The sequence below is a fragment of the Rhizobium sp. UFLA01-1127 genome (assembly GCF_059803845.1).
Genome location: NZ_JAUQTZ010000015.1, coordinates 1 through 55362, shown reverse-complemented (window position 1 = coordinate 55362; position 55362 = coordinate 1). Strand labels below are relative to the sequence as shown.

At 60.1% G+C, this 55362-nt stretch carries 54 protein-coding genes, 1 tRNA gene, 1 pseudogene and 1 riboswitch (1 of these 57 only partly in view); of the genes and pseudogenes, 28 read left to right on the top strand and 28 right to left on the bottom strand.

All coding sequences use genetic code 11. The annotated features are described in order from the left end of the window. The 4 genes from Q4Q11_RS05940 to olsC all read left to right on the top strand — a co-directional run. Window positions 1-262, top strand: partial view of a class I SAM-dependent methyltransferase gene (locus Q4Q11_RS05940; RefSeq protein WP_498568918.1) — the 3' portion only. It extends 566 nt beyond the left edge of the window; only the last 262 of its 828 coding nucleotides appear in the window; its start codon lies beyond the left edge, outside the window; the stop codon is at window positions 260-262. A 64-nt stretch (window positions 263-326) separates the two neighbouring features. Then, a riboswitch (Fluoride riboswitch) is annotated at window positions 327-415 on the top strand. A gap of 115 nt (window positions 416-530) precedes the next feature. After that, entirely contained in the window at window positions 531-1901 is a 1371-nt protein-coding gene (locus Q4Q11_RS05935) for a voltage-gated chloride channel family protein (RefSeq protein WP_498568917.1), read from the top strand. A gap of 23 nt (window positions 1902-1924) precedes the next feature. Beyond that, complete coding sequence (gene crcB / locus Q4Q11_RS05930; RefSeq protein ID WP_112503842.1) at window positions 1925-2317, top strand: fluoride efflux transporter CrcB; 393 nt, start codon at window positions 1925-1927, stop codon at window positions 2315-2317. A gap of 293 nt (window positions 2318-2610) precedes the next feature. After that, a complete protein-coding gene (olsC, locus tag Q4Q11_RS05925) occupies window positions 2611-3456 on the top strand; it encodes an ornithine lipid ester-linked acyl 2-hydroxylase OlsC (RefSeq protein WP_498568916.1) in 846 nt (281 codons plus the stop codon). A gap of 382 nt (window positions 3457-3838) precedes the next feature. Here the strand turns inward: olsC and ftsZ are convergent. The 3 genes and pseudogenes from ftsZ to Q4Q11_RS05910 form a co-directional block, all read right to left on the bottom strand. Beyond that, a pseudogene (gene ftsZ, locus Q4Q11_RS05920) lies at window positions 3839-4842 on the bottom strand (cell division protein FtsZ). A 53-nt stretch (window positions 4843-4895) separates the two neighbouring features. After that, window positions 4896-6194 (bottom strand): beta-ketoacyl-ACP synthase II, encoded by a 1299-nt coding sequence (fabF, locus tag Q4Q11_RS05915; RefSeq protein ID WP_498568915.1) that lies wholly within the window; start codon window positions 6192-6194, stop codon window positions 4896-4898. 178 nt (window positions 6195-6372) lie between these two features. Beyond that, complete coding sequence (locus Q4Q11_RS05910) at window positions 6373-6960, bottom strand: TetR/AcrR family transcriptional regulator (RefSeq protein ID WP_112505648.1); 588 nt, start codon at window positions 6958-6960, stop codon at window positions 6373-6375. A 99-nt stretch (window positions 6961-7059) separates the two neighbouring features. Here Q4Q11_RS05910 and Q4Q11_RS05905 point away from each other — a divergent pair, with 99 nt between their 5' ends. From Q4Q11_RS05905 to Q4Q11_RS05885, 5 genes are all read left to right on the top strand, one after another. Further along, on the top strand, window positions 7060-8175 hold the full coding sequence (locus tag Q4Q11_RS05905) for an efflux RND transporter periplasmic adaptor subunit (RefSeq protein WP_498568914.1): 1116 nt from the start codon (window positions 7060-7062) through the stop codon (window positions 8173-8175). Continuing rightward, window positions 8172-11282 carry an efflux RND transporter permease subunit gene (locus Q4Q11_RS05900; protein WP_113213427.1) on the top strand — a complete coding sequence of 1037 codons (3111 nt, stop codon included), beginning with the start codon at window positions 8172-8174 and terminating at the stop codon, window positions 11280-11282. Before Q4Q11_RS05905 ends, Q4Q11_RS05900 begins: the two co-directional genes overlap by 4 nt. A 25-nt stretch (window positions 11283-11307) precedes the next feature. Then, window positions 11308-12066, top strand: a complete 759-nt coding sequence (locus Q4Q11_RS05895; protein ID WP_498568913.1) for a TetR/AcrR family transcriptional regulator — start codon at window positions 11308-11310, stop codon at window positions 12064-12066. A 77-nt stretch (window positions 12067-12143) separates the two neighbouring features. Further along, entirely contained in the window at window positions 12144-12590 is a 447-nt protein-coding gene (locus Q4Q11_RS05890; protein ID WP_498568912.1) for a MarR family winged helix-turn-helix transcriptional regulator, read from the top strand. 31 nt (window positions 12591-12621) lie between these two features. Beyond that, complete coding sequence (locus Q4Q11_RS05885; RefSeq protein ID WP_162738365.1) at window positions 12622-13368, top strand: NAD(P)-binding domain-containing protein; 747 nt, start codon at window positions 12622-12624, stop codon at window positions 13366-13368. A gap of 234 nt (window positions 13369-13602) precedes the next feature. On the opposite strand, the gene Q4Q11_RS05880 is transcribed toward Q4Q11_RS05885, so the two are convergent. Next, entirely contained in the window at window positions 13603-14049 is a 447-nt protein-coding gene (locus Q4Q11_RS05880; protein ID WP_498568911.1) for a PaaI family thioesterase, read from the bottom strand. Between the two features lie 37 nt (window positions 14050-14086). Continuing rightward, window positions 14087-14242: a hypothetical protein gene (locus tag Q4Q11_RS05875; RefSeq protein WP_162701367.1), complete on the bottom strand. Its 156-nt coding sequence runs from the start codon at window positions 14240-14242 to the stop codon at window positions 14087-14089. A 188-nt stretch (window positions 14243-14430) separates the two neighbouring features. Here Q4Q11_RS05875 and Q4Q11_RS05870 point away from each other — a divergent pair, with 188 nt between their 5' ends. After that, window positions 14431-15240 carry an oxidoreductase gene (locus Q4Q11_RS05870; RefSeq protein WP_112505615.1) on the top strand — a complete coding sequence of 270 codons (810 nt, stop codon included), beginning with the start codon at window positions 14431-14433 and terminating at the stop codon, window positions 15238-15240. Window positions 15241-15407: 167 nt separating this feature from the next. Here Q4Q11_RS05870 and Q4Q11_RS05865 read toward each other — a convergent pair whose 3' ends face one another. After that, window positions 15408-16418, bottom strand: coding sequence for a LacI family DNA-binding transcriptional regulator (locus Q4Q11_RS05865; RefSeq protein WP_112505635.1), 1011 nt, complete (start codon window positions 16416-16418; stop codon window positions 15408-15410). A gap of 181 nt (window positions 16419-16599) precedes the next feature. On the opposite strand from Q4Q11_RS05865, the gene Q4Q11_RS05860 reads away from it, so the two are divergent. From Q4Q11_RS05860 to Q4Q11_RS05835, 6 genes are all read left to right on the top strand, one after another. Further along, entirely contained in the window at window positions 16600-17553 is a 954-nt protein-coding gene (locus Q4Q11_RS05860; RefSeq protein ID WP_498568910.1) for a sugar ABC transporter substrate-binding protein, read from the top strand. Between the two features lie 125 nt (window positions 17554-17678). Then, complete coding sequence (locus tag Q4Q11_RS05855; protein ID WP_112505609.1) at window positions 17679-18800, top strand: ABC transporter permease; 1122 nt, start codon at window positions 17679-17681, stop codon at window positions 18798-18800. Continuing rightward, entirely contained in the window at window positions 18800-19588 is a 789-nt protein-coding gene (locus tag Q4Q11_RS05850) for a sugar ABC transporter ATP-binding protein (protein WP_112505607.1), read from the top strand. The genes Q4Q11_RS05855 and Q4Q11_RS05850 overlap by 1 nt, the downstream gene beginning before the upstream one ends. Window positions 19589-19665: 77 nt before the next feature. Continuing rightward, window positions 19666-20457 carry a TIM barrel protein gene (locus tag Q4Q11_RS05845; protein WP_498568909.1) on the top strand — a complete coding sequence of 264 codons (792 nt, stop codon included), beginning with the start codon at window positions 19666-19668 and terminating at the stop codon, window positions 20455-20457. Window positions 20458-20483: 26 nt separating this feature from the next. Continuing rightward, window positions 20484-21503, top strand: coding sequence for a Gfo/Idh/MocA family oxidoreductase (locus Q4Q11_RS05840; RefSeq protein ID WP_498568908.1), 1020 nt, complete (start codon window positions 20484-20486; stop codon window positions 21501-21503). 57 nt (window positions 21504-21560) lie between these two features. After that, on the top strand, window positions 21561-21929 hold the full coding sequence (locus Q4Q11_RS05835; RefSeq protein ID WP_498568907.1) for a MurR/RpiR family transcriptional regulator: 369 nt from the start codon (window positions 21561-21563) through the stop codon (window positions 21927-21929). Window positions 21930-21971: 42 nt separating this feature from the next. On the opposite strand, the gene Q4Q11_RS05830 is transcribed toward Q4Q11_RS05835, so the two are convergent. Next, entirely contained in the window at window positions 21972-25295 is a 3324-nt protein-coding gene (locus Q4Q11_RS05830; protein WP_498568906.1) for a thiamine pyrophosphate-dependent enzyme, read from the bottom strand. 224 nt (window positions 25296-25519) lie between these two features. After that, the gene (olsE, locus tag Q4Q11_RS05825) at window positions 25520-26515 is read right to left on the bottom strand and encodes an ornithine lipid hydroxylase OlsE (RefSeq protein WP_498568905.1); all 996 of its coding nucleotides are present in this window, start codon (window positions 26513-26515) and stop codon (window positions 25520-25522) included. Window positions 26516-26647: 132 nt separating this feature from the next. Here olsE and aac(6') point away from each other — a divergent pair, with 132 nt between their 5' ends. Then, window positions 26648-27088, top strand: coding sequence for an aminoglycoside 6'-N-acetyltransferase (gene aac(6'), locus Q4Q11_RS05820; RefSeq protein ID WP_498568904.1), 441 nt, complete (start codon window positions 26648-26650; stop codon window positions 27086-27088). Between the two features lie 25 nt (window positions 27089-27113). On the opposite strand, the gene Q4Q11_RS05815 is transcribed toward aac(6'), so the two are convergent. After that, window positions 27114-27776, bottom strand: coding sequence for a GNAT family N-acetyltransferase (locus Q4Q11_RS05815; protein WP_498568903.1), 663 nt, complete (start codon window positions 27774-27776; stop codon window positions 27114-27116). 29 nt (window positions 27777-27805) lie between these two features. After that, window positions 27806-28489 carry a pyridoxamine 5'-phosphate oxidase family protein gene (locus Q4Q11_RS05810; protein WP_498568902.1) on the bottom strand — a complete coding sequence of 228 codons (684 nt, stop codon included), beginning with the start codon at window positions 28487-28489 and terminating at the stop codon, window positions 27806-27808. Between the two features lie 95 nt (window positions 28490-28584). On the opposite strand from Q4Q11_RS05810, the gene pdxR reads away from it, so the two are divergent. After that, window positions 28585-30012 (top strand): MocR-like pyridoxine biosynthesis transcription factor PdxR, encoded by a 1428-nt coding sequence (gene pdxR / locus Q4Q11_RS05805; RefSeq protein ID WP_498568901.1) that lies wholly within the window; start codon window positions 28585-28587, stop codon window positions 30010-30012. 99 nt (window positions 30013-30111) lie between these two features. Here the strand turns inward: pdxR and Q4Q11_RS05800 are convergent, their stop codons facing one another. From Q4Q11_RS05800 to Q4Q11_RS05780, 5 genes are all read right to left on the bottom strand, one after another. After that, window positions 30112-30693, bottom strand: coding sequence for a histidine phosphatase family protein (locus Q4Q11_RS05800; RefSeq protein ID WP_498568900.1), 582 nt, complete (start codon window positions 30691-30693; stop codon window positions 30112-30114). Window positions 30694-30824: 131 nt separating this feature from the next. Continuing rightward, complete coding sequence (locus Q4Q11_RS05795) at window positions 30825-31031, bottom strand: hypothetical protein (RefSeq protein WP_112505579.1); 207 nt, start codon at window positions 31029-31031, stop codon at window positions 30825-30827. Beyond that, window positions 31028-31774 (bottom strand): COG4280 domain-containing protein, encoded by a 747-nt coding sequence (locus Q4Q11_RS05790; RefSeq protein ID WP_112505577.1) that lies wholly within the window; start codon window positions 31772-31774, stop codon window positions 31028-31030. The genes Q4Q11_RS05795 and Q4Q11_RS05790 overlap by 4 nt, the downstream gene beginning before the upstream one ends. A gap of 141 nt (window positions 31775-31915) precedes the next feature. After that, window positions 31916-32815 (bottom strand): MurR/RpiR family transcriptional regulator, encoded by a 900-nt coding sequence (locus tag Q4Q11_RS05785; RefSeq protein WP_498568899.1) that lies wholly within the window; start codon window positions 32813-32815, stop codon window positions 31916-31918. Window positions 32816-32967: 152 nt separating this feature from the next. Further along, window positions 32968-34005 (bottom strand): LLM class flavin-dependent oxidoreductase, encoded by a 1038-nt coding sequence (locus tag Q4Q11_RS05780; RefSeq protein ID WP_498568898.1) that lies wholly within the window; start codon window positions 34003-34005, stop codon window positions 32968-32970. Between the two features lie 200 nt (window positions 34006-34205). On the opposite strand from Q4Q11_RS05780, the gene Q4Q11_RS05775 reads away from it, so the two are divergent. Then, window positions 34206-34583 (top strand): cupin domain-containing protein, encoded by a 378-nt coding sequence (locus Q4Q11_RS05775; protein ID WP_498568897.1) that lies wholly within the window; start codon window positions 34206-34208, stop codon window positions 34581-34583. 57 nt (window positions 34584-34640) lie between these two features. On the opposite strand, the gene Q4Q11_RS05770 is transcribed toward Q4Q11_RS05775, so the two are convergent. Then, complete coding sequence (locus Q4Q11_RS05770; protein ID WP_498568896.1) at window positions 34641-36323, bottom strand: phosphoethanolamine transferase; 1683 nt, start codon at window positions 36321-36323, stop codon at window positions 34641-34643. 216 nt (window positions 36324-36539) lie between these two features. Between Q4Q11_RS05770 and Q4Q11_RS05765 the strand changes: the two genes are divergently transcribed. After that, on the top strand, window positions 36540-36926 hold the full coding sequence (locus tag Q4Q11_RS05765) for a response regulator (protein ID WP_498568895.1): 387 nt from the start codon (window positions 36540-36542) through the stop codon (window positions 36924-36926). Window positions 36927-37127: 201 nt separating this feature from the next. Here Q4Q11_RS05765 and Q4Q11_RS05760 read toward each other — a convergent pair whose 3' ends face one another. Next, window positions 37128-37505, bottom strand: a complete 378-nt coding sequence (locus Q4Q11_RS05760; protein ID WP_112505560.1) for a VOC family protein — start codon at window positions 37503-37505, stop codon at window positions 37128-37130. Window positions 37506-37875: 370 nt separating this feature from the next. On the opposite strand from Q4Q11_RS05760, the gene Q4Q11_RS05755 reads away from it, so the two are divergent. Continuing rightward, window positions 37876-38268, top strand: a complete 393-nt coding sequence (locus Q4Q11_RS05755) for a YciI family protein (RefSeq protein WP_112505557.1) — start codon at window positions 37876-37878, stop codon at window positions 38266-38268. Window positions 38269-38299: 31 nt separating this feature from the next. Continuing rightward, window positions 38300-39571 carry an RNA polymerase sigma factor gene (locus Q4Q11_RS05750; RefSeq protein WP_498568894.1) on the top strand — a complete coding sequence of 424 codons (1272 nt, stop codon included), beginning with the start codon at window positions 38300-38302 and terminating at the stop codon, window positions 39569-39571. Between the two features lie 34 nt (window positions 39572-39605). On the opposite strand, the gene Q4Q11_RS05745 is transcribed toward Q4Q11_RS05750, so the two are convergent. Then, on the bottom strand, window positions 39606-41006 hold the full coding sequence (locus Q4Q11_RS05745) for an MFS transporter (RefSeq protein ID WP_498568893.1): 1401 nt from the start codon (window positions 41004-41006) through the stop codon (window positions 39606-39608). Between the two features lie 120 nt (window positions 41007-41126). Between Q4Q11_RS05745 and Q4Q11_RS05740 the strand changes: the two genes are divergently transcribed. After that, on the top strand, window positions 41127-42122 hold the full coding sequence (locus Q4Q11_RS05740) for a LysR family transcriptional regulator (protein ID WP_498568892.1): 996 nt from the start codon (window positions 41127-41129) through the stop codon (window positions 42120-42122). A gap of 19 nt (window positions 42123-42141) precedes the next feature. Continuing rightward, on the top strand, window positions 42142-42651 hold the full coding sequence (locus tag Q4Q11_RS05735; RefSeq protein ID WP_498568891.1) for a GNAT family N-acetyltransferase: 510 nt from the start codon (window positions 42142-42144) through the stop codon (window positions 42649-42651). Window position 42652: 1 nt separating this feature from the next. Here Q4Q11_RS05735 and Q4Q11_RS05730 read toward each other — a convergent pair whose 3' ends face one another. Further along, window positions 42653-43114, bottom strand: coding sequence for a cupin domain-containing protein (locus tag Q4Q11_RS05730; protein ID WP_113337495.1), 462 nt, complete (start codon window positions 43112-43114; stop codon window positions 42653-42655). A 372-nt stretch (window positions 43115-43486) separates the two neighbouring features. On the opposite strand from Q4Q11_RS05730, the gene Q4Q11_RS05725 reads away from it, so the two are divergent. Together Q4Q11_RS05725 and Q4Q11_RS05720 are read left to right on the top strand one after the other, a co-directional pair. Further along, the gene (locus tag Q4Q11_RS05725) at window positions 43487-44587 is read left to right on the top strand and encodes a porin (protein ID WP_498568890.1); all 1101 of its coding nucleotides are present in this window, start codon (window positions 43487-43489) and stop codon (window positions 44585-44587) included. 397 nt (window positions 44588-44984) lie between these two features. Then, window positions 44985-45296: a hypothetical protein gene (locus Q4Q11_RS05720; RefSeq protein WP_498568889.1), complete on the top strand. Its 312-nt coding sequence runs from the start codon at window positions 44985-44987 to the stop codon at window positions 45294-45296. Between the two features lie 214 nt (window positions 45297-45510). Here the strand turns inward: Q4Q11_RS05720 and Q4Q11_RS05715 are convergent, their stop codons facing one another. Then, complete coding sequence (locus Q4Q11_RS05715; RefSeq protein WP_113337126.1) at window positions 45511-45744, bottom strand: hypothetical protein; 234 nt, start codon at window positions 45742-45744, stop codon at window positions 45511-45513. 162 nt (window positions 45745-45906) lie between these two features. On the opposite strand from Q4Q11_RS05715, the gene Q4Q11_RS05710 reads away from it, so the two are divergent. After that, the gene (locus Q4Q11_RS05710; protein ID WP_162738347.1) at window positions 45907-47394 is read left to right on the top strand and encodes a hypothetical protein; all 1488 of its coding nucleotides are present in this window, start codon (window positions 45907-45909) and stop codon (window positions 47392-47394) included. Here the strand turns inward: Q4Q11_RS05710 and Q4Q11_RS05705 are convergent. The 4 genes from Q4Q11_RS05705 to xylF all read right to left on the bottom strand — a co-directional run bounded on the left by Q4Q11_RS05705 (window position 47365) and on the right by xylF (window position 51058). Continuing rightward, window positions 47365-47441: transfer RNA gene (locus Q4Q11_RS05705), tRNA-Arg, on the bottom strand. The two genes, Q4Q11_RS05710 and Q4Q11_RS05705, sit on opposite strands and share 30 nt — an antisense overlap. 162 nt (window positions 47442-47603) lie before the next feature. After that, a complete protein-coding gene (locus Q4Q11_RS05700) occupies window positions 47604-48386 on the bottom strand; it encodes an ATP-binding cassette domain-containing protein (RefSeq protein ID WP_069612788.1) in 783 nt (260 codons plus the stop codon). Between the two features lie 15 nt (window positions 48387-48401). Next, the gene (locus tag Q4Q11_RS05695; protein WP_112505529.1) at window positions 48402-49730 is read right to left on the bottom strand and encodes a sugar ABC transporter permease; all 1329 of its coding nucleotides are present in this window, start codon (window positions 49728-49730) and stop codon (window positions 48402-48404) included. Between the two features lie 287 nt (window positions 49731-50017). After that, window positions 50018-51058, bottom strand: coding sequence for a D-xylose ABC transporter substrate-binding protein (xylF, locus tag Q4Q11_RS05690; protein ID WP_112505526.1), 1041 nt, complete (start codon window positions 51056-51058; stop codon window positions 50018-50020). Window positions 51059-51281: 223 nt separating this feature from the next. Between xylF and Q4Q11_RS05685 the strand changes: the two genes are divergently transcribed. Continuing rightward, on the top strand, window positions 51282-52523 hold the full coding sequence (locus Q4Q11_RS05685) for an ROK family transcriptional regulator (protein WP_112505523.1): 1242 nt from the start codon (window positions 51282-51284) through the stop codon (window positions 52521-52523). Window positions 52524-52577: 54 nt separating this feature from the next. Here the strand turns inward: Q4Q11_RS05685 and Q4Q11_RS05680 are convergent, their stop codons facing one another. From Q4Q11_RS05680 to iolG, 4 genes are all read right to left on the bottom strand, one after another. Further along, window positions 52578-53201, bottom strand: a complete 624-nt coding sequence (locus tag Q4Q11_RS05680; protein WP_112505519.1) for an ATP-dependent Clp protease proteolytic subunit — start codon at window positions 53199-53201, stop codon at window positions 52578-52580. A 45-nt stretch (window positions 53202-53246) separates the two neighbouring features. Further along, window positions 53247-53606 (bottom strand): SRPBCC family protein, encoded by a 360-nt coding sequence (locus Q4Q11_RS05675; protein ID WP_112505516.1) that lies wholly within the window; start codon window positions 53604-53606, stop codon window positions 53247-53249. Further along, on the bottom strand, window positions 53603-53917 hold the full coding sequence (locus tag Q4Q11_RS05670) for a metalloregulator ArsR/SmtB family transcription factor (RefSeq protein ID WP_112505632.1): 315 nt from the start codon (window positions 53915-53917) through the stop codon (window positions 53603-53605). Before Q4Q11_RS05670 ends, Q4Q11_RS05675 begins: the two co-directional genes overlap by 4 nt. A gap of 225 nt (window positions 53918-54142) precedes the next feature. Then, on the bottom strand, window positions 54143-55135 hold the full coding sequence (iolG, locus tag Q4Q11_RS05665; RefSeq protein ID WP_113337128.1) for an inositol 2-dehydrogenase: 993 nt from the start codon (window positions 55133-55135) through the stop codon (window positions 54143-54145). Window positions 55136-55362: the final 227 nt, after the last annotated feature.

Below are 55362 nucleotides of genomic sequence, written 5' to 3'. Positions count from 1 at the left end.
GACAAGTTTCGTCTGCAGCCCCCATGTCTACCGTCATCTGCTCGAAGAAGCCGGCTTCGCGGTGGAGCAGGAGCAGGATCGCAGCGCCCTGGCAATCCGGCTTGTGCATGAAGCGCGCGCCAGGGCAGCAGCAGGCGAGGCACGGGACCAGGGATTTCGCACCCTGATGGGGCCGCGGGCAGGTGAGCGGAGCAGCAACGTCAATATGTCGGTCGAAGGCGGTTTGCTCGCGCCGATCGAGATGATCGCCATCGCCGTTTGATGAAATTGCATCCGATGCAGTTCGCCGCAACAGATTGACAGCGGTAGCCCTGTTTCTATATTGAATGCCCAACGGTAATGGATTTCTGCCGGGCCATCGTGGCCGAACCGCTGCTCTGACATTTCCAGGGAAGCTGATGACTCCTACTCAACGCGCCCGATGGGTAAAGGAGTAGGTTCGTGTCTTTTTTCATGCCGTTATCCCGCACATATTTCCTATCCAGTGTCCCCGGAAGATCGTCCATCGGCTTCGCGGGAGGGACAAACTGATGTCTGCATCCGCCTATTTTCATCATCGCTTTCAGCAATTTCGCAGCCTGTTCAAATGGATAGTTCTGGTCGTGCCTATGGCGGCCGTCGTCGGTTCGCTTTGCGCGCTTTTTCTGTGGAGCCTCGATAAGGCGACTGCGACGCGCTTCGAGTATCCCTGGCTGATCTTCCTGATGCCGGTCGCCGGCTTCCTGATGGTGCTGGTCTACCAGCATTTTGGGCGCGGCTCGGAAGGCGGCAACAATCTGATCGTCGATCAGATCCACGAGCCCGGCGGCGGCGTGCCGCTGCGCATGGCGCCTTTCATTCTGGTCTCGACGGTTCTGACACATCTGGTCGGCGGTTCGGCGGGACGCGAAGGGACGGCCGTGCAGCTCGGCGGCAGCATTGCCAGCGCCTTCGCCAAGGTCTTCCGGCTCAGCCACGCCGAGGTCCGCATCCTCCTCATGGCCGGCATAGCAGCCGGTTTCGGTGCCGTCTTCGGCACGCCGATCGCGGGTGCGGTCTTCGCTCTAGAGGTTTTGACGATCGGGCGGATGCAGTATGAAGCACTGATCCCCAGCCTTGCGGCGGCGATCGCCGCCGATTGGACCTGCCATGCCTGGGGGATCGAGCATATCCAGTATCGGATCGGCTATCTCGCCGGTACGCCGGCCGGTACGTTCCATCTCGATGCCTTGCTGCTCGCCAAGGTCGGCTTCGCCGGCGTGCTGTTCGGTCTGATGGCACGCTCGTTCAGTGAGGTCTCGCATGCCGCCTCGGCGGCATTCAAACGTTTTTGCGCCTATGCGCCGCTCAGGCCCGTCATCGCCAGCGCGATCCTCATCGGCCTCGTCTATCTGCTCGGCACGCGACAATATCTTGGGCTTGGCGTCTGGTCCCCCAACACGGGCGATGCGACGATCATCGGTTTCTTCGATCCTGCCCATATCGACTATTGGAGCTGGTTCTGGAAGGCGGTCTTCACGATCGTGACGCTCAGCGCCGGCTTCAAGGGCGGCGAGGTGACGCCGTTGTTCTTCATCGGAGCCGCGCTCGGCAATGCGCTTGCGGCCATTCTCGGCGCGCCGGCCGATCTCTTCGCCGGGTTGGGCTTTGTTGCCGTCTTTGCCGGCGCCACCAATACGCCGCTTGCCTGCATGATCATGGGCATCGAGCTCTTCGGCGCGACGCATACCGTCTATCTCGCCGTCGCCTGCTTCCTTGCCTATATCTGCAGCGGCCACACCAGCATTTATCTATCGCAGCGTCTCGGCATCGCGAAGAGTGCTGCTTCCGGCAACATCGCTGCCGATGTGCCGCTTCGTCATATTCGCAAGCACGGCTTGCAGATGCGGCGGGAAAATATCCATAAGATGGAAAAGGTTTGACGCAAGGACGGCTGGAGGTTGTCGTGCTCTATCTTGTCGTGTTTCTCGGAGCTGGATTGGGCGGCGCGTTCCGCCTCGGTCTCAACGAGGTCGCCGCACGTCTGCTCGGAATAGAATTTCCGTTCGGCACGCTCATCGTCAATGTCCTTGGGGCATTCGCCATGGGGCTGCTGACGGAATATTTCGCCTTTCGCGGCGGTATGCCGCAGGAGGTGCGGTTGTTTCTGACGACAGGTGTTCTAGGTGGATTCACGACATTTTCGACCTTTGCTCTGGAAAGCGTCACGCTCTGGGAGCGCGGACAGTGGATGCCGGCCATTGCCTATGTCGCCTTGTCGGTTTTCCTGTCGATCGCGGCTTTGGTTGCGGGACTTGCAGTTGTCCGGCTAATAATTCAGGTTCAAACTGTGCAGTGAAGGAGAGTCGGCGGATCCCGCCGCATTTTTGCCGATTCTGAGGTGAATCCATCTCGAGAATCGCCGGAGATTTCTTCCACGACAAACCACCGCTCGTTGCGAACGGACTCTCTTGCGAAATTCGACTATTCAACTCATATAATCGCCTATTGTGATCATCGCATAACAAAGGAGTCGGGCGTCAATCAGGAACGGCAGGCGAGCACTAACGATGTTCGAGCCTGTTGCCACTCCGGAATTTCCATGCAATTCCCGTAAGGCAGATTTCCTCCCGGACGGCCCAAAAGACAGACATGACGGAGAGCCCCTTGAGTGCACCTGCTCCCACTTCCAACCAATCTCGTGCTCCGGAACAGACCTTCGGTACGGCCGGCATTACGCCGATGGATCGTCCGAGCGTCATGACGCGCTTCTTCATGGGCATCGTCGCCTGGGCCGAAAGCCTCAATTTGAAATATGCAAAGCTCGGCAACCCGCCGGTCTACGATGTCGCGACCTTCCCCTGGGCGGCCGAGATCGAGAAGGATTATCCGGCGATCCGTGCCGAGCTTGAGAAGGTGCTGCTGCGTCAGAGCGAGCTGCCGACCTTCCAGGACATCTCTACCGACGTGAAGACCATCTCTACGGACACCCGTTGGAAGACCTTCTTCCTCCTCGGTTTCGGCGTGAAGTCCGAGCAGAACATCAAGGCGTGCCCGAACACCTGGGCCGCCGTGCAGAAGATTCCCGGCCTGACGACGGCGATGTTCTCCATCTTCGAGCCGGGCAAGCATCTTCCCGCTCACCGCGGACCCTATAACGGCGTGCTGCGTCTGCATCTTGGCCTCATCGTGCCGGAGCCGAACGACAAGCTCGCCATCCGCGTCGACAAGCAGGTTTGCCACTGGCAGGAAGGCAAGGCGCTGATCTTTGACGACGCCTATGAGCACGAAGCCTGGAACCATTCCGACAAGACCCGCGTGGTGCTCTTCGTCGATTTCGTAAAGCCGCTGAAATTCCCGGCCCGCATCGTCAACTGGGCTCTGATGAACCTGGCGATCTTCACGCCCTTCATCAAGGAAGGCCTCGATAATCACAAGGAATGGGAAAAGAAGTTCTACGCCGAAGCCGAAGCGTTCAGAAATCGCCCGAGGCCCTGATCACATCGGCTGTTCAGCTCGATAAAACCCTGGCCAATTGAATTCAGGATGAAGCAAAATTGAAAAATTTTGCTTCATATTTTTGAGTTGCCATCCTCAAGCTATTGCTTTTCCAAAGCTGGTCGTCCGAGAGCGTTTCTGCTTTTCTTCGAATCGCGAAAATGCTCTATGCTCTTATTTCCCGACGCATTCCGGACGGAAAACCGCTGCGACCATTTCCTGGAACTCTATAGCCGATTTTTGCGAGTTAGATGGACTGGCTCCAGCTGACCGGACGCTGGTGCGCGTTTTCCAGGTCCAATTTAGCTTCGGCTTGCAGTGACCGCTGCAATAAATCGGATGCCACACAACTTCCGGCTTGATCCCGGCGATAACAAGAGCGTCACGCCCTGCGTTCTGAAAGGGAGATCACTTCTGCCGGCTGCCGTAACCCGGTTGCGACGACAGAAACCCGCAGTCGTCCTTCAAGTGTTTCGTTGAAAGTCGCGCCGACGACGATGTTTGCGTCGGCATCGACCTCCTCGCGGACACGTGTGGCTGCCTCGTCAACGTCAAAAAGCGTCATGTCCAGCCCGCCGGAGATGGAGACGAGCAGTCCTCTCGCCCCCCTGACCGATGTATCGTCGAAAAGCGGATTGGCAACCGCCGCCTCTGCCGCGATTCTGGCGCGGCCGTCCCCGCCGCTTCGCCCGTGCCCATCACCGCTCGACCCATGTCGCGCATCACCGACCTTACGTCAGCGAAATCCAGGTTGATCAACCCTTCTTTGACGATCAGATCGACAACGGAGCTGAAGCCCGCGTGAAGAACGCGATCGGCCATTTCGAAGGCGTCGGCGAAGGTTGTCTTGGCATCGGCTATGCGGAAAAGGTTTTGATTGGGAATTACGATCACCGTGTCGGCGCTTTCGCCGAGACGCTCAATCCCCTGTCGTGCCGTCCGCATTCGATGTGTACCCTCGAAGGCGAATGGCATGGTGACGACACCGACCGTCAGCATGCCCGCCTTCCGCGCAGCCTGAGCGATGACGGGCGCCGCGCCTGTTCCAGTGCCGCCTCCCATGCCCGCAGTGACAAAACACATGTGTGTTCCGGCCAGGTGGTCCATAATCTCGTTGACAGTTTCTTCCGCTGCTGCCTGTCCGGTCTCCGCGAGGGATCCGGCGCCAAGCCCTTCGGTGACGGTCAGGCCGAGCTGGACAAGCCGCGGCGCCATTGACATCGACAGAGCCTGGGCATCGGTGTTCGCAACGATGAATTCGACCCCCTTGAGATTCTGCGCGATCATATTGTTGACAGCATTGCCACCGCCGCCGCCGACGCCAATGACGGCAATCCTCGGCCTGAGGTGCGTTATGTTCCGGATGGTAACCTCCGTCGGTTTCATGGAAGATCAGCTCCTGGGCAAAGATAAAGGTTTCATGATGCGGTGAGAAACCATCAGCCGAAGGAGGATATCCGTCGACGGCTTTGCGCCGGCCAGCGCCGGAAAAGTGCGCTGGCATTGACACCGCCAAAACCGAAGCCGTTGGATATCGCGTATTCAGCGTCCATGCGGCGTGCTTCATTTGCGACGAAATCGATTCCGGTCGCTTCCGGATCCGGAATACTCAAGTTCAGGGTCGGTGGTGCGATCTGGTTCTTGAGGGCCAAGATCGTGAAGATTGCTTCCAGCCCCCCGGCTGCACCGAGCAAGTGTCCCGTTGCCGACTTCGTTCCACTCACTGCGACAGATTTTCCATCGCCAAACAAGCTCTTGATAGCCCTGATTTCTCCGAGATCGCCCACCGGTGTCGAAGTGGCATGCGCGTTCAGATGACCCACTTCATGAGGGGCCACGCCGGCTTGCGCGATGGCAAGCTCCATTGCTCTCAGCGCCCCGTTTCCATCTTCGGGACCGTAGGTGATGTGGTGGGCGTCGGCCGTCGTCCCGTATCCGACGAGTTCGGCAATCGGGGTGGCACCGCGAGCAAGAGCGTGGCTCAGTGCTTCGATGACGAGTATGCCTGCCCCTTCGCCCATGACGAAGCCGTCACGCGAGGCGTCGAAGGGACGCGAGGCCTTGCTCGGCGTTTCGTTGAAACCGGTCGACAGCGATCTTGCTGCGGCGAAACCGCCAAGGCTGACGATGTTCATGCAGGCTTCCGTTCCGCCGCAAACGGCAATGTCGGCTTCATTGGATCGAATAAGCCTGGCGGCATCGCCGATGGCTTGAACGCCAGCGGCGCATGCCGTCACGGGCGCGCCAAGTGGACCTTTGAAGCCGTGGCGGATTGAGACTTGTCCGGCTGCGAGATTGACCAGGAAGGACGGAATGGTGAAGGGCGAGAGGCGGCGCACACCGCGTTGATCGACGGTGCGGACGGCCTCGGTTATTGCCGGAAAGCCACCGATGCCGGACGCGATGATCGTCGCGGTTCTCAGCCTGTCTTCATCCGACGCCGGCCTCCAGTTCGCTTGCGTCAGCGCCTCTTCCGCGGCCGCCAGCGCGAAAATGATGAACCGGTCGACCTTGCGTTGATCCTTTGGCGGCATGATCGTATCCAGATCGAAGCCTCCCTCGGGATCTTCGGCGAGAGAGGGGACCACGCCTCCGATTTTCGAAGGCAGATCTCCGACCACATCGTCACTCAGTCGCCGAATGCCGCTTTTGCCGGCCAGAAGGCGCGACCAGGACATATAAACGTTCGCTCCAAGGGGACTGATGGCCCCCATACCCGTAACAACAATACGACGCATCTGTTTTCCACCTGCCTTCTTCAGGAATAGGCATGCAATCAGCGTCCCGACCGACAATGGGTCAGGGCCTGCTCTCAAAACCTGTAATTCCTCAAAGGTCCAAGAACGCTCTCACCCCACACCGCCGGCAGCTAGATCTCGGCCGATGTCAGTGCCGGCTCCCGAGCCGACATAGCCTTCAGGCAACATCGTCGCGATGCGCGATACGCCTGACTTCACCAGTGGCCGCGTCGAGTACGCCCTGCGACAGCTTCTCATCCTCGATGATACGGGAAAGCGTAACGGCACCGACCATCAAAGACAGAATCGCCATCGCCTTATCGCTCGGACTTGCGCCGCCGGCATCACCCATCAGTTCATCCAGCACCTCGAAGTGAGCTCGAATGCCATCTTCAAACGGGCGCCTGACTTCCCTGCTTTGCCGAGCCGCATCCGCTCCCAGCGCCACCAGGGGGCAACCTTCCGCCATCTCTCCTTTGTGATCCTTGGAGAGATAGAATGCCATGACCGCTTCCAAGGGGTCGGAGGCGTCTGCGGCCGCGCTCGACCATCGTCTTGTGGCGCTTTCCAGAGCGCGCCTCGATGCAAGCGCGGCAAGATCGTCCTTCGACGCGAATTGTTTGTAAAAAGCGCCTTGGGTAAGACCGGCGCCCTTCATCAGGTCCTTCAGCCCGATCCCGTCGAATCCATGCTCCCGGAAGAGCCGGCTTGCCGCGTTGATGACCGCTTCGCGATTTGCCTCTGCCTGAGCCCGACTGACTCTCATATCGATCTCCATTTAGATTTCACTTGACATCTATAGCACATTTAGAGTTAGATCACAATCTAATTTAACTGCTGCGCCCGTCAACAAGGGTCAAATGACATGAATCGCAAAATTCTCCTCGCCTCCGTCGGCATATTGGCGGCCGTTGGCGCCACTACCTTCGTTCTCCTTGCCGAATCTTCGGAAGGAAAGGCGCAAGCCGCGGACCCCCGCGTGGCGCCGCCACTCGTCAGTTTGGTGGATGCAAAGAGGCCGGAGACGATGATACGCACCTTCACCGGCACGATCGCCGCTCGGGTGCAAAGCAACCTCGGATTTCGGGTGCCCGGCAAGATCATAGAGCGTTATGTTGACGTCGGCCAGCAGGTGAAAGCCGGTCAGCCTTTGATGCGCATCGACGAGACCGACCTGCGTCTGGCGCTTGCCGCAAAACGCAACGCGGTCGCTGCGGCTCAAGCCGTCCTCACCCAGGCGCAAGCTGACGAGAGACGCTACGCCGCTTTGGTGAAAAACGGATTGGCGGCCGCTTCTCCGCAGCGCTATGAACAGGCAAAAGCAGCCCTGGACACCGCAACTGCACAACTTGCCGCAGCGCAGGCCGATGCAAGCGTCGCCGAAAATGCGGCAACTTATTCACTGCTGATCGCCGATACTGATGGCACCGTGGTCGAAACGCTCGGAGAGCCGGGGCAAGTGGTCGCGGCTGGACAGACGGTCATCCGGCTCGCCCAAGCCGGACCTCGCGAGGCCGTGGTCTGGCTTCCGGAATCCGTTCGGCCCCAGATTGGGGACGTTGCAGAGGCCAGCATCTACGGCAACGAAAGCCGGCAAGACAAGGCGCGGCTTCGGCAGATCTCGGATGCCGCCGATCCTCAAACCCGCACCTATGAAGCACGCTGGGTTCTGGATGGCGCGGCAGCGTCGGCTCCGCTCGGCGCGACGGTGACGATCAAAATCGCCAGCGATGGCGGTCAGGCGCATGCGGCGGTGCCGATTGGTGCTGTTTTTGATGATGGCAGCCGAACTGGCGTGTGGGTCTTTGACCAAAAATCATCGACCGTGCACTTCCGGCAAGTGAAGGTAGAGAAGATGGGCGAGGAGGTCGCGGTGGTTTCCAGCCTCAAGGCAGGCGAGCCGATCGTCGCTCTCGGAGCGCATCTCCTGCAGGACGGTGCGAACGTCCGTGCGGAAAAAACAGAGGCGGCCAACCAATGACCTTCAATCTTTCCGCGCTCGCGGTTCGCGAGCGAGCCGTTACCCTCTTCTTCATCGTGCTGCTGGCTGCGGCCGGCGTCTACGCTTTCGCCAAGCTTGGACGGGCGGAGGATCCCTCGTTCACCATCAAGACCTTGACCGTGACGGCCGTGTGGCCGGGCGCGACGGCGCGCGAAATGCAGGATCTTGTCGCAGAGCCTCTCGAGAAGCGCCTCCAGGAACTTACCTGGTACGACCGTGTCGAGACGACCACGCGGCCGGGATATGCCTTCCTGACCGTCACGCTGAAGGACAGCACGCCGCCCACAGCGGTCGAAGAGGAATTCTACCAGGCTCGAAAGAAGCTTGGAGACGAGGCACGCAACTTGCCCCAGGGCGTGCTCGGTCCCTTCGTCAACGATGAGTATTCCGACGTCAGCTTCGGTCTATATGCCCTGAAGGCCAAGGGCATGCCGATGCGCGACCTCGTGCGCCAGGCAGAGGTGATCCGCCAGGACCTTCTGCATGTGCCCGGCGTCAAGAAGATCAACATTCTCGGAGAACGGCCCGAACAGATCTTTGTCGAATTCTCCTTTGCCAAACTGGCCACTCTCGGAATTTCGGCACAGGACATCGCGGCCGCCTTGCAGCGGCAGAATACCGTGACGCCGGCGGGATCGATCGATACGCGCGGCCCGCAGGTGTTCATCCGCTTCGATGGGGCTTACGGCAGCATCCAAGCAATCGCCGATACGCCCATCGTCGCAGCCGGACGCACGCTGAAGCTCTCGGATTTTGCGGAAATTCGCCGTGGCTATGAAGATCCGGCGACCTATCTCATTCGTCACAATGGCGAACCGGCCATCATGCTGGGCGTCGTCATGCAGCAGGGCTGGAACGGGCTGGAACTCGGCAGGGCGCTGGAAGAAAGATCCGGTGCGATCGCACGAACCTTGCCGCTCGGCATGACGCTCGCCAAGGTCAGCGATCAGGCCGTCAACATTCAGGAAGCCGTCGGCGAATTCATGCTGAAATTCGCCATGGCGCTTGGCGTCGTGCTGTTCGTAAGCCTCATCAGCCTGGGGTGGCGCGTGGGCATCGTCGTTGCGCTTGCCGTGCCCCTCACGCTTGCCGTCGTCTTCCTCATCATGCTGGAGACCGGCCGGTTCTTCGACCGTATCACGCTTGGGGCGCTCATCCTGGCGCTCGGCCTTCTGGTCGACGATGCCATCATCGCTATCGAGGTGATGGTGGTGAAAATGGAAGAGGGCATGGATCGCACCAAGGCGGCCGCCTATGCCTGGAGCCACACGGCCGCCCCCATGCTGTCCGGCACGCTGGTGACTATCATCGGGCTGATGCCGGTCGGCTTTGCCCGCTCGACCGCCGGCGAATATGCCGGCAACATCTTCTGGGTTGTGGGCTTTGCCCTCATCGTCTCCTGGATCGTCGCCGTGGTCTTCACACCCTACCTCGGCGTGAAGATGCTGCCGGCGATCAAGCCGATCGATGGTGGCCATCACGCCATCTACGACACGCCGAACTATCGCCGCCTTCGGGGGATGATCGAGTTTGCCGTGCGGCACAAGTTCGTCACCTGCGCGGTGGTCGGCATCGCTATGGGTGTGTCCGTTGTCGGCATGGGAGCGGTCAAGCAGCAATTCTTCCCGACGTCGGACCGCCCCGAAGTACTGGTGGAGGTCCGCTTGCCCGAGGGCACCAGTATCGAGACGACAACGGCGACGGTCGAAAAGCTCGAAGGATGGCTGCAGAAACAACCGGAGGCTAAGACCGTCACGAGCTATGTAGGGCAGGGCGCTCCTCGCTTCTTCTTCGCGATGGCGCCGGAATTGCCGGACCCATCCTTTGCCAAGATCGTCGTGCTGACGCCGGACGCCGAGGCCCGCGAAGCCCTGAAGCAACGCCTTCGCACTGCTGTGTCAGACGGGCTCGCTCCGGAAGCCTACGTTCGTGTTACGCAGCTCGTCTTCGGTCCCTACACGCCATTCCCGGTCGAGTTCCGCATCATGGGGCCCGATCCCAAGCAGTTGTACCAGATTTCGGAGAAGGCTCTCGATGTCATGAAGGGCATACCGGATGTCCGGCAGGCAAACCGCGACTGGGGTAACCGCACGCCCGTGCTGCGTTTCGTTCCCGATCAGGATCGGTTGAGTCTCATCGGTCTTTCGCCGGCGGAAGCAGCTCAGCAGATGCAATTGCTGTTGAGCGGCATTCCGATCACGCAGGTTCGCGAGAACATCCGCAACGTGCCCGTCATCGCGCGTAGCGCCGGCGAAAACAGGCTCGATCCGTCAAGATTGGCAGACTTCTCGCTGATGAGCCGCGATGGCCGGCAGGTTCCGCTCGATCAGATCGGCCACTCGGAAATCCGGTTTGAAGAGCCGATCCTGAAAAGACGCGATCGAACGCCCGTCATTACCGTCCGCTCCGACATCAACGAGGCAACGCAGCCCCCGGAGGTTTCGCAGCAGGTGATGAAGGCGCTTCAGCCGCTGATCGCCTCGCTTCCGGCCGGCTATCGTATCGAGATGGGAGGAAACATCGAGGAGTCCTTGAAGGCCAATGTCGCCCTCGTCCAGATCTTCCCGGCGATGATTGCCGCCATGCTGATCGTCATTGTCTTGCAGGTCCGCAGCCTGTCGACCATGACCATGGTCATGCTGACGGGGCCGCTCGGCCTTGCCGGCGTGGTTCCGGTCCTGCTCTTCTTCCATCAGCCGTTCGGCTTCAACGCCATTCTCGGATTGATCGGGCTGGCGGGAATCCTTATGCGCAACACCTTGATCCTGACCGAGCAGATCAAGGAGAACCAGGCAGCCGGTCTCGACGACTATCACGCCGTCATCGAGGCGACGGTGCAGCGGACACGTCCGGTCATGCTGACGGCACTCGCCGCCGTTCTTGCCTTCATCCCTCTCACCCATTCGGTATTCTGGGGGTCGATGGCCTACACGCTGATCGGCGGTACTGCGGTCGGAACCGTAATGATCCTGCTGTTTCTTCCCGCTCTCTATGCCACGTGGTTCCGCATCAAGCCAACGAAGGGAGAAGCACATCATCCAGTGCAAAATGCTCCGGAGCTGCAACGCGTTATGGCTGCGGAGTGACATCATGTTTCGGCTATGTACTGACGTGACCGCCCAAGGCGTGAAGGAAAAAGCTGACGGCTCAGCATCGACGGTCCAGGATGCTGACTGGGCGTCCGATCGACAGGAACCGGAGTTCGAGGAGCAGAGACCTTATTTCTCGGCTTCGGATGAAGCCATTGTAGCGCAAGGGCGTGATCGCATCCTGGATATTGCGGAAAAACACATTCGCCGGATCGGCCATCGCAAGACAACGATTGCAGACATTGCGTCCGACCTCGGTACAAGCCGGGCGAACGTGTACCGCTTCTTTCCTACAAGGGCCGCGATCGACAATGCTGTGTGTGGCCGTATCGTGAATGAGCGCGATGAAATTGCTTTTTCCATCGCACGGACAGACGCGGCAGCGAGCAAAAAGATCGCCCAACTTTTGAACGTCCTTCATCGGCACAGCAGGAGGACGCTGATGGAAGAAAAACCCGTTCACGAACTGTTTGTCGCTGCTACGAGCGAAAATTGGGCAGCGATGAATGCGCATAATGAGCGAATGCGGGCGATCCTGGAAGCGATTATCCGCCAGGGCCTGCAATCGGGTGAATTCCAAGTTGAAAACATCGCCGATGCCGCAAAAAGAGTGGTCACGGCGTTCCTGCCGTTTTCCCACCCTGTCCTGGTCGCGCAATGCTTCCAGAAGGAAGACGAGATTGCTGCGTCGGTCAACGCCCAAATTCGTTTCATCATGCGTGCGCTCGGCGAACCTGTCTCGCGACGTGCCGAGGCTTCCAGGGCACTCATAAACGCCTAAATCTGCTCAGCCATCTTGATTCCGTCGAGATGCCGATTATCTAGTGTGCTAGATAAAAGTGCACTAGATAAAGAATCATGTCGATGAATGCGATGAACTCCCGCCGTGAGGTGGGTACCCAGCTTTCCTTTGCGCTCTATGGCGCAGCCAATCGAATGGCTCGTCTTCACAAGCCATTTCTGCAGCCGCTTGGACTGACGTTTCCGCAGTATCTCGTGATGCTTGAGCTCTATGGAAGAACGCCACGTGCGGTCGGAGAGCTGGGCGCAACGCTCGACATGGACACCGGAACGATCACACCGCTTCTCAAGCGTCTCGAAGCTGCCGGCATGGTGACGCGCACGCGCGACCGCGACGACGAGCGTCGCGTGTTGATCAATCTGACGAAAGCAGGCGAAGCCTTACGCGATGAACTTTGGTCCATCACGGACAAGATCAAGACGGCTTGCCAGCTCACCGATGAGGGGTTGGTGGAACTCCGTGATGTCCTTCATGGGTTCGCTCGCCCCGAAACGTTGCCATAACCGCCTTCCCAGCTCGCAGAAAGGACATTCCATGAAAATCGGGATTATTGGGGCCGGAAACGTCGGCGCAACCCTTGCGAAAAAACTTGTGGCCAGCGGCCACAAGGTCAAACTTGCAAACTCCAAGGGTCCAGAGACGATCCGTGATCTTGCCCGTGATGTGGGTGCAGTCGCAGTTTCAAAGGAAGAAGCAGTTCGTAACGTCGAGGTGATCGTACTGTCGATCCCCTTCCGAAACTATTCCGATCTTGCTGAACTCTTCCATGATGTGCCTGACGACGTCGTCGTGATCGACACCTCGAACTATTATCCGTTCCGCGACGGCGCGATCGCAAAAGTGGATGGTGGTATGCCGGAAAGCGTTTGGGTAAGTGAGCAAATTGGCCGCCCGCTCGTCAAAGCATGGAACGCGGCCTTGGCGTTAACATTGGCGGAGAAAGGCCGGCGCCAAGGAGAAAATGAGCGTATCGCCCTCCCGGTTGCAGGCGATGATCCCAAGACGAAGGGGATCGCGATGACGCTGGTGGAGGCGACCGGTTTCGATGCCGTGGATTCAGGTGCGCTTTCGGAATCATGGCGTCAACAACCCGGCACCCCTGCCTATTGTACAGAACTTTCGGAAGCCGAATTGAAAGAAGCACTGCTATTTGCGGATCGGTCTCGCGCAGCCGAAAATCGCGATTCCCTGATCAAGGAGTTCATGGCAGCCGGCGGTGGCTTGACCAACGACGAAATCGTTTCCCGCAACCGCGCTGGAACCGCCGTCATGAGGCATTAGAGCCGGATGATTTTAGGTCTGTTCGACCTAAAATCTGAATCCGCTCCAGAATCAAAGAAGTAGAGCGCGATGTCGCCCGAAAGCCGCCTGCACTTTTCGGCATCACGCTCTAAGTCGTTGAGTGTTTCCACCTTCGCTTTTTCGCATCTCGGCGCGGTCCTTCGGTAAAATCGTTGCAAATGCGTAGCAACGATCCGTCGCGGCGTGCTCAAACGGCCAATACCTACTCGACCTTCATGGTCCGGGCCGAACGATCAAGCAGGTTGACGTGCCGTGGGCGTGGAGCTTGCCTTGAAGGCTTTCGATCCTGCCCTCTAAAGTGATGACTGTCCGGCTGCGAGAGATCACCTTTCCGGTGACCCTCAATTCGTCGCAGTCGGCAGAAATCGGACGTATGAACTTGACGGAAGTTTCTTGCGAAGGGCAGATTTCGCCGGGCGTCAACGTTGTTTGCGCGGCAAGCGACATGGAGGTGTCGAGCATCGTCATGATCCATCCGCCGTGGACCGTCTTCATCATATTGAGAAAACGTGCTTCTGGCTTGGCGAGAAGCTCGACGTGACCGTCCTCGGGTGGAAGAAGTGTGAATGGCAGCAGATCTGCCATCGGTGGGCGGGGGAGGGTCCCCTGCGAAAGCGCCGTCACAAACTCCAAACCATTCATCAGCGTAGTGTCCGGCAAAGAACCGCTCCTCGTTTGCTCGATCGTCCATCGTTCATCATAGCGTGCCGCACAGATCGCGGCCGCGAACATAATCCATGGTGGCGCTAAGCACGTTGGCGATGCTGCGGCTGTCATCAATCGACTGAGCGGTCTTGCCCACGCCTCTCCGGCCGCCGAACCCCGGCACGCTCCAGCGCATCACCTCAATCAAAATTCTCCCAAAGCAATTACAGCCTCATTTTATATGTTGCTCGACATCCAAAATCAAGTTAGATTGCGATCGAAATCTAACTGAATGTGTGCGAAGCAAAATGCGGGATCCCCACCGGATAAAGGAACAAAAATCCCATCCCGCCGAAAGCTTCCTAGCACTCGTTCGCACAAACCTCAGGAGCATGCATGTCCAATCAGAAAGTCGTCGTTATCACCGGCGCATCATCCGGAATAGGCGAGGCCGCTGCGCGCCTTCTCGCGCAAAACGGCTTCAAGGTGTTTGGGGGCGTTCGCAACCCGAACCGCGCCAATTCAATCCCCGGCGTGCGTTTCGGAACCGTTGACGTCAACGACGACACATCGGTTACGAACTTTGTGGAATGGGTTTTGTCCGAAGCAGGCAAGATCGACGTTCTGATCAACAATGCCGGCGTTTCGCTGATCGGCCCCGTCGAGAATACCTCGACCGCGGAAGCTCAAAGAGTATTCGATACCAACGTGTTCGGCCCATTGCGCATGATACGGGCCGCTCTGCCATCCATGCGTGCCGCCCGTAGCGGGCTCATCATCAATGTCAGCTCGGTCTTGGGCTTCCTGCCAGCGCCATTCATGGGGCTTTATGCCAGCAGCAAGCATGCGCTTGAGGGGCTGTCGGAGTCGCTGGACCACGAAATCCGCGAGTTCAACGTCAGGGTCGTGCTGCTCGAACCCACCTTCACCAACACGAGGCTCGACGTAAACGCGGCACATACCGAGGCCCCCTTGGGCGTCTATGAAACGCAGGCCTACGCGACCATCGAGACGGTTCAGGCGCAGATCAAATCAGCACCGTCACCGCAGGCTGTCGCAGCGAAAATCCTGGCCGCCATCAACGGTCCGTACCGCATGCGCCAACCGGCTGGCGGCAACGCGACGCTTCTCAGCCGCTTGCGCAGATTCATGCCGGCGAATGCAGTCGATAAGAGTTTGCGCAAGACATTCGGCTTCGGCAAGTGAGGGGCGCGCTTTCAAGCCTTGCCGAAACCACCAGATGTCATCGCCTTTGGCATCGCTTGGCTCCGCACCTTCGTCGGCAACCGGCGGCAAATGGCTGATGCTGATATATTTTGCGAGGTGTCGCGACACCTCGCTGCCAACAACCCATCGCTTGTTACGAAAGGCGCTCATGTCGAATTTCGAATAACCAATTTACCAGGCAACGTGACGGTTTCGGCTTCAACGGTTCCGAGGATCATGGCAATGATCGCCCGAACCATTTCGTGTCGGGGCTGTTCATAGGTGGTGAGGCTGTAGGCGTGCGACCCACCGAGTTCGTAATTGTCGAAGCCGACGATCGCGATCTCCTCGGGGATGCGGAGGCCGAATTTTCCTCTGATCTCATCCATCGCTCCGAAGGCCAGGATATCGTTCTCGCACATCAGAACGTCGGCACGATCTGCTGCAGCGGTTACGGAGAGGTAGTTTCGAACGGAAATCGCCCCGGCTTCGGCGCTGTATTTTTCAGCCGAAAGATAGTCCACAACCTCGATGCCCTTTTCCGCCCAGAATTCGGTAAAGTGCTGCTTGCGGCGAAGTGCGGTCGATAGTGCCGTAGCGCCGCTCATGAAGGCGGGCCGTCGATATCCCTTTTCGTAGAGGTGGTTGACAATGTCCCGCAGTGCGAGTTCGGCGTCGCAGACTACCGCCGGCACGCCCTCGATCTGGCTATCGCGCGCGAGCACGAACATGGGCGGCAGGGTATGGCCCAGCTGGCGGTCCGTCAGGGTCTCGTCACGAAACGCGGTGCCGAAGAGAATGACGGCATCGACCTGACGTTGGTCTGCATGCAGCAATGCATGCACATGGTCGAAGTGGTTGTTGATATTGATCAGCATGGCGACGAGCCCTGCGGCTTGCAGCTGCTCCGTCAGCGTTTCCAGAACGGGCAGCTTTTGCGGATTGGCAAAGTCGTCGACGAAGACGGCGACCTGCCGCGTTGAGTTCGTCGCGAGGCTTCGTGCGAGAAGATTGGGCGAATAGTTCAACGCCGCTGCCGCCTCCATGACGCGCCGCTTGCTTTCCTCCGTGATGGACGATCCGGGAGTAAACGCTCGGATGACCGTCCATTTTGACACGCCGGCGGCGGCCGCAACTTCCTTTGCCGTGGCTCGTTTGACCGTCTCTCGCTTTCGCATGCTGCCTCCGGAGAAAATAGAACAAATATTCCATTTCTCGATTTCGGTGAAATGAATGCTTGCTTTTACCTTATTCAAGCCTATGATGCACCTGCTTGCACCCGGTAGCAAGACATTTGCACCCGGTAGCATTCGTATTTTGCCGACCTGAGGAGCGGGCGGCACAAGGAGGAGGAACATTATGAAATCTATTCTCAGCAAACTCGCCTATGGCATTCTGGCGGCAGGGATCGCCGTTTCCTGTTCAACGGCTGCAAGAGCGCAGGCCCAACTGACGATCATCGCCGTTACGCACGGCCAGGCATCCGATCCGTTCTGGTCCATCGTCAAGAACGGCATGATGCAGGCCGGCAAGGACAGCAATGTCCGGGTGGACTACCGTGCGCCGGAAACCTTCGACATGGTCGCCATGAGCCAGCTCATAGAAGCCGCTGCCAACCAGAATCCTGCCGGAATCGTGGTCTCCGACCCTGACCCCGATGCCCTAGGTCCGGCGATTAAGAAAGCTGTCGCCGCCGGCATTCCGGTCATCTCCATGAATTCCGGCATCTCCGCAGCCGAAAAACTCGGCATCAAGCTGCATGTCGGCCAGGACGAACTTCCGGCCGGCATCAAGGTCGGTGCAAAACTGAAGTCTCTCGGCCTGAAGCATGTTCTGTGCGTCAATCAGGAAGTGGGCAATGCGGCCCTCGATCAGCGCTGCGCGGGAACGGAAAAAGGCTTCGAAGGCGGTAAGGTGACCGTGTTGCCGACGACAGCCGATCCGGCCGAGATCGAAGCCAAGATACAGGCGGCGCTCACCTCCGATCCGTCGATCGATGTCGTTCTCGGCTTATCCGCACCGCTCGTCGGCGAACGTGCCGTCGCTGTCGTCGGGAAAATGGGCGTCGGCAACAAGGTAAAGGTCGCGTCCTACGACCTGTCTGCAGGTTTCCTCAAGGCGGTGGCCGACGGCAAGGCGTTGTTCGTCGTCGATCAGCAGCCGTACCTTCAGGGTTATCTGCCTGTGACCTTCCTGGCATTGAATGCGCGTTACGGCACGATCCCGGCAGGCAACGTCGCCTCCGGTCCGAGTTTCGTCGAAAAGGACACGGCGGCCAAGGTCGTCGAGAAATCCTCCCAGGGCATCCGCTGAGCCGGAGCCGTCGCAGTTCCCGCTATGGCGGGAGCTGCCTCAACCGTCACTTTTGTCTTTCTGCGGGGCTCGTCTGCTGAATGCCGTGGCGCGCAAAGACAACGAATAACCTGAGGAACGATCCTATGACGCTGGCCAACGAACAGAACGGGACTTCGGCCCGGTCCGACGAGCGGCTGAAAAAGGTTTCCACGATGACCGCGCTGCTGCGGCGTCCGGAACTTGGTGCGGTCGCTGGACTGGTGCTCGTCACCATCTTCTTTTTCTTCACCGCCAATCCCGCCATGTTCACGCTGGCCGGCGTGATCAACTTCATGGCCCCGGCCGCCCAGCTCGGAATCCTTGCGATCGGTGCTGCTCTCTTGATGATCGGTGGCGAATTCGATCTGTCGATCGGTTCGATGGTCGCCTTTGCCGGCCTTGTATTCGGTACGGCGCTTGTGGTTCTGCATCTGCCGCTCAGTGTCGCGATCCTGATTGCCATGGGCTTCGCCGTCGCAATCGGGGTCACCAATGCCCAGCTCACGATGCACACCGGCCTTCCGTCGTTCATCGTCACGCTTGCCTTCCTGTTCATCCTGCGCGGCCTGACGCTGGTTGGGCTGAAATGGGCGAGCGGCGGCGCGACGCAGCTTCGAGGCATGAAGGAAGCAGCCGCCGACAGTCCGCTTGCGCCGATCTTCTCAGGCGATGCGTTTACCGGACTGTTCTCCTGGCTCGGGAGCCAGGGCATCATCGAGACGTTTCCCAGCGGAGCGCCGAAGGTTCCGGGCATTCCCGTCGAAATCCTGTGGTTCATCCTGATCGCGCTAGCAGCCACATGGGTCCTCTTGCGGACACGCTTCGGTAACTGGATCTTTGCTTCCGGCGGCGATCCGCGCGCCGCCCGCAAATCCGGTGTCCCGGTCGCCCGCGTCAAGACGACGCTCTTCATCGTCACCGCCATGTGCGCCACTCTCGTCGCAATCCTGACCGTGCTCGATGCGGGTTCGACCGATGCACGCCGCGGCTTTCAGAAGGAGTTCGAGGCAATCATTGCGGCCGTCATCGGCGGCTGCCTCCTGACCGGCGGCTATGGTTCGGCGATCGGTGCATTCTTCGGCTCCATCGTCTTCGGCATGGTGCTGATCGGACTGACCTACACCTCGATCGATCAGGATTGGTATCTCGTCTTCCTCGGCGGCATGCTGCTGACCGCGGTCATCTTCAATAATGTCATCCGCAAGCGCGTGACGGGAGAACGCTGATGAGCACGCCTCAGACGCCACTCGTCGAGGTCAAGAACCTCGTGAAGCATTTCGGTTCCATCATTGCGCTCAACGGCATCTCGTTGAGTGTCAACTCCGGCGAAGTCCTCTGTCTTTTAGGAGACAACGGAGCGGGCAAGTCGACCTTGATCAATACGTTGTCGGGCGTGTTCAAGCCGACGTCGGGAGAGTTCCTGGTCGAGGGGCAGCCGCGCGCCTTCGGCGGTCCGCGTGATGCTCTCGATGCCGGGATTGCTACGGTCTATCAGGATTTGGCGATGATCCCGCTGATGTCGGTGACCCGAAACTTCTTCATGGGACGCGAACCCTTGAAGGGATTCGGACCTTTCAAATACATGGACATGGACTTCGCCAATAACGTCACGCGCGACGAGATGCGCAAGATCGGCATCGATGTCCGCGAGCCGGATCAGGCGGTCGGCACGCTATCCGGTGGTGAGCGCCAATGTGTTGCCATCGCCCGCGCTGTCTATTTCGGCGCGAAAATCCTCATTCTCGACGAGCCGACCTCTGCGCTCGGCGTTGCTCAGACCTCGATGGTCCTGAAGTACATCGACCAGGTCCGCAGCAAAGGGCTCGGCGTCATCTTCATCACGCACAACGTCCGCCACGCTTATGCGGTGGGCAACCGGTTCACTGCACTCAACCGCGGAAAGACGCTCGGGACCTTCGCCAAGAACGAAATCGATCTGGACGGTCTTCAGAACCTGATGGCCGGCGGCAAGGAACTACAGTCCCTCTCGGAGGAGCTCGGCGGAACCATCTGATTGAACATTCCGGAACGGCAATTCGGTCCGTCGCTCCCGCGCCGCGGATATTCATACCCATCAACAAGGTAACACTTATGACTGCTCCCACGACTTTCTTCCCTTTGGCGGCCTGTGCCGAGATGCTGTGGCGCGACAGGCCGATCGAATGGCGTGCGTCCCGCCTCAAGGAACTGGGCTTCGGCGTCGGCCTGTGGAACTGGCCGGAACACGACATCAGCAAGCTGGAGGCGACCGGCGCGACCTTCACCATCATGAATGGCTATCTTACAGGCCGTCTGACCGATGATGACGGCGCCGACGAACTTCTAAGAACGGCGCGTGAAACTGCCCGGGTCGGCAAGCGCCTCGGTGTCCAGCGACTGAACCTCCATGGCACCGGTCTTGGTGATCGCGGCCTTCCAGTGCAACCGATCGAAGTCGTCACGGGTGCGATGTGGCTGAAGGCTCGCGACACTCTTCGCCGGATCGTCGACCTGGCCGAAGCGGAAGACGTCGTCTTCACGTTTGAAAACCTGAACTTGCCCGTCGATCACCCCGGCGTGCCCTTTGGCCGCGCGGAGGACACGCTGGCGCTTGTTTCCAGTGTCGACCATCCGCGGCTGCGCCTCAACCTCGATCTTTATCATGCGCAGATCGGCGAAGGAAATCTGATCGAGCTTTGCCGCAAATGCCTGCCCTGGATCGGAGAAATTCAGGTTGCTGACGTGCCGGGCCGCTGCGAGCCGGGTACTGGCGAGGTCAACTGGAACGGTATCGCGAAGGCACTGAAAGCGATGGGTTACGCCGGCCCGATCGGCATGGAAGCCTGGGCTGCCGGCGACGCCGACGAAGCTCTCTCCGCATTCCGCACGGCATTCACAATCTGACACCATAACCCTACAGGACAAACTCCATGCCCAAGATCAAAGCCGTCAATGTCGGCCTCATCGGTGCTGGTCGCATCGGCTCGTTCCACGGCGAAACCGTCGCCAGGCGGCTGGTCGACGCCGAACTCGTCGCCATTGCCGATCCGGCAGCCGGTGCCGCTGCGAAACTTGCAGATAAACTCGGCATCGACGCTTCCTACACCGACGTTGCGGACCTTCTCGCACATCCCGGCCTCGATGCCGTGATCATCGCCACGCCCGCCCGATTCCACACCAACGTCCTCGTTCAGGCGGCCGAGGCGGGCAAGGCGATCTTCTGCGAAAAGCCGATGGCGTTGACGCTTGAGGATGCCGATCGCGCCATTGCCGCCGCGCGCTCAGCCGGCGTGCCGCTTCAGGTCGGCTTCAACCGCCGCTGGGATCAGGCTTTCGCCGAGGGGCGAGCCGCAATCGATGCCGGCAAGATCGGTGCGCCGCAGCTCATTCGATCCCTGACCCGCGATCCGGGGCCGTTCGGAGTCGATCCCGACAAGATTCCGCTCTGGACCATCTTCTATGAGACCCTCATCCACGACTTCGACACGCTGCTGTGGCTAAATTCCGGAGCCGAGCCCGTTGAAGTTTTCGCGATGGCGGATGCGCTTGTGCGCCCCGATGCCAGGGAAAAGGGCTTCCTCGATACCGCCGTCGTGAACATCCGCTTCGACAACGGCTCCATCGCCGTCGCAGAGGCGAATTTCTCCGCTCTCTACGGTTACGATATCCGCGGTGAAGTCTTCGGTTCTGGCGGTATGGTGACCATGGGCGACGTGCGCCGTTCGAGCATGACGCTTTTCGACAAGGACGGTGTCTCTAACGACACCTGGCGGCGCGATACCGATCACTTCGTCCACGGCTACACCGCCCAGCTCGCGTCCTTCGTCAGCTCGGTCAGGACCGGTGAGTTCAAGGACGCTCCGACGGGTTTGGACGCCCGCAATGCGCTGGCGATCGCATTGGCCTGCATCGAGTCCGTCTCCAGGAGGCAGCCCGTCGCCATACTGTGATGACGCGAGCTGCGCCGGCCTCCGGCGCGGCTTTCTCCAGCAATGGGAGTCATTTTCATGACCTCATTGAAAAGGCCGGAAAGCGTCAACGAGCTGAAGGCGATGATTGTGGCGGCGGGGTTGCGGCTTCCCGAACAACAGGAGCGTGTTGCAAGAGCGATTCTTGCTCGGCCAGACCTTGTGGCTTTCGGTACGATCAGTTCCGTCGCGAGCGCCTGTCTGGTCTCCCCATCCACCGTCGTTCGCGTCGCAAACGTTCTCGGATTTGAGACCTTCAAGGAGCTCAGGCTTTTCTTTCAGCAGCACATGCGGTCGCTCTCTGAAAGCGGGCGCGCGATCAGTTTCCAATCCTTCGCATCGACGGAGCGGCCGTTCCTCTGCGAGCCGATGCAGCCGGTTTCAGATAGCAGCGTCCCAACGCGTTGACGTCCCGCCAGATCGGTTGAATCTCATTCGGCCAAACCGCCGCTACTTCACCGTCCGCACGATCGCAGCCCCTGCCGTCATGCCGCCGCCGAAGGCTACCAGGCCGAGATTGAGCGGCTCTGAGTGTTCGTTGGCGACATGCAGCATGGCAAGCGGAATGCTGGATGAGCTGGTGTTGCCATAGGTCTCGATAACGCTCAGCGCCGGACGGCCGCTACGCTTGGCAATGGTGTCGATGATGCGCTGGTTGGCCTGATGTGGCACCAGGAGATCGAGATTTGCAAGCTCGATGCCAGCATCGACGCATGCGTTTTCGATCGAGCGGGTCATTGAATGCACGGCTTCGGTGAAGACCGAGCGGCCGTTCATCGCGATGACGCCATCATCCGGCAGCGGAACGTAGAGCAGGTCTCCCGGCTCCGGCCGGCCGCTGACGATCGGGCGGCTCGCGGTGAAGAGCGGGTTGCGCGCCATGTCGCGGCTGGTCACGAGGCTTGCCGTCGCCGCGTCGCCGAAGAGGATTGCCGTGGCGAAATCGTTCATGTCGAGCAGCGGCGACAGAACTTCCGAAGTGATGATCAGCACCTTGGCGTCGTTCTGCTGGGCAATGAAATCATAGGCTTGCTGCAGGGCATAGAGATAGCCGGAGCAGGCGGCACCCATGTCATAGGCGGCAAGCGAGGGCCGGACGCCATCTTCGGCGACGGCAACCGCGACGCGGCTTGCCAGCGAAGGTGTGGCAATATCGGGTGTGCCGGTGGCGGCAATCACCAGGTCGATATCGTGGATCGATATCCGGTTCTGCTTGAGAAGATCGCGCGCCGCCTTCGTGGCGAGGCTCAGCGTGCCTTCGTCGGGTCCGACCCAGAAGCGGCTCTTGATGCCCGTCAGCGCGAGGATTTCGTCAGCGCGCCGGTTCGGCCAATTATGGATGATCTCTTCGTTGGTGACACGGCGGGCGCCGGTCGCGAAGCCGATGCCGTTGATGGCGATCTCGGAAAAGCTGCCGGTATGGCGGCGCAGCGTCTGGATGACATGCGACTTCAGCCGCCGCAGCACGAACTTGTTCTGAATTTCGGAGGCGAGCGCAAAATTCTGTTCGCTGAGATCGCGGTTGGCATCGACGGTCAGAAGCGGACTGTCGGTGGCGATCTGGTCGCCGATCGTGGCGAAGACCTCCTGCACGACGCCGCCTATATTGGCGCAGATTTCGACCGAAGCCTTCGTCGCCTCGACGACGGCGACGAGCTGGCCGACTTCTATCTTGTCGCCGGGTTTGACGAGCAGATCCGTCACGAGGACGTTTTCGTCGGCAGGGCCGGAGCCGATCGCCTTGATGGCTGCCGTCGGGCCGCTATCGTCCTCTTCGTGCCAGGTGACCTCGCATTCAAGCACCTCAGCCATCAGATCCACCAGCTTGCGGTAGGAGGGCAGCGTCTCGAGCTGATTGCGGAAATTAAAGGGGATGTGCGCGTCGGAGCGGGCAAGCCGGCGCACCACGACGGGCACATCGGTCTTTTCGGCGACGGTTGCGACGATTTCCGCGCCCATACCGACGGTGCGGTTGTCCTCGTGGACGACGATCAGACGGCGGGTGCGCCTTGCGCTCGCCAGCACTTCCTTCTCGTCCCAGGGCGAAATCGAACGCAGATCGATCACCTCGACGGAAAAGCCCTGAGCCTCGAAGGCGCTTGCGGCATTGGCGCAAAGCGAAACGGTGTTGCCGTAGCTGACGAGCGTGATGTCGCGGCCGCGCGCGACATGGCGCGACAAGCCGGGATGGACGAAATGCTTGCCGATATCCTCGGAGGTGCGGCCGTCGGAGTTGTTGAGGACAGCCTTCGGGTAGAGGAAGATTGTCGGGCGCCGCGACTCGAAAGCGGCGTTGAGCAGGCCGGCCGCATCGCCGGCGCTGGAAGGCATGACGACGTCGATGCCGGGCGTATGCGCCAGCATTCCCTCGAAGCTCTGAGCGTGGAACGGGCCGAGGCCGGGCTTGTAGCCGCCGCAGCTTACCATCAGGATGACAGGAGCCTCCCACGCGCCTCCTGTGCGCCAGAACATGCTGCCCATTTCCGAGACGATCTGATTATAGGCGAGCGGCAGGAAATCGGCGAACTGCAGGAAGGCGACGGGACGCTGACCGGCCAGTGCGCGGCCGACGGCCGTGCCGACGATGGTGGATTCGCTGAGCGCGGCATTGCGCACCCGATCGGGATAGCTGGTGCTGAGGCCGCGGGTCACGCCGAAAACGTCGCCTTTCGGGTCTTCGATATCCTGCCCGAAGAGAACGACCTCGGGATTGGCGGCCAGCTGTTTGTCGAGGACGGCATTCAGGGCTTCGCGCATCGTCAGTGTCGATGCGTTCTCGTTGCCGCGATATTCGGCCTTCTTATCAAAGGACGCGGGATAGGGAGCCTTGGCTTCTGGCTCGACCTTCGGAGCGTCTTCCTTACGGGCAAGGGCGGCTTCCGCCTGCACTTCCGCAACCAGCTCCTGTTCGATCTCCCGAAGCGCATCGGCGTCGACACCCGCCGCCTGCAGCATTGCCCGCAGGCTCGGCAGCGGGTCGCGCGAGGAGCCGGCTTCGATTTCGAGGAGGGTGCGATAGGTTTTCTGATCGTCGGCGTTGGTGTGGTCGGAAAGGCGTTCGACGTTCAGAAGCACGATGCTTGGCGTACGCTTGTCGCGGCTGTGGCGGACGGCCTTGCGGAAAGCCTCACGCGATGCCGCCAGGTCATCGCCCTCGGTGCGGATGATGTCGATACCAAAGAAGGAGGGGGCGGGGCCGCCTGGCAGATCGAAGAAGGTCTGCCTGCTCGTGCGCGTCGAAATGGAGAAGCTGTTGTCCTCGATGACGAAGACGACGGGGTATTGGCTGCGCACCGCTTCCGCAACGGCCTCGAGGAACTCGCCTTGCTGCGTGGTGCCATCGCCGACGCAGCAGATGGCGATCGGCATCCCCGGCTTGTCTTTCAGGGACGCGCCGACACCGACCGCATGCAGCGCGTTGTTGCCGACGGGGCCGACGATCGAGGTGATGTTGAGAGCGCGGGAGGACAGATGCGCACTCATCTGGCGGCCGGCGGAGTGGGAATTGGCTGTCGCAAGCAGGCTGGAAAAGAACTCGCGAACGGGCATGCCGCGCGCCAGCATCAGGGCTTTGTCACGATAATGCAGGTGCAGCCAGTCGTCGTCCTGAAGGAATTCGTTGAGCAACGCCGTCGACTCATGTCCGGCGCCCGAGACGTGAAAATGTGCTATGCCTTGCTTGATGAATTCTCGTTCAAGGCGATCTATTTCTCTGGAGATGAAAAATATTCTGTGGAGTTGCTTTAGGTATTCTGTGGTAAACCTCCCTTCCATCTTAATGATTTTCCTGATCTTTCTTCCTAATCAATTGCATGGACCTAGGTAGACCCCCAGGCAGCCTTTTTCAATACACGTTAAATGACAATATCCTTCCAGTTTGAAACTGAAATACGCACATTGCCAGGCGGGAGTTTTTCGCGATGTTTCCACCCACAGGGCACGCATCGATGAGCGTGGGCGCCCGCAGGTCGGACGGCGGACGTTTATCGAAAGCTGTTTTAGCCTGATTTGCGGATCGTGGCGTTGCCGTTCCGCCTTGCCGCGGCGGCCTTTGCGTCCCGTTCTTCCTTCAGGATCAGTTCCTTCGGCTTCTTGCCGATGATTTCCTTGCGGCCCTTCTTGGAAAAAGGTTGCGTAAGCTGGGAGATGAAGCCCTTGGCGACTTTGCCGGTGATGCCGATATCCGTGGAGGAGGGACGCGGCGGATTGTAGAATGTGCCGAGCAGCAGGTCCCAGACGACGAGGTTTTCCCCATAATTCGTGTTGCCTTCTGCGAGCACCTTGGAATGATGCCAGCGATGCAGGCGCGGCGTTGAGAATACGAGATCAAGCGGACCGGTGCGCATGTCGACGTTGCAATGCGTCAAAAGGCCGATGAAAGCGGTGACCGCACCGATCCAGAGGAAGACCGGCAACGGCGCGCCGAGCAGGTAAAGCGGAATCTGGCCGAGCGCGATCTTGAACAGCGTATCGATGACGTGGAAGCGGCCGGTATTGATGACCCATAGCCGCTCGACGCTGTGATGCAGGGCATGGAAGCGCCACAGCGACAGATGCTCATGCGCCAGGCGATGGGCCACATAGAGGCCGAACTCGGCGATGACGAGGCCGAGCACCACCTGGAATATCATCGGCCACTGATCCGGCCAGAAGCGTGAATGGTAGCTGAGCGCCGGCTGCGCCACGGTCGCCACCGCCATCGGAAAGGAGGTGCCGATCGCAGCGGCGATCTGCACGCCGCCCTTGTTCAAGAGCGTGTGAGCAATGTCGTTGAAAGTCTCGCCGTCGCGCTTCAGCCAGGTCCGCTCATAGGGCATGAGCCTTTCGAACAGCGCAATCACCGCCACCGTCGAAAGATAGGTGACGTTGAACCAGAGGAGATGCATGTCCGACTCGAAGGCGAAATAGGCACCGGTCAATCCCGCCAGAAAGATCGCGGGCCACAACAGAGAGGAAACAGCAGCGTAAAGACGCGAACTGCTTTGAAATGTCATTCCATCAACCTCAGATTTTGATCAGCGAAAAATAGCGCATGAGTATGCGAGATATGTAGCGCGATGATTGTGGAGTCGAAAGCGAAATTTTTCCGTTCGCCGGTGACAGATAGTTGGAAGGGAGGCAGAAACATGCGGATAGAGAAGGCGGGGCACGAGCATCTGGAGGATTGGGTGAGCCTGCGCGTGGCGCTTTGGCCCGGCGATTCGGTTGAACATCACCGCGCGGAGCTGGCGCTGTTTCGCTCCAATGAAAACGGTATTGCCTTCGTGGCGATCGATGCTGAGGATCATATTATCGGTTTTGCCGAAGCGACATTGCGACACGATTACGTCAACGGATGCGAGACATCTCCAGTCCTGTTCCTCGAGGGTATCTATGTGCGCCCGGAAAATCGGCGGGAAGGGGTGGCGCAGGCGCTTTGCCAGGCCGTCGCCACTTGGGGGCGAGATGCCGGCTGCGCGGAATTTGCCTCGGATGCGCTCATCGACAATCTCGCGAGCCATGCTTTTCACGCCGCGCTCGGCTTCGTCGAAACCAGGCGCGTGATCTATTTCCGCAAGCTGTTATAGTTCGGAGCCGCAGGAAGTATCCGGACTATTCGAATGTCAGCTTGGATTTCTGGTGTCCGGCCTGGTCGAAATTCTCCGGCGCCAGCCAGCGTTCGTAGCCGGCCTTCAGCCGCGGCCAGTCGCTGTCGAGCATGGCAAACCAGGCAGTATCGCGGTTTTTGCCCTTGGCGACCATGTGCTGGCGGAAAATGCCTTCGAAGGCAAAACCGAAGCGTTCCGCCGCTCGCTTCGACGGCTCGTTGAGATTGTTGCACTTCCATTCGAAGCGGCGATAGCCGAGCGTGTCGAAGACGTAGGATGCAAACAGATAGAGCGTTTCGGTCGTCACGCGGCTGCGGGCGATCGCGGGTCCCCAGAGGATGCTGCCGATCTCGATGACGCCATGCGTGCTGTCGATGCGCATCAGCGCCTGGCGGCCCTCGGCGCGTCCCGTGCGCTTGTCGACTGTCGCATAGAAGAGCGGATCGGCGCTGGAGGCGGCTTTCTCGAGCCAAGGCGAGAAGGTGGCGTAATCGGCCGGTGCATCCTCGAAGAGATAACGGAAGCGATCCTCTGCGCCGGTTGCCCGGGCCGAGGCGTAAAGATCCTGGCCATGACGGGCAGCATCAAGCGGCTCGATTCGAGCGTAGCGGCCTTCGAGTGTAATCCGTTCCGGGCGAGCAGCACCCTTCCAGTTCATAAGATCCATGTCAAAGTCCTTTGGTCATCGAATATAGCCTAGCGGAGCCGGCCGGATTGTATCAGGTCCGCCAGGGATTGTGGCAGTTCTATCCCGTCCGGCAAGCCGGGCGCAGGCCGTGGCGGCACCAAATGGCTTTCGATTGGCAGGACGCCTGCCCAGACCGGATGATCCGCTTCGTCTATATCACCCGGCGGGCCATTGCGGATCTTGGCGGAGGCCTCGTCGATTTTCATTCGCATCACCGAGGTTGCCTTCACCTCCTGTTTGGTCATTGGCCGCAGGCCGTCCCAGCGGCCGGGAAACAGGTCCTCGATCAGGCGGCGCAGCGCATCGGTCTTTTCCTCGAGATCATCGACCAATCGGGCCGTACCGAAAACCATGGCCGAGCGGTAATTGACCGAGTGATTGAAGGCCGAACGGGCCAGCACATAGCCGTCGATGATGCTGCAGGTCAGACAGACCGGCATGTCCTCCGCAGCGCGCAGAAAGCGGCTGCCGGAAGAGCCATGCCAATAGACATGATCGCCCTCGCGCCAATGTAGTGTCGGCGTCACATAGGGCGCGCCGGCGATGACATAGCCGACGTGACAGAGTGGGGCGGCATCCAGAATGGCGTGAACATCGGCATGGGCGTGGCTGGCGCGCTTCGGGCTGCGCCGCACACGGGTACGTTCGCTGGTCGGATAGGTCTTGGTATCGGGCGCGCTGAGATCGGTCATGTCTTCCTCGTCGATTGAGCGTTGATCTCTGCCAGCAAAGAGGTAGGCTATAAATAGCCAGTTTTTTGATTTTCGGCAGACCAGTTGGGGTTTTCATGGCAGCGGTAGCGCAATGGCCGGCACTCGACCGGAGTTCGGGCGATCTGGAAGGGCAAGTCTATCGCCTGATGCGAGACCGTATCCTTCACGGACAGATGACGGCAGGACAGCGTGTACCGTCTACACGGACGATGGCTGTCTCGCTCGGCGTTGCGCGTTCGACCGTCGTCAATGCCTATGAACGGCTGAAGGCGGAGGGCTATCTGCAATCGACGACCGGTGCCGCAACACACGTTGCAGCCTTTCCCTCGGCACCCTTGTCGGGGCAGGCCGCGGCGCCGTTGCCGAACCAGCCGCACGTTACGGAGTTCAAAACCGGAGGATTGTTCGAGCCCGGCGTGCCGGATGTATCAGCCTTTCCCCATGCTGCCTGGGCGCGTTGTCTGAGTGCCCGGGGCCGTTCTTTGCGAGTGCATGATCTCGGCTACAGCGATCATGGCGGTGTTCGCGAGCTGCGCGAAGCCATTCTCGATCATATCGCGGCGACGCGCGGCGTCATCGCCCGGCCCGAGCAGGTGGTGATCGTACCGTCGGCAGGCGCTGCGATCGGGCTTCTCGCAAGCGTGGTAATCCGTGCCGAGGACCCGGGTGGCGATCTAGTCTGGATGGAGGATCCGGGCTATGCGACCGCGCAGGCAATCCTGCGGATGGCGGGTGCCAGGCTAGTGCCGGTATCTTGTGATGCCGAGGGTCTCGATGTCGCCCGGGGCGCCGGGTTATCGCCGCGGCTGATCTATGTCACACCTTCGCATCAATATCCGACCGGCGTCACCATGAGCCTGTCGCGCCGTCTTGCGCTGCTCGAATTTGCACGCGCCAATAGTGCGATCGTGCTGGAAGACGATTACGACAGCGAGTTCCAATATGCCTCGCGGCCGATCGCCGCCTTGCAAGGCATCGATCGCAGCGAGGTGGTTGCCTATATCGGCACCTTCTCGAAAACGCTCGCGCCTGGTCTGCGTGTTGCCTATGCCGTCGTGCCGTCCAGACTGGTGGCAGCGATCGAGGCGGCCCAGCGGCTGAGGGGCGCCATCGTGCCCGTTCATATCCAGGCCGCTCTGGCCGACTTCCTGCGCGAGGGACGGTTTCGTGCACATCTGCGGCAGATGAACGGCATTTATGCTGAGCGTATGGCGGCGACCGTCGAAGCACTCAATCGTCACTGCGGCATGTGGCTGGAGGTTGGAGCGGGTGCCGGCGGGCTGCAGCTGGCAAGCTGGTTCCGCGACGGAAAGACTGATGATGTTGCCATGGCGCGTATCGTCAACTCCAACGGTTTCGCGGTACGGCCGATATCGGCGCTGCATCTGGGACCTGCGCGACCCGGGCTGCTGTTCGGTATCGCCCGCATGGAGGCACGAGCCGCGGATGCGGCGGCGGCGAGGATTGCCAGGCTGCTCGCGACTGTGCCCGTCAGCGTCTGAGAAACATCGCCCTATGGCGGGAGCTGGACTCCCAAAAAACTCGAACGGCGATGGCCGCTCGAAATATTTGTGGAAGTATAGCGGATCGGTGCGCGGCCGTCAGATCTCGTTCCAGTGGCGGATGACCGGCTCGGTCAGGTCATGCTCGTAGCCGAGCACGCTGATGCTTGTCGTGTCGAGAACCAGATGCGCGCCGCCTTCCGGCGGCAGTCCGACCCAGCGGGCGGCGAAGACGCGCAGGAAATGGGCGCTGGAAAAGATCAGGACCGGGCCGTTGATGGCACGAAGTTCACCGATGATCCGGTCGGCGCGGGCGCCGACATCGGCGGCCATTTCCCCATTCGGGCAGCCGTCGCGAAAGACCTGCCAGCCGGGGCGTTCGGCGAGGATCGCCTTGGTGGTGATGCCCTCGTAGGCGCCGTAATCCCATTCCGCGAGGTCATCCTTGACGACGCGCCGGTCGCCGAAGCCAGCCAGTGCGCAGGTGTTTTGTGCGCGCTGCGACGGGCTCGACCAGACGGCGGCGAAATCGATCGAAGGCAGGCGGCCGGCAAGTTTGCGGGCCGCTTCCTCGCCGGCAGCGGTCAGGGGAATATCGGTGCGGCCGGTGTGCCTGCCGGAAAGGCTCCACTCCGTCTGCCCGTGGCGTACGAGATAGACTTCGGGATAGGCGCTGCTCATGCCGTCTCTCCTTTTCGCTTGGCGTGCGAAATTCTTCGCATCTGCGAAGAATTCTGTCGAGCGTTAAAGCCGGTCGAAAGCTGAATCGACAACAGCCTGCAAATCCAAGGCTTTGTAGACTGTTGTGAATCTCATCGTTTTACGGCGCGACGGACGCTGTAGAGCAGGATGGCGAGACAACCGACCAGCAGGAGAAGGCCGCCCATGAGCGGCGGCATGGCGAGAAACTCCACGGCGCCGGCAATGACGAGGATAAGGATGAGGCAGAGCGTGGCCAAGCTGCCGTCATCGATGAACATGCCGATGAGTTCGGATAGGGCGATGCGGAGGACGGTCATTGGGCTGCCTTTGCCGTTTGGTTGCCGCGCAGGCCGCGGACGATGGCGTAGGAGGCGAGCGAGACGATCGCAAAGATGGCGATCAAGGCGAGATCCTCTCCCGGCCAATGGGCGCCGATGCCTTCGCCGGTCCAGAAGATGCCAAAGCTGGTGAGCATCAGGCCGACGACGAATTTGAGGGTGTTTTCCGGTACGCTGGCAAGCGGGCGATGCACCAGCAGCCCGATCAGCATCACAAGTATGAAGGCGACCAGCGCGCCGAGGGCGGCATAGAGCGTGAGGCCATGCGCACCGCCAACCGCGATAACGATAAAGACCACTTCGACGCCTTCCAGCAGCACCGCCTTGAAGGAGGCGAGGCCGGCCAGATAATCGGCGCGGCGATCCGTGGATTGTGCCCTTAGCACTGCCGTCTCCTTCGAAAAGGCTGCTTCCTCGTCATGCAGGGCGATGACACCGAGCGAACGGAGAATGGCTTTGCGCAGCCAGCGCATGCCGAAGAGGATCAGCAGAACGCCGACGACGAACTGCAGTATTTCGATCGGTATCAGCGTGAGCAGCGGTCCGAAGATGAGGACGAGGGCCGCCAGCAGGGCAAGCGCAAGGGCAGCGCCCGTCAGTGCCGGGCGCCAGCTTCGCGTGACGCCAACAGCGAGAACGATGGTGAAGGCTTCGACGACCTCGACGAAGGAGCCGAGGAAGGACGCCGTCACGGTGGAGAGAATGGGTGTGAGGCTGTTCATGAAACGATTCCCGAATGACGGTTAGGGCTTTGAATTCGAATGATGTTTTCCGGGTAGCTGTTCTTCATCTTTTGGGTGAGCGTATGCTCGGGCGAAGATCGTCGCCACATGGATGCTTCCGCTTGGTACCATCGGCGCCGCTCACTTGCGTTTTCTCGTACCGCGCTTGCTCCATGCCTTGTCGATAGCGCCGCGCAACTGGCTGAGTTGGTCAAGGCTGTCCAAGGCCGCGTCCTGGCCTTTTGCGGCGAGCGCGACGATCAACGCCTCAATCAGCACCAGCGTGCCGGCATGCATGGCCAGGTGGCCGGCATTGCCGCGCGGGACGGGCAGGATTTCCGCGACTTTATCCGCAACCAGCAGGCCCAGGTCATCGCTGATCAGGATGACTGGCACGCCGCGCCGACCTGCATGCTCGAGCAGTACCTCCACTTCGCGGTAGAGCGGCGCATAGGCCATCAGCAGTACCACATCGCCCGCACCTATCCAGAGCAGACGATCCGCGAGCGTGACGCCGGAGGCGGTAAGCGCGTTGGTTGGCAGGCCGATGCGGTTGAACTGAAGGCTGGCATAATCCGCCACGGCGCCGGACGGGCCAATGCCGAAGACATGGCGCCTGGCAGCATTTGCGAGAATATCGATGCAACGCTCGAAGCTTGCGGCGAATTCCTCATGCTGGAGAACGTCCAGAGCCTGTTGATGCATACCCAAGACATGGCGAAGCGCATTGCTCGCCTGATTGCCTGTTTCCGCCAGCGTGCGCTCCATGCGTGCTTTGGGTGAAGGCGTTCCGGTCAGCTCGGCAAGCAGGGCGGCCCGCAGTGTCGACAGGCTTTCGAAGCCAAGGGCGCGGGCAGTGCGCACGACCGTTGCATCGCTTGTGCCGGCGAGTTGCGCGATCTGCGCCGCCGAATTCAGCAAGACGGCCTGCTTCTGATCGGTGAAGAAGCGGGCGATGCGCTGCTCCGCAGGCGCCAGCGTCTCGATCGCGCCGAGGACCCGGTCGTCGAAAGTATGAGGCTTTTGCGTCTTCTCTTCCATCGCACGCCTTTGATTGTAGCAAATGCTACTGATGTCAGTATCCGTAGCATTTACTGCAAAGACATGACAGCAGAAAAGCGGCGGGCGCCTCGCTGTGCTGCGAAGCGCCCGCTGATTTGATCGAAAGGCGAAGACGGAGATATGCGGTGGTGTTACGCCTGCAGCGCAGCGCGCACGGCGGGGATCACCTTCCGACCATAGAGTTCGATGCATCGCATCATCTTCTCGTGACCGAGCGCGCCGGCACTGTACTTCAGCTGGAAGCGATCGATGCCGAGCGTCTTGATGACGGGGGCAAGCTTGGCGGCGACCGTCTCGGGCGAACCGACATAGAGGGAGCCCTTTTCGATCTCGTTGTCGAATTCGTTCCGGGTCATGGGCGGCCAGCCGCGCTCGCGGCCGATGCGGTCACGCATGGCCTTGAAGCAGGGCCATAGCTCCTCGCGCGCCTGTTCGTCCGTCTCGGCGACATAGCCGGGCGAGTGGATGCCGATCGGCCGCACGGGCTTGCCGAGCTGTTCGAAAGCGCGGTGATAGAGGTCGATATAAGGCTGAAAGCGATAGGGGCTGCCGCCGATGATCGCCAGCATCAGCGGCAGATCGTAGTGAGCCGCGCGCACCACCGATTCCGGGCTGCCGCCGACGCCGATCCAGGTCTTCAGCTGACCGCTCTCGATGGTCGGGAAGACTTTCTGGTTGCGCAGCGGCGGGCGGATGCTGCCCTGCCAGTTCACCGGCTCGTTCTTGAGCAGGGCGGCGAACAGATCGAGCTTTTCCTCGAACAGCTGTTCATACTGCGATAGCTCGAAGCCGAACAACGGGAAGGACTCCGTAAAGGAGCCGCGGCCGAGAATGACTTCCGCACGGCCGTTCGAAATGGCGTTCAAGCTGGAGAAGCGCTGGAAGACGCGGATCGGGTCATCCGAGCTCAGCACCGTCACGGCCGATCCCAGATGGATCTTCGATGTGCTGCTGGCGACGGCGGCGAGGACCGTTTCGGGCGAGGAGACCGCGAAGTCTTCACGGTGATGCTCGCCGATACCAAAGAAATCGATCCCGAGCTGATCGGCAAGGACACCTTCCGCGACGACATTGCGGAGGACCTGCGCATGCGGCAGCGGCGTGCCCGTGTCGTCAAAGGTCACGTCGCCGAAAGTATCGAGTCCGAATTCGACATTATTTATTGTCATGGTTTTTCCTGTCGTCCGTCGAAATGATGTTGAGCAGGCATGTAGTGTCGTTCCCGATCATCAGCCACCCAGAAAGTTTCGGCGGAAACCTTCGAGGAATTCGATAGACGTGGGCGCTGGCCGGCGTTGCCTTCGGTCCTGCCGGCGCCAATATTAGCGGCAACGACGTCAAGCCGTTTGAAGCCTGAAGGAGGAAACATATGGCCATACTGAAAAAGATTAATCTTACCAAAGCCTTTGCAGCCTTCGATGAGACGTGGAGTCCGCATGTCGGCGGCGACATCAATGATTTTCAGATCAAGCTCACGGAGCTGGAAGGTGCTTTTCATTGGCACCATCATGAGGAGGAAGACGAGCTGTTCCTCGTCGTCAGGGGCACGCTGCGTATGAGGCTGCGCGAGGAAAACGGCGGCGATATCGTCCTTGGACCTGGCGAATACATCATCGTACCGCATGGGGTGGAACATTGCCCGGTCGCCGAGCCGGCCTGCGAGGTCCTGCTCTTCGAACGCAACACGACACTCAATACCGGCAATGTGGAAAACGAACGGACGATCCGCGAACCGAAGCGTCTTTGAACGATATTGATCGATCGGCGGCCCCGTCGATGCAGGGGCTGCCGATCAACCTTCAGCCTATCGGTTCAGCGCCAGCTTGTTCGATGGCGTGCGGCAGGGAGCGAATACGTCCAGCTTGGGATCGTAGACCTTCGTCGAGACATCCATCATGCCGAGAACGCTGTGGAAGACATTGTCGTGGGAGTAGGTGCCCTCGGCTGCGCGTTTGGCGAGGCAGGCCATGTCGAAACCGGCGGCTTTGGCGAGATCGTCGGCCATCCACACCAGCATCGGCACCTGCGTCTGCTGAGCCGGCGCGATGATATAGGGCGTGCCGTGCAGATAGATGCCGTTTTCGCCGAGTGACTCGCCGTGATCGGAGAAATAGAGCACGGAGCCGGATACGGTGTTCGCGCGCTGCTTCAGCTTGTCGATGACCATCGAGACGATGTGATCCGTATAAAGGATCGTATTGTCGTAAGCGTTGGTGATTTCCTCTTGCGAGCAGGAGCTGAAATCATTCGAACGGCAATCCGGCTGGAACCGGCGGAATTCCTCCGGATAGCGCTGATAATAGGCGGGGCCATGGCTGCCGAGCTGGTGCAGCACCAGCACGCTGTCGCCTCTTATATTGTTCAGCCAGCCGTCGATCCTGTCGACAAGGATCTCGTCCCTGCATTCGTCGTCCTTGCAGAAACGCGGGTCGGCGGACGGCGGCAGATAGGTATAGGAGACGCGGTTCGCCACGTCGTAACTGCCGGTGTCGTTGTCGAGCCAGGTCACATCGACCTTTGCACGGGTCAGCACATCGAGCAGGTTTTCCGTCTCGAGTCCTTTGCGATGCGAATACTGCGTCCGCGTATAGACCGAGAACAGGCAGGGTATGGAGGTTGCCGTCGCTGTGCCGCAGCTGCTTGTGTTGGGGAAATAGACGACATTGCGCTTTGCCAGTTCCGGATTGGTCATCTTAGCGTAGCCGCCAAGCGAGAAATCCTGCGCGCGGGCCGTCTCTCCGGCCACGATGATCGTCACGCGCGGTTTGCCTTTGTCCACCACGCCCACCCTGCGGGCATCCGTTCCCAACGGCTCGGCGACGACGTCCGAATTCCTTTGGGCGTCGATGACGTAGCGAACCGCGCTCGCGATCGGCATCACCGGGTTGAGCGTATCCATCAGGTCGCGATGCGCGCGCCCGACGCCGGCATAGGTTTTATAGAAGCTGGTGCCGGCAGCAACGAAGATCGCCGTACAGGCGAGAATGACGAGGGTGTTGTAGGCAAGCTTCTTGAGGATGGGTCGATGGGCGATCCTGACCCATCCGATGACGAGCGAAGGCAGGACACCCGTCAGCAGGACATATGTCATGAATCGCGCCGTGATCAGATGCGCGCTTTCCGCGCCCGTCGATACGGCTGCATTGCGGATCATCTCCTTGTCGATGATGACGCCGAACTGATCGTTGAACCAGGACGACACGGACGCCACCATCACAAAGAAGATGAGCACCGGCTTCGTGACGTATTTGGCGGAGAAAAGGATGAAGAGCCCCGCCACGCCGGCCGAGATACCGGCTATGAAGGCGATAAAGGCGGCCGGCTCGGCCGTGAAATAGCCGGATGCCTTGATCCAGAACATCCGGTTTGTCACAAGAAGTACATAGAGGGCGGTTATGAGGCAGAGTAAGACGCTACCGACGGCTGGCCTGATATTTTGCCGGCCGGTTGGTGCCTGTTTATGGGTCAATGACGTTCTCCGAGGCATCTGCTGTCGGTCGGGACTGAAGACCTACTATTGCAGGATGTGCTCTGGCTGCAGAAGCCGGCGACCATGGCGGCCAATCCTGACATTTACCTGAATAGGGGTTTTGCGCGGGGCTGTTCTGCGTCCTGTCCGCATTATGTTTGCTTTCACATTCAGGATTCAGGTCATCGTCAGAAATAGGCATCATAGCTGCTGGTTGCAATTGGGGATGCAATCGTGCGGCTTCTGTTGGTCGAAGACAATCCGATTATAGGAAATGCGGTGCAGGATCATCTGCATGCGGAAGGCTGGTCCGTCGACTGGTCGATGAACCTGGAATCCGCGATCGCGGCAATTGCAGCAGCGACGCATGACGTGGTCCTCCTCGATCTTCGCTTGCCGGACGGAAGTGGCCTCGACCTGCTGAAATTCATGGAAGCGCGAGGAGATGCCACCCCCATGATCGTCATGTCGGCCTATGATCAGCTATCGGATCAGATTGCGGCCATGAGCATCGGCGCCATCGACTATCTGGTGAAGCCCTTTGCGCTTACCGAGATGGCGGTTCGCGTGCGAAAAGCGGCAAAGCACGGTCGCCTGATCCGCATGCGCAATGCCGGCTGAGCAAACCGCTTTCGGGAGTGAGCCGGGGCTGCCAGCCGCAGGAGGCCGATCGCCGCCAAGCCGGCTGCAAAAATCACCAGTGACAAAAGCCAGCTCAGGACTGCGTCCGGGAGGTAATGAGCGCCGGTCGGCACACGCAGACCGGCATCGCGACCGAGACGATCCGACGGAGTCCACCCTCGCGCCGCCGCCGGCCGGATTCTATTCGCCGGTCTGGAAATAGGCTTCGAGCCGATAGCCGTCCGGGTCTATGACGAAGGCGGCGTAGTAGAACTGGCTGTAGTCGGGCCGGATGCCCGGACTGCCATTGTCTTCGCCGCCGTTGGCCATACCGGCGGCATAGAAGGCATCGACAGCCGCCTGGCTCGGAGCCACGAAACAGAAATGCAGGCCGGAGCCGCGATCGGCGGGCACGGGGCGTTCCACCTCGCTGACCCAGAACTGAGCGCGCTCCGCGCCATATCCGATCGTGCCATCGAAGTTGCTCAGGCGCTCGTAGCCGAGTGGTGCCAATGCAGCGTCGTAGAACCTCTGTGCCCGCGCCAGGTCTTTGACGCCGATCGAGATATGGTCGAACATGAAAACAAGCTCCCGCCGAGTTGTCCGCGGATCTCCGTCAGAGGCTGCGCCCATGGAAAGACGCCGGCCTTCGAAAGTCCGCAGGTGCAATTTCGCCTCACCATCTTGCAATGATCATGTGAAGTCAACAAAGCGATGTGGCGAGTTGCAGGATCATCCGAACCCGGGCTTTTCAGCTGTGCCAAGGCCGTTTTGGACGTTGTCGATCTTGATGAGCCATATGCGCGGAAGTACGATTTGCCGGCGTTTCGGTCTTCATGCAGATTTTTTCGAAACGGCTGTCGATTTCCAGAGAGCTGCCTCGTCGTCAATATGAGCGGGCTTGTTCAGCGGCAATGGTGCCAGCGTCTCGCTTCCGGAGGAATTTTCCATGCGTTTCATGTCTATCGTCATTGCCAAGGATTTCATGCAGCCATCGCCGGCGCTTCTCGAGGCCATCCACAAGCTCGCCGATCGGGAAATCAAAGCCGGTCGTATGATCGATACGGCAGGGCTGATGCCGCTTGCGACCGGCGCGCGCGTCACGATCAAAGATCGCAAACTGAGCGTCGTCGATGGTCCTTTCGTCGAGGCGAAGGAAGTCGTCGGCGGCTACGCGATCTTCGAGCTGCAGAGCAAGGAGGAGGCCGTGGCGCTGGCGGTCGAGTTCATGCAGCTGCACAAGGATTTCATGCCCGGCTGGGAAGGAACATGTGAGGTGCGCGCCTATTTCGAGCCGAATGCCGAGGGTGTATGCGATCCTCTCGCCGAAGCAAGGGCATGATGCATTCGATCTGTCGTCAAGGCGGGCGGTCGTGACGGCCGCCGGCACCCATCGGGCGATCCTTGCCGTCTGGCGGATCGAACAGCCGCGGCTGATCACCAGTCTGGCGCGATTGCTGCGCGATGTGCCCCTGGCCGAGGATATCACTCAAGAGGCACTGATTGCGGCTTTGGAGCGATGGCCGGAAACGGGCATCCCCGAGCGGCCCGGCGCGTGGCTTATGACTGCCGCCAAACGTCGGGCGCTCGACCATCTGCGCCGGCGCCGGATGCTTGACGAGAAGCACGAACTGATCACCCGGGAGATGGAGGAGGACGAGCAGATCATGCCTGACCTGGACACCGCTCTCGATGACGATATCGGCGATGAAATGCTGCGTCTGATCTTCACGGCATGCCATCCGCTGATCTCGCGCGAGGCACGGGTGGCGTTGGCCTTGCGGATGATCTGCGGCCTGACGACGGAAGAGATCGCGCGGGCATTTCTGGTGTCGGAGGCGACGATCGCGCAGCGTATCGTCCGTGCCAAGAGGACATTGTCGGAATCGGGACTTTCCTATGAGACGCCGCGTGGCGAGGAGCTGTCGCAACGTCTCGCCTCGGTGCTGGAGGTCGTCTATCTCATCTTCAATGAGGGTTATACGGCTGCGCGCGGCGAAAACTGGATGCGGCTGCAATTGTGCAGCGAGGCGCTGCGGCTGGGGCGAATATTGACGTCCGTGGCGCCGCAGGAGCCGGAGGCGCATGCGCTGCTGGCATTGATGGAGCTCAACGCCTCCCGCGCCGCCGCACGAACGGATGCTGCCGGCAACCCGATCCTCCTGCTCGAACAGAATCGCAGCCGATGGGATCGGCTGCAGATTCAACGCGGTCTGAAAGCGCTCATGCGGGCACAGGAGCTTGGTGGCGCGGGCGGGGCCTATGCTCTCCAAGCCGCGATCATCGCGTGCCATGCAAGGGCGAGAACGGCCGATGAAACCGACTGGCGGCGGATCGCCGATCTCTATGGGGAGCTTGCCGGGCTTCTGCGTTCGCCCGTTGTCGAACTCAACCGCGCCGTCGCCATAGGCATGGCCGACGGTCCGGAGGCGGCATTGGAAATCGTTGAAAGTCTCCGCGATGAACCCGTGCTGAGGGGCTATCATCTCCTGCCGAGCGTTCGCGGCGATCTTCTCTGCAAGCTCCGCCGATATGACGAGGCACGGCGAGCCTTTGAGGCGGCCGCCGCGCTTGCTGAAAATCAGAGGGAGCGTGATTTCCTGATGCGCCGCGCCGGCGAAGCTGCCGGCAAAGAAAGGGACTGACCCGCCTGAGGAGGGCGGGTCATCTTGCGTTGGATTATTCCGCAGCCTGATAATTCGAGGCTCTTGCGGTAGACGAGCGCGGGCCGAGCGCTGCGAGCAGCGTAATGGCGGCGGCAAGGATCGTCACGAAACCGATGCCGGCGATATAAGGGTTCCAGCCAAAACTCGGTGCTGCGCTGAAGACGGCCGATGCCGCCGCCAGGATGATGCCGCCGCCGATCTGGAAGGAGGCAAACAGCATGCCCGAAGCCAGGCCGGATTCATCGTCGCCAACGTCGGAGAGAGCCGCGACCTGGATCGACGGATAGGTCATGGCATAGCCGACGCCGAGCAGGAGCTGCGAGACGGCGACGAGTGCCATCGTATCGATGTTTCCCGCAGACAGCGCCCAGAAGAGATAGCTGATGGCCTGCAATCCGACGCCGAAGGTCATGAGCAGGGTCGTGCCGCGTTTCTGGCCGATCGTAGCGAAGCGCGGAGCAAGGAACATGACGCAGGAGCCGGCTATGGCGAAGGCGAAGCCTGTCGCAAAGGCCGACCAGCCGACAATGGTCTGGTAGTAGAGCGTCGCGACGAATTGAAAGCCGACATAGGCTCCCTGGTACAGTGCGGCAACGGCATTGGCGTGGCTGAGCTTGGCACGCCGGAACATGGCAAGCGGCACCATCGGATCGTGATGACGCGATTCCACGATCAGGAACAGCACGATCAGGATCAAAGCGGCGAGGAGCGAGCCCCAGGTCGCGAAGGCCTGCCAGCCATCGGCGGCGGCGTTGGTGACGCCGAAGACGAAGAGCAGCAGTCCGGGGGTGATCGTCAGGGCGCCGGCCCAGTCGAAGCGAGTGCGCGGGCCGCTCCGCTTGTGGTCGGCGGGCAGTACGAGCGGGGCGACGGTCAGCGCGAGGATGGCGACGGGAGCGCCCATGACGATGGTTGCGCGCCAGCTGATGAGCGTTGCCGCGCCGCCCAGCACCATGCCGAGCACGAAGCCGGCAGCACCGGTGGAGGAGAAGACGCCGAGCGCCTTGGCACGGGCTTCGCCTTCTCCGAAGACGGAGAGAAGGAGGGCAAGGGCTGCCGGTGCCGTGAAGGCGGCAGCGATGCCCTTGATCAGGCGCGCGGCGATGAGCGTCGGAGCGCTGTCGACGAAACCGCCGGCAATGCTGGCGGCGGCAAAGACGGCGAGCGACCAGAGGAAGACGCGGCGGTGGCCGAAGAGATCGGCGACACGGCCGCTGAGCAGCAGGAAGCCGCCATAGCCGAGCACATAGGCGCTGACGGCCCATTGCAGCGAGGTTGCCTGCATGCCGAGCTCTTTCTGGATTGCGGGCAAGGCCACGCCGATGGTGGAGACGTCCATGGCGTCGAGGAAATTGGCGGCGCATAGCAGCAGCAACGCCAATCCCGCTCCGCTTCGGGTTTGGGAAGAAGTCATCGGGATCGTTCCTTTCTAGGCTGCCGTCTCTTGGGAGGTCGAAAGCGGCAGGGAACGAGAAAATGTACATCTTCAAACCCCATTGCAAATTGATAGTAACCATGTCAGGTATTACTGGCGATGATGAATGATGCGACACTTCGAAAAATCGATCTCAATCTGCTGCTCGCCTTCTCCGTGCTGATGCAGGAGCGGAATGTCAGCCGTGCGGCCGAGCGCCTGCTGCTCGGCCAGCCGGGTCTTTCCGCAGCACTCCGCCGATTGCGCGAGACGCTGGACGACGAATTGTTCGTACGCGTCGGGCGTGGTCTGCAGCCGACGCCGCGGGCGCTGTCCATCGCGCCGGCGATCGAGGATGCTCTCTCGGGTATCGAACGCGCCATCCGCCCGCCGGCAGCCTTCGATCCGGAGAACTGGCATGGCGAGTTCCGCATAGGGCTTTGCGACAATCTCGAATCCTCCTTCTTCGGGCCGCTGATGGCGCGGCTGCGCCGGCTCGCGCCGCATGCGCGGCTGACCAGCGTGGCGTTCGACCGGCGTGACGCGGTACGCCTGCTGGACGAGGGTGCCTTTGACTTCAGCATTTCGGTGCATGACGAACCGGCCTCGTGGCATGTTCGCGCGCCGCTTTTCGAACAGGCTTCGCTCTGCATCTACGATGGCCGGCATCTGAAATGCGCGGCGCCGCTGAGCCTGAAGCATTTCGCCAGCGCGCCGCATGTCACCGTTTCGCTGGAAGGAGCCACATCCAGCAATGTAGACGTCGCCCTTGCACGCCTCGGCCATCGCCGGCAGGTGGTGGCAACGGTTCCCCGCTTTTCGGCGCTTCCGACGACGCTGCGCGCCATTCCGGCTATTGCGACAGTTCCCGAGGCCATTGCGCGCTGCATGGCGCAACTGCATGACCTGAAGATTTCGGAGCCGCCGTTAGAACTGCCGGCCGATCCGGTGACGATGCTCTACCGGCGCGTCGATCAGGCCGACAGCCGCTCGGTATGGTTCCGCCGCCTGTTCGTGGAAGTGGTCACGGAAGCGCTGGAGGCGAGCGGATGCAGCATGTGCGTTTCCACGGATGCCTGCTGCTACGATCCGCCGGTCCCTGCCGAGGCGGTATGATCCTTCAAGGGGAGGGGGCATGATCCGGCATACGGTGCGTCTGTCCCTCCGCAGACCGGAAGAGCGGGATCTCGATTTCGTCACCGCGCTCTTTGCCCGGCCGGAGCTTGTCGCCCATCGGCCAAATCCGGCACCGGACTCTCCTGCGGAAAGCGCGAGGCGACTTGCACGCGATCGGGCGCACTGGCGCCTGCATGGATTCGGACGCTGGGCGATCGAAACGGAAGGGCGGCTGATCGGCTTCGGAGGCATTACCGTCTCAAGGGAATTCGAAGGACTCAATCTTTCCTATCATTTGCATCCTGATTACTGGGGAAATGGCTATGCGACGGAACTGGTGACGGAGGCCTTGGCCTTCGCCCGCAGTGATCTCAAGGCGAAGCGGGTTGTCGGGCTTGTCCGTCCCGTCAATACCGCCTCCCGCAGGGTGCTGGAGAAATGCGGCTTCGGTTTCGAGCGTGAAGTCATGCTGCATGGTGCGCCCACTCATCTGCTTTCCTATCGGCTGGCCGTGGCGACCGACGACTGATTTAGCCGTCGGGATAAGGCATGCCATCCTTGTGCACGAAGCGTCCATCCGTGCTGGAGCTCATCATGTCGATGTCCGAGCAGGTGATGAGGTCCGTCGGCGAACGCGAGCCGGCCTCGAGATAGATGGCCGTGGTATCGGACTTGTTGATCATGTGATGGCCGTTGCCCGAACCCTTCGGGAAGGCGGCGCAGTCGCCGGCGCGCAGCACGGTTTCTCCGTCATCCTCGATCAACGTCAGCTCGCCTTCCAGCACATAGACGAATTCATCCTCTTCCGAATGCCAGTGCCTTTGGCTCGACCAGTTGCCCGGCGGCAGCCGCATGAGATTGACGCCGAAATCCTTGAGGCCGCCTGCATCACCCAGCCGCTGACGTACGCGCTCCGTGCAGGGATCGTTGAACGGCGCGGGATAATGCGTGCCCTTGATCTTGGGTATGGCTGCAATATCGATCTTCGGCATGATGAACCTGCCTGCGATTTGCCATGGATTGATGTGCTGTCGGTGTGCCTTCAAGTCTAGCAAGATACATCGCTGTCAGTCCAGCAATGTATCTCGGTCCGTACGGCAAGGGTCGTGCAGTTGCCTATGTTGTCATCCGGCTGTCACCTGGTTGTCATCGTTCATACACATGTGCGTCGTTTGAGCAACACGCCATATGCAGGTGCTGTCACACATGGCGGGTGCCTGCCTAAATTCTTGTAAAAACGAAATAGTAAATGCAGCTTACTAACCGGAAGCGAAGCCTCGCGCTTCGGAATAGGCACTGGAACTTGATGTCGAGCGGCGGCAGGTTCGTCCATCGCGCAAGTTCGTTTGACGAATGGAGTTACCATGAACATCAAGAGCTTGCTTATCGGTTCCGCTGCTGCCCTTTGCGTCGTATCCGGCGCCCATGCGGCTGACGCCATCGTCGCCGCCGAGCCGGAGCCGCTGGAATATGTCCGCATCTGCGATGCTTTCGGCGCTGGCTACTTCTTCATTCCCGGCACGGAGACCTGTTTGCGGGTCGGCGGCAAGATCCGCACGGAAGGCCAGTGGAAGGACCCCTACAATCGCGACAGCAATTTCGGCACCAAGTGGCATACCCGCGCGGAGCTGAACCTCAACACCGCAACCGATACCGAATACGGTCCGCTCAAGACCGAGACCATCGTTCGTTGGGACTGGAACGACGGCAACGCCACTTCGACGAACCTGCTGTGGGCCTACATCACCCTTGCCGGCTTCACTGTGGGCAAGACGGATTCGCAGTACAACCAGTTCATCGGCTACGCCGGCGACGTGGTCCAGGACGACGTCATCTATGACGGTCCGTATGAACTGAACCAGATCACCTACAACTACGACAGCGGTACGGGCTTCACCGGCGTCATCTCGCTCGAAGACAGCAACTCCGGAACGACGACCAGCGCCTATGGCGGAAGCTGGCAGCTCTCCAAGAGCGATCACTATGCTCCGAACGTCGTCGCCGGCCTCGGCTACAAGGCGGGCGCCTGGCAGTTCCGCGTGGTCGGCGGTTATGACTCGATCGTCGAGGAGGGCGCGATCAAGGCCCGTGTCGATGCCGACTTCGGCGTCTTCTCCGCTTTCCTGATGGGCGGCTGGAATACGGACGGCGACAAGCTCAACCAGTATGCCGGCTCGAACCAGCATGTCTCGGCCTGCACGACGTCCGACGGTGTCGTTCATGGCGCGGATTGCGGCTGGGGCGACTGGGCAGTCTGGGGCGGCGTCGGCGTTCCGATCAACGACAAGCTGAAGTGGAACTTGCAGCTCGCCTATACCGACTCCAAGATCTTCGAGGCGACCACGAACGTGAAGTTCAACCCGGTCAAGAACCTGTTGATCGAGCCGGAAGTGACCTATGTTCACTATGACGTGCCAAGCGACGACAGCTTCTCCGGCATCCTGCGCTTCGAGCGGACGTTCTGATTTCGGTCCAGGCCGATCTTCATGAACAAGGCCCGTTCGTCACATCGGACCTTATCCATCTTGACGGACGATTTTTAGATCTCCGTTCGCCCCGCATGCTGCCGGCAGGCGTCATGCGGCGCACCGTGACCTCTAGAGCCGGATGATTTTAGGTCCGTTCGACCTGAAATCTGAATCCGCTCTAGAAACAAAGAAGTAGAGCATGATGTCGTCCGAAAACCGAGCACACTTTTCGGCATCATGCTCTGGCGCAATCGTACCCGAACGGGCGCCGGGTCAGCCTTGGCAGTGGTCACACGGCCGATAAAGGGAAGTCGGTTCACTGTCATAAATCCAATGCTAATCAACGACTATCTCATTTTCGATAGCGCCCTTCGGCGCGACCAAAGGAAGCCCCATGAAGACGATCGTCACCCTTGCAGCAATTGCAATGTTCTCCACGAATGCAATGGCCATGTCGGCCTATAATTCCAAGTCGATGACCTGCGCAGCCGTGCATGAAAAGATGGCTCAGGAAAGGTCTATCGTGCTGAGATATCCTTCGCACCATCCGGGCATGATGATGTACAGCCGCACCGTCTCGAATTCGATGGCTTGCCTCGGACAGGGTAATATGACCAGCGCCAGCATTCCGACGAGCGACGACGCGAGCTGCAAGATCAAGACCTGCAGCTTCACCACCGGCAAGGGGTCGACCAAGAACCATTGAGGCGGTGGTGCGAGACGAACCAGCGCCTAAAAGAACATCGTTGCGGCGGGAGGTTCCTGCTGCCGGTGGATAGTGGCAGGTTGCTCACAGGCGATTTAGATTCGGCCGGACTGCGACGTTGGCTCTTCTTATTCGGGAAAATGGCACGCCCGAAGAAGATGAAAATGAGAACTCGTATGCGGTTGTTTGTGCTGTCAATTTTTGAACCCGACTTTTAGGTGGTGGTTCCGGCAGGCACGGCAAACACCCGGTAGATCGCCACCCTTAGATTGTCATCGCAGGCTGAAAACTCGTCGGCCGCTTCGATGATGAAGTCCACCTGTTCGCGGGACCTTTGCGGCGGCAGTCGTGCCGCTTCAAGCTCAGAGGGCGTGAGATAATGCTCAAGATACGCGTAGGGATCGATGTTCCGCTTAAGGAATTCGCTAGTGAATAAGTTCCAGGTCATCCTGGCGCTGCGTCGTCGTTGGGCGTTCCAGCAACGACGATAGTCGGTGACTTCCGCTAGAGGGTCCGCGTCTGAAAGTCTCAAACCTGAGTAAAAGGCAACGTGGCGACCGCATCCATCATCATCCTCGCGGACCAGAATTAATTCGACTATAAAGTGCAAATGAAACCGATCACAGGATTATTTCTTGGCGCTGGCGCTTCATACGAAGCCGGGATGCCGCTTGTTTGGGAACTTACGAGCGAACTAAAGACCTGGCTTACCCCCGAAAAGCTGCGGGAACTTATCGTAGGCTGGCGTTCCCAGGGCGCCGTATTTTCCGATGCTGTGATTGAAGACTTAGTCTCGGTCTTGGTGCGGCCAGATATGCACTACGAGGCGCTGCTCGGCCATCTGGAAACTCAGTTTATGCGCCATAATCACATAGGTGCGCGAGGCAACGAGTATCATGGTCTTTATTCGTGGCTGATCGAGATGGTCTACTATCTGCTGTATTATCGGCAGATCAACAACCGTGCCTTTCTCGATAAGCATCTTCACCGCTTCGATGGCATCGGCGCGCTCATAAATGACTCAACGCCGCTATGGGTGTTCTCGCTGAACCACGACGTTATGATCGAAACGATTGCTGCTCGGCTCTCAATTCCCCTGCACACCGGGTTTGGTTCTTCGACTATCCGTTTGCCGAGACGCGACCAAACAGGACGAGCGATTGGGGAGCTGAGGGCGGAAACGCTCACCCTCGACCAGCTCGACAACAAAACAATGTTTTATCCAAATCCATTGCAGCCGGGCATCTATTTGATGAAGATTCACGGCGCGCTTGATGTCTTCACCTTCAATGACGGTAAAGACGTGTTGAAATTGCTGCCGGAGGGTTCGGGCACATACGGCTATATCGATGCGCTGCGTGCTGCAAATGAGGAGCTATTCTACCTACTGACGGGCGCCCCCAGCGGGAAGGTCAAAGCCACAAACGAAATCGCCTATGCCGACAGCGCGGGAGAAATGCAGTTTCTCCGACGAAGTCTCCTGTCCGGCGCGTACAAATTTGGCACGCGGAACACCCAGGTTCTGCCTAAAAGCATGTTGAAGCATTTTCGGGTGCATCTGAATTTTGTGACCAACCTCGTCTGCATTGGGTATGGGCTTGGCGATCTCCATATCAATGCCGTGATCCGGGAATGGCTAGAATTCACACCCGACCGTCGACTCGAAATCGTCGATCCGTTCATTGACAACGTTCCCGCATTCCTACTGCATCTCAGCCCGCAGGTAACGCTCACGAAGAGCGACACGACTGATTTCCTGGACCAGAGAGCTGGCATAACGCGATCACGGTTCGAAAGGCTCGAAAAGCGCTTGGCGGCGACGTTGCGCCGAAGGGGGAAGCAGCGAGCTGCGCAGAACCTAGAGGCATTTGCGAGGAAAAATCAGGACAAAGTGATTGAGATTCTCGTGAAGAAACTCAGTGAACTGCCTCATATCAATGGTCAGCCGGACTTGACTAGCCTCGGCCACCCAGCTGAAGTCGCAAAACGCTGGGCGTCGGAAATGAAATTGAGTGAAGACGAGCTGTTGAACGCGTTGATTGAGCATCTTGCGGAAATAGATGAAAATTGGCGCACCCGACAGGATTCGAACCTGTGACCTTTGGAATCGGAATCCAACACTCTATCCAGCTGAGCTACGGGTGCATGCCGTGGCGGTTTGAATCGCCTGTCCGATGGCTGGTTCTTAGCCTAGGAAGCGCTTGGCTTCAATGCGGAAAATTCAGGAAAGCGAGAGATCGGCAATTTTGAATCGACAAGGCCGCGGGCTTTGGGCTCGCGGCCTCGATTTTATCTAGCCGTTTCGGCTTATTCCTTCATGGCGCCGGGGCCGGGGGTGGCCTTTGGCGGAACCTTGCCGAGGATGATCATGCCGAGGACTTCGTCCTTGGTGACGTCTTCGGTGCGGGCGTGGCCGACGACCTGGCCGTTCTTCATCACCGAGACGCGGTCGGCGAGGTCGAAGACATCGTGGATGTCATGGCTGATGAGGAAGATGCCGATGCCTTCCTTCTTCAGCTGCTTGATGAGTTCGCCAACCTGCGCCGTCTCCTGAGGGCCGAGTGCCGCCGTCGGCTCGTCCATGATCAGGATGCGGGCATCGAAGAGGATGGCGCGGGCGATCGCAACCGACTGGCGCTGGCCGCCGGAAAGAGCCTTCACCGGCTCCTTGAAGCGCTTGAAGTTGGGGTTGAGGCGCCCCATGACTTCGCGCGCTTTCGCTTCCATCGCGACATCGTCCAGCGTGCCCCAGCGGGTCTGCAGCTCGCGGCCGAGATAGAGGTTGGCGGCGGCGTCGACATTGTCGGCGACGGCGAGCGTCTGGTAGATCGTCTCGATGCCGTATTTCTTGGCGTCGCGCGGGCTGCGGATATCGGCGGGTTCGCCGTTGATCAGGATATCGCCGCTGTCGCGCTTGTAGGCGCCGGAGAGGATCTTGATCAGCGTCGATTTGCCGGCGCCGTTATGACCGAGGAGAGCGACGACTTCGCCGGGGTAGAGGTCCACCGAGGCATTGTCGACAGCGTGAATGCCGCCGAAGGAAATGGAAATGTTCTTCATTTCCACAAGCGGAGTGGTTTGATCCGTCATGGTTCAGAATTCCTTTTACTTGGCACGCGAGCGGTAGACGATGTCGAGCCAGACGGCGACCACCAGGACAACGCCGACGACGACGTTCTGAATGGGCGTGTCGACATTGGCGAGCCCCATGCCCGATTGCAGCGATTGCATGACGAGCGCGCCGAGCATGGCGCCGGCGACCGTGCCGCTGCCGCCGGCAAGCGACGTGCCGCCGATGACGGCTGCTGCGATTGTGAAGAGCTCGTAGGTCGTGCCCTGCGAATTGACGGCCGAGTTGAGGCGCGCCGTGGAGATCGCGGCGGAGACTGCGGCGAGCAGGCCCATCAGCGCGAAGATCCTGATGATGACCCATTTGGTCTTGATGCCGGCGAGTTCGGCTGCCTCCGGATTGCCGCCGATCGCGAAGACGTAGCGGCCGAAGCGCAGGCGGGTGGCGATGAAGGTCATCACGATGCCGATGAGAACGGCGATGAGGACCGGAACCGCGATGCCGTAGGGGATATCCAGGCCGGTCTCGGGCCAAGTGATATTGTGTTCCGTGGCATAGCGCTTGGCGATGCCAATCGGCCAGTCATAGCTGTTGAAGAGATAGACTGTGCCGAGGACGAGCAGGGAACCGAGGCCGGCAAGGAAATATTCCGCCCAAAGCGGCCGGCGCGGAAAGTGGAAGCGCTTTCTTTGCTGGCGCGAGCCGATGATGCCGAAGACGATCAGCAGGCAGGAGATCACGCCCACCACCCAGCTCCAGGTGGCGCCGATCGAGCCGGTGGCGCCGCTGCCGCCCATGATCACGAAGGTGGAATCCATCGGCGCCACGGTCTGGCCGCTGGTGACGTACCAGGCGAGACCGCGCCACACGAGGAGACCGCCAAGGGTGACAATGAAGGAGGGGACGTTCATGAAGGCAATGATCGCGCCCTGGAAGGCGCCGATGGCCGTGCCGATCGCCAGGCCGCAGAGGAGCGTGATGATCCAGGTCCAGGAGCTGTCGAAGCCGAGATATTGCGGCAGCCATTTTGCCTGCATGACGCCCATGATCATGGCGACGAAGCCGAGCACCGAGCCGACCGAGAGGTCGATGTTGCGCGTGACGATGACCAGCACCATGCCCGTGGCGAGAACCGCGATTTCGCAGGTCTGCACCGAAAGGTTCCAAAGGTTTCTGGCCGTCAGGAACTCCCGGCCGTCGAAGACCCTGAGGTAGAGATCGAAGCCGATCCAGATGATCAGCAACGCTCCGATCATGCCGAGCAGGCGGGTATCGATTTCTGTGGCGCGCAGAAAGCGGGTGATCGCGCCGGCATCTGCGTTCCGAGGCCCGCTCGATGTGGTGGACTGTGTCATGTCGGCCATCGCTTTGCCGTTCTCCCTCTGTCGGGCGCGGCCGGCGATGCATTCTGGCTATCGCTGGCAATCGCGCCAATCTCAAAAATGTCTGCCGCCGCCTGTTCCAACCGATCTTCGTCCGGCCCCGACGGCCGCCGTCCGGCAGGCCAGGGGGTTGCGGTGGCACACCACGCTGCGGGGAAGCTTCGTCTCCCGCCGCAAGGGAGAGTTGTCGGCTTCCAATCCGCATTCGACGCCGCAACGGTGTGCCGTTGCGGCGTCGGTTTTTCGATGGTCAATCGTTCAAGGACGGCTTATTTGCAGGCTGCGACGGCGCCGGCCTTGACGCCCTGGCAGGCTTCGGCCTTGGAGATCCAGCCGGCATCGATGACGACGTTCAGATTGTCCTTGGTGATGGCGACCGGGGTCAGGAAGACCGACTTCATCGGAACGTGCTTCGGTCCGCCGTTGAAGGTCTGCACGCCGGCGATCTGATCCATCGTCTTGCCGCCGGCAAGCGACAGGGCAATTTCGGCGGCGCGCTTGCCGAGTTCACGCGAGTCCTTCCAGATGGAAACGGTCTGCGTGCCGAGCGCGATGCGGTTCAGAGCGGCCTTGTCTGCGTCCTGGCCGGAAACCGGCACGGAGCCCGCAAGACCCTGAGCGTCGAGGGCGGCGACTGCGCCACCGGCGGTGCCGTCGTTGGAGGCGACGACCGCGTCAACCTTGTTGTTGTTGGCGGTCAGGAACTGCTCCATGTTGCGCTGCGCGTTCTGCGGCAGCCAGCCGTCCGTATAGGCTTCGCCGACGTTCTTGATCTTGCCGGCGTCGATGGAGGGCTTCAGCACTTCCATCTGGCCGGAGAAGAGGAAGTCGGCGTTCGGGTCGGACGAGGAGCCCTTGATGAAGACGTAGTTGCCAGCCGGCTTCGCCTTCAGGACTTCGCGAGCCTGCATGCGGCCCACTTCCTTGTTGTCGAAGGTGATGTAGAACGCAGCCGGATTTTCGATCAGGCGGTCGTAACCGACAACCGGAATGCCTTCGTCGGCGGCCTTTTCGACGGCCGGGCCGATGGCATCGGAATCCTGCGCGAGAATGATGAGAGCATTGGCACCCTGGGAAATCAGGGATTCAACGTCGGTCAGCTGCTTGGAAGCAGACGACTGGGCGTCAGCGGAAATATACTTGGCGCCGGCTGCGGCCAGGGCCTTCTTGATGGCTGCCTCATCCGTCTTCCAGCGTTCTTCCTGGAAGTTCGACCAGGAAACGCCGACGACGAGATCCTTGGCGAAGGCAGCCGTCTGCATGGTCAAAACGATGGCCGCGCCCGCAGCCAGCTTGATGAAAGCTTTCATATGATCCTCCCGAGTGAATGCGACCGCACGTATCCTGAACTCCCGTCGGCCGCCGCGAAATGCTGACAAGAAAAAGCTTTGGATTTTTTTCTCGACAGTCGAGAAATTTAGTGTCAGAGATTTTTTCAGCTGTCAACACCCGCATTGCCGGGTTTGATCGGTCATCCGAAACGGGCTATCGGGGACTGCGGAGAGGGAGGCTGAATGAGCAGGGAGCTTGCCGATGCTGGCCAAATCGAGCACCGAATTGGTCCGTCAAAAGAACAGCGCTTTGGTCTTGTCGGCGCTGCGCCGGCACGGCCCGCTCGCGCATACCGAGCTTTCTGATTTCACAAAGCTCTCCTCCGCGACCGTATCGGTCATCACGGCGGATCTGGAGCGGGCGCAGATCATCGAAAAGGCGGAACAGCAGGCTGCCAGCGGCCGCGGGCGACCGCGCGTCCTGTTTTCACAGCGGCGTGACTGCGGCTATCTGATCGTCGTCGTCATCTCGTCGGATGCCGTGCAATATTCTCTTGTCGACTATACCGGCCGGCTGATGGACCGCTTTACGGAAGAGAGGCAGCAGAGCGTCGCGGGCGTCGATCGCTTCGTGGCCGGATTGCGCGATGCCTTGAACCGGATCGCCGCCCGTTCGCAATTGCCGCGCGACAAGGTGCTGATGATCTCGATCAGCAGCAAGGGGCTTGTCGATGCTTCGGAACCGGTGCTGCGATGGTCGCCGATCTTCGGACGTGACGAGATCGATTTTGCCGCCGTGCTGCGCGACGAATGGTCGGCGCAGATCATTCTCGGCAACGAAACCCTGCTGGTGGCCGCGGCCCTCGGACGGCAGGAAGACATCAGGACGCGCGGCAATTTCCGCGCGATGGCGGCGCTGTCACTCGGCCACAGTATCGGGCTTGGCATCGTGCGGCGGGACCACGAAGGCAACCATCAGATATCGGCGCCGAATTTCGGGCATATGATGCATGTGCCCGGTGGGGGCCTGTGCCGCTGCGGCGCGCGCGGATGCATAGAGGCCTATGCCGGTTTCTACGCCATACTGCGCACGGCTTTCGATGTGCCGCTCGACACGATCCCGGCGAAGTTCGTGCCGATCGCCGAGCTCGACAAGATCGCGGTCAGCGCACGGCAGGGCGGGCGCCGCAACGTACTGGCCTTCCGCCAGGCCGGCCTTGCGCTCGGCACCGGCCTGTCGCGCGTCTTGAGCCTGCATGAGCGGATGCCGATCGTCATCACCGGTCCCGGCGTGCGCTACTACGATCTGCTGATCGAGGGCATGACGGAAGGATTGGCGGAATCGCATGTCGTGCGCATGGAAGGCATGCCGGAGCTGCGGGTCATCGTCGACGAGCCGACGCTGGTCTTCGAAGGGCATTTGAACCGGGCGCTTTCGATCATCGACAATCACATCGTGAGGAGGGGAGCCGCGGTCATGGAACTGCGCGACCGGGCGAGTTGATAAGCGAGGTCGGCGCAAGGCGCCGCCATACGCCCGGCTGCAGTGTCGTTGGAATCAATCTGCCAATCCCGAGTGCGGGTCTTCCTCGCGAATCTGCAGAATGCGATCGATGAGACCCCATTCGAGTGCTTCTTCCGCGGTCATGAAGTGATCGCGATCCATGGCGCGTTCGAACTCCTCATAGGAGCGGCCGCAATGCTCGGCGTAAAGCCGCGTCATGCGGTGTTTCGTCCGTCTCATTTCTTCGGCGTGGATAAAGATGTCCGATGCCTGCCCCTGGAAACCGCCCAATGGCTGGTGAATATGGATGCTGGCATTCGGAAGCGCGGTGCGTTCACCCGGCTGGCCCGACATCAAGAGGAACGAGCCCATCGAACGGGCGGTTCCCATGCACAGCGTGTGCACCGGCGCGCGGATATAACGCATGGTATCGTACATCGCGAGGCCGCTGGTCACCACGCCGCCGGGCGAATTGATGTAGAGATGGATCGGTCTCTTGGGATTTTCGGCCTCGAGAAACAGCAATTGTGCGCAGACGAGCGCCGAGACGTCATCGTTCACCTCGCCGTTGAGGAAGATGATTCGTTCGCGCAGCAGCCGGGAATAGATGTCGAAAGACCTTTCCCCTCTGTTGGATTGTTCGACGACCATAGGGACGAGTTGCATCGCTTCGCGCATCGGCGAACTCCAATGTTCTTGAAATTTGAGGTGTGATCGATGCCGTCAGGCAGCGAGCAGGACGGTCAGGCTGTTGTTGTTCGCTGCCGCGCTTGCGGGCCTGCGAAGCCTCGTGTCATCAAGTTCGTGGATGATCCGCAGGCTGGTCCCGCCGTTTGCGTTCGGGGCGAGCCGGAAGGTCACGGTGCTTTCGAGGAACGGCGGCGCGTCATCCCGCAGCCTGTAGCGGACCTCTTGGCCTGGTGTGACGGAAATCGCTTCCGGATCCGCCAAAGCCTTGGCGGGCAGCCAGTTTTCGCGAAGTTCGGGAGTGCTGACTGCGCGCCAGACCTTTTGCGGCGGTTCGTTGAGCTGGTATTCGAGTTCGATGCCGTTCCTTCGCGCAGGGATCTTGAGATTGTTCATTGATCCATATCCTTCAGCAACACCTTGAGAGCTTCGATGCGGGCGGGCCAGTAGGCGCGGTATTTCGCCAGCCATTGCGCGATGAGGGCAAGCCCCTCCGGATCGACTTCGTAATTCACGAAACGGCCGTGTCGTTCTTCCCGGACCAGACCGGCACCGCGCAGAACGGCGAGATGCTGGGACATGGCCGGCTGGCTGATATCGATGCCTTCGCGCAGGGCGCTGGCGTTCATGCCGCCCGCAGCCAGCTTCTCGAAGATGGCGCGGCGGGTCGGATCGGCCAATGCCCGGAATATCTCGTTCTCTATCATGGAGACAGATAAGCATACACTTATGCGATTCGCAAGAGGTTGCGGTAAAGATGGCGGCAAGGAGAGGGCGATAGCGTCGTGCAACAGTGCGCCGATCCTTACGCAGAGGTGCGGAAGCTCGAAGAACTGGATGGCATAGGTCTGCCGCACGATAAAAAGCCCGCCGCGAATTGCTTCGCGGCGGGCTTGTTGGGAGATCATTTCCTTGCAGGACTAGGGACCTGCTCAGTCGACCTTTACCAGGCGGCCTTCCTTGACCGACTGCAGGGCGGCATCCGCCAGCTTCAGCGCGGCAAGGCCATCCTTGCCCGACGGCGTGATGGCGGCACCGTTTTCGATCGCAGCGATGAAACTCGCGATCTCGTTGGCGTAGGCTTCGGTGTAGCGCGTCATGAAGAAATCATGCAGCGGCGGGCGCGTGTAGCCATCGCCATTGGCGACTTCGATGGAGAAGGGGCGCTGATTTTCAGCGGAAACAAGACCCTTCGAGCCGTGGATTTCGATGCGCTGGTCGTAGCCATAGGTGGCGCGGCGCGAGTTGGAGATGATTGCCTGCTTGCCGGATGCCGTCTGGAGGATGACGGAAACGCTGTCGTAATCGCCGGCGTCGCCGATTGCCTTGTCGACGAGGACTGCGGCGGTTGCGGTGACCGCCACCGGCTCTTCGCCGAGCAGGAAGCGCGCCATGTCGAAATCATGGATGGTCATGTCGCGGAAAATGCCGCCGGAGCGCTTGATGTAGTCGACGGGCGGGGCGCCCGGATCGCGCGAGGTGATCGTCACCATTTCCACGGTGCCGATACGGCCTTCGTCGATGGCCTTCTTCACCGCCATGAAATGCGGGTCGAAGCGGCGGTTGAAGCCGACCATCAGCTTGCCCTTGGTTTCCTCGACCACTTTGATGCAGGCCTCGACGCGGGCGACGTCGAGATCGACGGGCTTTTCGCAGAAGACGGCCTTGCCGGCGCGGGAGAAGCGCTCGATGAGATCGGCATGGGTATCGGTCGGCGTGCAAATCACAACGGCATCGATATCCTTGGCGGCTTCGATTGCCGCGATTGTGCGCACTTCGCAGCCATAGGCGGCCGAGATTGCCTCCGCTGCCGCCGGAAACGCGTCCGCGACGGCGACGAGCTTCGCATTGGCATCGCCGCTGACGGCCTTCGCATGCACCTTGCCGATACGCCCGGCGCCGAGCAGACCAAATCTGACAGTCATTCTTACCTCCCTGGATTCGGAACAAATGGACCGAATATCAACATTAGTGGAATTTTCATTCCATTTTCCGCGGTCGGCGTCAAGCCGCCCGGACTTCACAATTCTGAAAATTCCGGCTCGGCATCGGCTTAGCCGAAATCCGCCCGCGAAACCTTATTTTATGCAGACGACTTCACAATTTTCCCGATGATGCGCTAAAGACATGTCTTCTTGAATAGGCAAAAGAA

Bases quoted from the DNA above. Each gene is read 5' to 3' on its own strand.
- Q4Q11_RS05855 (WP_112505609.1), top strand. From the start codon at position 17,679: ATGACGCTGGCCAACGAACAGAACGGGACTTCGGCCCGGTCCGACGAG.
- Q4Q11_RS05885 (WP_162738365.1), top strand. From the start codon at position 12,622: ATGAAAATCGGGATTATTGGGGCCGGAAACGTCGGCGCAACCCTTGCG.
- Q4Q11_RS05740 (WP_498568892.1), top strand. From the start codon at position 41,127: ATGATGAATGATGCGACACTTCGAAAAATCGATCTCAATCTGCTGCTC.
- Q4Q11_RS05675 (WP_112505516.1), bottom strand. From the start codon at position 53,606: ATGAACAATCTCAAGATCCCTGCGCGAAGGAACGGCATCGAACTCGAA.
- fabF (WP_498568915.1), bottom strand. From the start codon at position 6,194: ATGCGTCGTATTGTTGTTACGGGTATGGGGGCCATCAGTCCCCTTGGA.
- Q4Q11_RS05795 (WP_112505579.1), bottom strand. From the start codon at position 31,031: ATGACCGTCCTCCGCATCGCCCTATCCGAACTCATCGGCATGTTCATC.
- Q4Q11_RS05890 (WP_498568912.1), top strand. From the start codon at position 12,144: ATGTCGATGAATGCGATGAACTCCCGCCGTGAGGTGGGTACCCAGCTT.
- Q4Q11_RS05810 (WP_498568902.1), bottom strand. From the start codon at position 28,489: ATGACCGATCTCAGCGCGCCCGATACCAAGACCTATCCGACCAGCGAA.
- Q4Q11_RS05935 (WP_498568917.1), top strand. From the start codon at position 531: ATGTCTGCATCCGCCTATTTTCATCATCGCTTTCAGCAATTTCGCAGC.
- Q4Q11_RS05725 (WP_498568890.1), top strand. From the start codon at position 43,487: ATGAACATCAAGAGCTTGCTTATCGGTTCCGCTGCTGCCCTTTGCGTC.
- Q4Q11_RS05790 (WP_112505577.1), bottom strand. From the start codon at position 31,774: ATGAACAGCCTCACACCCATTCTCTCCACCGTGACGGCGTCCTTCCTC.
- Q4Q11_RS05900 (WP_113213427.1), top strand. From the start codon at position 8,172: ATGACCTTCAATCTTTCCGCGCTCGCGGTTCGCGAGCGAGCCGTTACC.
- Q4Q11_RS05775 (WP_498568897.1), top strand. From the start codon at position 34,206: ATGGCCATACTGAAAAAGATTAATCTTACCAAAGCCTTTGCAGCCTTC.
- xylF (WP_112505526.1), bottom strand. From the start codon at position 51,058: ATGAAAGCTTTCATCAAGCTGGCTGCGGGCGCGGCCATCGTTTTGACC.
- Q4Q11_RS05870 (WP_112505615.1), top strand. From the start codon at position 14,431: ATGTCCAATCAGAAAGTCGTCGTTATCACCGGCGCATCATCCGGAATA.
- Q4Q11_RS05700 (WP_069612788.1), bottom strand. From the start codon at position 48,386: ATGACGGATCAAACCACTCCGCTTGTGGAAATGAAGAACATTTCCATT.
- olsE (WP_498568905.1), bottom strand. From the start codon at position 26,515: ATGACATTTCAAAGCAGTTCGCGTCTTTACGCTGCTGTTTCCTCTCTG.
- Q4Q11_RS05910 (WP_112505648.1), bottom strand. From the start codon at position 6,960: ATGAGAGTCAGTCGGGCTCAGGCAGAGGCAAATCGCGAAGCGGTCATC.
- iolG (WP_113337128.1), bottom strand. From the start codon at position 55,135: ATGACTGTCAGATTTGGTCTGCTCGGCGCCGGGCGTATCGGCAAGGTG.
- Q4Q11_RS05695 (WP_112505529.1), bottom strand. From the start codon at position 49,730: ATGGCCGACATGACACAGTCCACCACATCGAGCGGGCCTCGGAACGCA.
- Q4Q11_RS05815 (WP_498568903.1), bottom strand. From the start codon at position 27,776: ATGGATCTTATGAACTGGAAGGGTGCTGCTCGCCCGGAACGGATTACA.
- Q4Q11_RS05685 (WP_112505523.1), top strand. From the start codon at position 51,282: ATGCTGGCCAAATCGAGCACCGAATTGGTCCGTCAAAAGAACAGCGCT.
- pdxR (WP_498568901.1), top strand. From the start codon at position 28,585: ATGGCAGCGGTAGCGCAATGGCCGGCACTCGACCGGAGTTCGGGCGAT.
- Q4Q11_RS05840 (WP_498568908.1), top strand. From the start codon at position 20,484: ATGCCCAAGATCAAAGCCGTCAATGTCGGCCTCATCGGTGCTGGTCGC.
- Q4Q11_RS05730 (WP_113337495.1), bottom strand. From the start codon at position 43,114: ATGCCGAAGATCGATATTGCAGCCATACCCAAGATCAAGGGCACGCAT.
- Q4Q11_RS05770 (WP_498568896.1), bottom strand. From the start codon at position 36,323: ATGCCTCGGAGAACGTCATTGACCCATAAACAGGCACCAACCGGCCGG.
- Q4Q11_RS05865 (WP_112505635.1), bottom strand. From the start codon at position 16,418: ATGCGAAAGCGAGAGACGGTCAAACGAGCCACGGCAAAGGAAGTTGCG.
- Q4Q11_RS05735 (WP_498568891.1), top strand. From the start codon at position 42,142: ATGATCCGGCATACGGTGCGTCTGTCCCTCCGCAGACCGGAAGAGCGG.
- olsC (WP_498568916.1), top strand. From the start codon at position 2,611: ATGACGGAGAGCCCCTTGAGTGCACCTGCTCCCACTTCCAACCAATCT.
- Q4Q11_RS05780 (WP_498568898.1), bottom strand. From the start codon at position 34,005: ATGACAATAAATAATGTCGAATTCGGACTCGATACTTTCGGCGACGTG.
- Q4Q11_RS05680 (WP_112505519.1), bottom strand. From the start codon at position 53,201: ATGCGCGAAGCGATGCAACTCGTCCCTATGGTCGTCGAACAATCCAAC.
- Q4Q11_RS05755 (WP_112505557.1), top strand. From the start codon at position 37,876: ATGCGTTTCATGTCTATCGTCATTGCCAAGGATTTCATGCAGCCATCG.
- Q4Q11_RS05720 (WP_498568889.1), top strand. From the start codon at position 44,985: ATGAAGACGATCGTCACCCTTGCAGCAATTGCAATGTTCTCCACGAAT.
- Q4Q11_RS05860 (WP_498568910.1), top strand. From the start codon at position 16,600: ATGAAATCTATTCTCAGCAAACTCGCCTATGGCATTCTGGCGGCAGGG.
- Q4Q11_RS05850 (WP_112505607.1), top strand. From the start codon at position 18,800: ATGAGCACGCCTCAGACGCCACTCGTCGAGGTCAAGAACCTCGTGAAG.
- Q4Q11_RS05710 (WP_162738347.1), top strand. From the start codon at position 45,907: ATGAAACCGATCACAGGATTATTTCTTGGCGCTGGCGCTTCATACGAA.
- Q4Q11_RS05745 (WP_498568893.1), bottom strand. From the start codon at position 41,006: ATGACTTCTTCCCAAACCCGAAGCGGAGCGGGATTGGCGTTGCTGCTG.
- Q4Q11_RS05670 (WP_112505632.1), bottom strand. From the start codon at position 53,917: ATGATAGAGAACGAGATATTCCGGGCATTGGCCGATCCGACCCGCCGC.
- Q4Q11_RS05800 (WP_498568900.1), bottom strand. From the start codon at position 30,693: ATGAGCAGCGCCTATCCCGAAGTCTATCTCGTACGCCACGGGCAGACG.
- Q4Q11_RS05830 (WP_498568906.1), bottom strand. From the start codon at position 25,295: ATGGAAGGGAGGTTTACCACAGAATACCTAAAGCAACTCCACAGAATA.
- Q4Q11_RS05715 (WP_113337126.1), bottom strand. From the start codon at position 45,744: ATGACCTGGAACTTATTCACTAGCGAATTCCTTAAGCGGAACATCGAT.
- Q4Q11_RS05835 (WP_498568907.1), top strand. From the start codon at position 21,561: ATGACCTCATTGAAAAGGCCGGAAAGCGTCAACGAGCTGAAGGCGATG.
- Q4Q11_RS05905 (WP_498568914.1), top strand. From the start codon at position 7,060: ATGAATCGCAAAATTCTCCTCGCCTCCGTCGGCATATTGGCGGCCGTT.
- Q4Q11_RS05760 (WP_112505560.1), bottom strand. From the start codon at position 37,505: ATGTTCGACCATATCTCGATCGGCGTCAAAGACCTGGCGCGGGCACAG.
- Q4Q11_RS05845 (WP_498568909.1), top strand. From the start codon at position 19,666: ATGACTGCTCCCACGACTTTCTTCCCTTTGGCGGCCTGTGCCGAGATG.
- Q4Q11_RS05785 (WP_498568899.1), bottom strand. From the start codon at position 32,815: ATGGAAGAGAAGACGCAAAAGCCTCATACTTTCGACGACCGGGTCCTC.